The 51142-nt window shown below is 73.9% G+C and carries 54 protein-coding genes; 20 read left to right on the top strand and 34 right to left on the bottom strand.

The features are described 5' to 3' along the window. Positions 1-91 precede the first annotated feature (91 nt). The 3 genes from ACIGAN_RS08735 to ACIGAN_RS08725 are packed head-to-tail and all read right to left on the bottom strand — an operon-like array spanning position 92 to position 1223. Positions 92-502: a PRC-barrel domain-containing protein gene (locus tag ACIGAN_RS08735; protein ID WP_365094286.1), complete on the bottom strand. Its 411-nt coding sequence runs from the start codon at positions 500-502 to the stop codon at positions 92-94. A gap of 2 nt (positions 503-504) precedes the next feature. Next, on the bottom strand, positions 505-1086 hold the full coding sequence (locus ACIGAN_RS08730; RefSeq protein WP_365741812.1) for a PRC-barrel domain-containing protein: 582 nt from the start codon (positions 1084-1086) through the stop codon (positions 505-507). Next, on the bottom strand, positions 1083-1223 hold the full coding sequence (locus ACIGAN_RS08725) for a hypothetical protein (RefSeq protein WP_365094093.1): 141 nt from the start codon (positions 1221-1223) through the stop codon (positions 1083-1085). The genes ACIGAN_RS08730 and ACIGAN_RS08725 overlap by 4 nt, the downstream gene beginning before the upstream one ends. Before the next feature lie 187 nt (positions 1224-1410). On the opposite strand from ACIGAN_RS08725, the gene ACIGAN_RS08720 reads away from it, so the two are divergent. Then, positions 1411-1866, top strand: coding sequence for an ATP-binding protein (locus ACIGAN_RS08720; RefSeq protein ID WP_399856194.1), 456 nt, complete (start codon positions 1411-1413; stop codon positions 1864-1866). Positions 1867-2143: 277 nt separating this feature from the next. On the opposite strand, the gene ACIGAN_RS08715 is transcribed toward ACIGAN_RS08720, so the two are convergent. Then, a complete protein-coding gene (locus ACIGAN_RS08715; protein ID WP_311678957.1) occupies positions 2144-3031 on the bottom strand; it encodes an RNA polymerase sigma factor SigF in 888 nt (295 codons plus the stop codon). Positions 3032-3177: 146 nt separating this feature from the next. Between ACIGAN_RS08715 and ACIGAN_RS08710 the strand changes: the two genes are divergently transcribed. Continuing rightward, positions 3178-3603 carry a helix-turn-helix domain-containing protein gene (locus tag ACIGAN_RS08710; RefSeq protein WP_365094099.1) on the top strand — a complete coding sequence of 142 codons (426 nt, stop codon included), beginning with the start codon at positions 3178-3180 and terminating at the stop codon, positions 3601-3603. Between the two features lie 21 nt (positions 3604-3624). Here the strand turns inward: ACIGAN_RS08710 and ACIGAN_RS08705 are convergent, their stop codons facing one another. Continuing rightward, positions 3625-4227: a ClpP family protease gene (locus ACIGAN_RS08705; protein WP_399856191.1), complete on the bottom strand. Its 603-nt coding sequence runs from the start codon at positions 4225-4227 to the stop codon at positions 3625-3627. Then, on the bottom strand, positions 4227-4868 hold the full coding sequence (locus ACIGAN_RS08700) for an ATP-dependent Clp protease proteolytic subunit (protein ID WP_365741806.1): 642 nt from the start codon (positions 4866-4868) through the stop codon (positions 4227-4229). Before ACIGAN_RS08700 ends, ACIGAN_RS08705 begins: the two co-directional genes overlap by 1 nt. 318 nt (positions 4869-5186) lie before the next feature. Here ACIGAN_RS08700 and ACIGAN_RS08695 point away from each other — a divergent pair, with 318 nt between their 5' ends. Next, positions 5187-5669, top strand: coding sequence for a VOC family protein (locus tag ACIGAN_RS08695; protein WP_399856189.1), 483 nt, complete (start codon positions 5187-5189; stop codon positions 5667-5669). A gap of 42 nt (positions 5670-5711) precedes the next feature. Here ACIGAN_RS08695 and ACIGAN_RS08690 read toward each other — a convergent pair whose 3' ends face one another. Both ACIGAN_RS08690 and ACIGAN_RS08685 read right to left on the bottom strand, forming a co-directional pair. After that, positions 5712-6602, bottom strand: a complete 891-nt coding sequence (locus ACIGAN_RS08690; protein ID WP_399856187.1) for an aminoglycoside phosphotransferase family protein — start codon at positions 6600-6602, stop codon at positions 5712-5714. A gap of 18 nt (positions 6603-6620) precedes the next feature. Next, a complete protein-coding gene (locus ACIGAN_RS08685; protein WP_399856185.1) occupies positions 6621-7547 on the bottom strand; it encodes an SGNH/GDSL hydrolase family protein in 927 nt (308 codons plus the stop codon). A gap of 213 nt (positions 7548-7760) precedes the next feature. On the opposite strand from ACIGAN_RS08685, the gene ACIGAN_RS08680 reads away from it, so the two are divergent. Beyond that, entirely contained in the window at positions 7761-8567 is an 807-nt protein-coding gene (locus ACIGAN_RS08680; protein WP_399856182.1) for a VOC family protein, read from the top strand. A 38-nt stretch (positions 8568-8605) separates the two neighbouring features. Further along, on the top strand, positions 8606-9334 hold the full coding sequence (locus ACIGAN_RS08675) for a ribonuclease H family protein (protein WP_365094119.1): 729 nt from the start codon (positions 8606-8608) through the stop codon (positions 9332-9334). Here ACIGAN_RS08675 and ACIGAN_RS08670 read toward each other — a convergent pair whose 3' ends face one another. Both ACIGAN_RS08670 and ACIGAN_RS08665 read right to left on the bottom strand, forming a co-directional pair. Next, entirely contained in the window at positions 9335-10156 is an 822-nt protein-coding gene (locus ACIGAN_RS08670; RefSeq protein WP_399856179.1) for a tyrosinase MelC2, read from the bottom strand. Positions 10157-10188: 32 nt separating this feature from the next. Further along, positions 10189-10557 carry an apotyrosinase chaperone MelC1 gene (locus tag ACIGAN_RS08665; protein WP_399856177.1) on the bottom strand — a complete coding sequence of 123 codons (369 nt, stop codon included), beginning with the start codon at positions 10555-10557 and terminating at the stop codon, positions 10189-10191. A gap of 347 nt (positions 10558-10904) precedes the next feature. On the opposite strand from ACIGAN_RS08665, the gene ACIGAN_RS08660 reads away from it, so the two are divergent. Continuing rightward, complete coding sequence (locus ACIGAN_RS08660) at positions 10905-12110, top strand: FAD-dependent monooxygenase (RefSeq protein WP_399856175.1); 1206 nt, start codon at positions 10905-10907, stop codon at positions 12108-12110. A 155-nt stretch (positions 12111-12265) separates the two neighbouring features. After that, positions 12266-13249: an aldo/keto reductase gene (locus ACIGAN_RS08655; protein WP_365094131.1), complete on the top strand. Its 984-nt coding sequence runs from the start codon at positions 12266-12268 to the stop codon at positions 13247-13249. Positions 13250-13264: 15 nt separating this feature from the next. Here ACIGAN_RS08655 and ACIGAN_RS08650 read toward each other — a convergent pair whose 3' ends face one another. Further along, positions 13265-13615 (bottom strand): hypothetical protein, encoded by a 351-nt coding sequence (locus ACIGAN_RS08650; protein ID WP_365094133.1) that lies wholly within the window; start codon positions 13613-13615, stop codon positions 13265-13267. A gap of 145 nt (positions 13616-13760) precedes the next feature. Between ACIGAN_RS08650 and ACIGAN_RS08645 the strand changes: the two genes are divergently transcribed. Next, entirely contained in the window at positions 13761-14258 is a 498-nt protein-coding gene (locus ACIGAN_RS08645) for a DUF6328 family protein (protein ID WP_399856173.1), read from the top strand. Positions 14259-14321: 63 nt separating this feature from the next. Here ACIGAN_RS08645 and ACIGAN_RS08640 read toward each other — a convergent pair whose 3' ends face one another. Together ACIGAN_RS08640 and ACIGAN_RS08635 are read right to left on the bottom strand one after the other, a co-directional pair. Further along, a complete protein-coding gene (locus ACIGAN_RS08640) occupies positions 14322-14747 on the bottom strand; it encodes an SsgA family sporulation/cell division regulator (RefSeq protein WP_399856171.1) in 426 nt (141 codons plus the stop codon). A 62-nt stretch (positions 14748-14809) separates the two neighbouring features. After that, positions 14810-15850 carry a hypothetical protein gene (locus tag ACIGAN_RS08635; protein ID WP_399856169.1) on the bottom strand — a complete coding sequence of 347 codons (1041 nt, stop codon included), beginning with the start codon at positions 15848-15850 and terminating at the stop codon, positions 14810-14812. Between the two features lie 215 nt (positions 15851-16065). On the opposite strand from ACIGAN_RS08635, the gene ACIGAN_RS08630 reads away from it, so the two are divergent. After that, entirely contained in the window at positions 16066-16758 is a 693-nt protein-coding gene (locus tag ACIGAN_RS08630) for a hypothetical protein (RefSeq protein ID WP_399856167.1), read from the top strand. Here ACIGAN_RS08630 and ACIGAN_RS08625 read toward each other — a convergent pair. Continuing rightward, entirely contained in the window at positions 16655-17626 is a 972-nt protein-coding gene (locus ACIGAN_RS08625; protein ID WP_365094145.1) for an LLM class F420-dependent oxidoreductase, read from the bottom strand. The two genes, ACIGAN_RS08630 and ACIGAN_RS08625, sit on opposite strands and share 104 nt — an antisense overlap. A 73-nt stretch (positions 17627-17699) precedes the next feature. Here ACIGAN_RS08625 and ACIGAN_RS08620 point away from each other — a divergent pair, with 73 nt between their 5' ends. Next, the gene (locus ACIGAN_RS08620) at positions 17700-19142 is read left to right on the top strand and encodes a serine hydrolase domain-containing protein (RefSeq protein WP_399856165.1); all 1443 of its coding nucleotides are present in this window, start codon (positions 17700-17702) and stop codon (positions 19140-19142) included. Here ACIGAN_RS08620 and ACIGAN_RS08615 read toward each other — a convergent pair. From ACIGAN_RS08615 to ACIGAN_RS08570, 10 genes are all read right to left on the bottom strand, one after another. After that, the gene (locus ACIGAN_RS08615) at positions 19134-20831 is read right to left on the bottom strand and encodes a serine/threonine protein kinase (RefSeq protein ID WP_399856162.1); all 1698 of its coding nucleotides are present in this window, start codon (positions 20829-20831) and stop codon (positions 19134-19136) included. The genes ACIGAN_RS08620 and ACIGAN_RS08615 overlap by 9 nt on opposite strands. Before the next feature lie 291 nt (positions 20832-21122). Further along, positions 21123-22082 (bottom strand): threonine/serine dehydratase, encoded by a 960-nt coding sequence (locus tag ACIGAN_RS08610; protein ID WP_399856159.1) that lies wholly within the window; start codon positions 22080-22082, stop codon positions 21123-21125. A gap of 275 nt (positions 22083-22357) precedes the next feature. Further along, entirely contained in the window at positions 22358-23440 is a 1083-nt protein-coding gene (locus ACIGAN_RS08605) for a polyprenyl synthetase family protein (protein WP_399856256.1), read from the bottom strand. A 173-nt stretch (positions 23441-23613) separates the two neighbouring features. After that, positions 23614-24669, bottom strand: coding sequence for a tetratricopeptide repeat protein (locus ACIGAN_RS08600; RefSeq protein ID WP_399856156.1), 1056 nt, complete (start codon positions 24667-24669; stop codon positions 23614-23616). A gap of 176 nt (positions 24670-24845) precedes the next feature. Continuing rightward, positions 24846-25523 (bottom strand): AIM24 family protein, encoded by a 678-nt coding sequence (locus ACIGAN_RS08595; protein ID WP_365741772.1) that lies wholly within the window; start codon positions 25521-25523, stop codon positions 24846-24848. A gap of 78 nt (positions 25524-25601) precedes the next feature. Further along, positions 25602-26981: a CAP domain-containing protein gene (locus ACIGAN_RS08590; RefSeq protein WP_399856154.1), complete on the bottom strand. Its 1380-nt coding sequence runs from the start codon at positions 26979-26981 to the stop codon at positions 25602-25604. Positions 26982-27116: 135 nt separating this feature from the next. Continuing rightward, positions 27117-30050, bottom strand: a complete 2934-nt coding sequence (locus ACIGAN_RS08585) for a helix-turn-helix transcriptional regulator (RefSeq protein WP_399856151.1) — start codon at positions 30048-30050, stop codon at positions 27117-27119. A gap of 49 nt (positions 30051-30099) precedes the next feature. Next, on the bottom strand, positions 30100-30453 hold the full coding sequence (locus ACIGAN_RS08580) for a UBP-type zinc finger domain-containing protein (RefSeq protein WP_365094172.1): 354 nt from the start codon (positions 30451-30453) through the stop codon (positions 30100-30102). Further along, positions 30450-31895, bottom strand: a complete 1446-nt coding sequence (locus tag ACIGAN_RS08575; protein ID WP_365094175.1) for an ATP-binding protein — start codon at positions 31893-31895, stop codon at positions 30450-30452. The genes ACIGAN_RS08580 and ACIGAN_RS08575 overlap by 4 nt, the downstream gene beginning before the upstream one ends. After that, positions 31892-33568 (bottom strand): FAD-dependent oxidoreductase, encoded by a 1677-nt coding sequence (locus ACIGAN_RS08570; RefSeq protein ID WP_365741762.1) that lies wholly within the window; start codon positions 33566-33568, stop codon positions 31892-31894. The genes ACIGAN_RS08575 and ACIGAN_RS08570 overlap by 4 nt, the downstream gene beginning before the upstream one ends. 191 nt (positions 33569-33759) lie before the next feature. Between ACIGAN_RS08570 and ACIGAN_RS08565 the strand changes: the two genes are divergently transcribed. Next, positions 33760-34653 carry a universal stress protein gene (locus ACIGAN_RS08565; RefSeq protein ID WP_399856147.1) on the top strand — a complete coding sequence of 298 codons (894 nt, stop codon included), beginning with the start codon at positions 33760-33762 and terminating at the stop codon, positions 34651-34653. 1 nt (position 34654) lies between these two features. Here the strand turns inward: ACIGAN_RS08565 and ACIGAN_RS08560 are convergent, their stop codons facing one another. From ACIGAN_RS08560 to ACIGAN_RS08550, 3 genes are all read right to left on the bottom strand, one after another. After that, a complete protein-coding gene (locus ACIGAN_RS08560) occupies positions 34655-35887 on the bottom strand; it encodes a DUF4032 domain-containing protein (RefSeq protein WP_365741758.1) in 1233 nt (410 codons plus the stop codon). Between the two features lie 41 nt (positions 35888-35928). After that, positions 35929-36675, bottom strand: a complete 747-nt coding sequence (locus ACIGAN_RS08555; RefSeq protein ID WP_399856144.1) for an MBL fold metallo-hydrolase — start codon at positions 36673-36675, stop codon at positions 35929-35931. Positions 36676-36802: 127 nt separating this feature from the next. After that, positions 36803-37426: an alpha-ketoglutarate-dependent dioxygenase AlkB gene (locus ACIGAN_RS08550; RefSeq protein WP_365741754.1), complete on the bottom strand. Its 624-nt coding sequence runs from the start codon at positions 37424-37426 to the stop codon at positions 36803-36805. Between the two features lie 64 nt (positions 37427-37490). Between ACIGAN_RS08550 and ACIGAN_RS08545 the strand changes: the two genes are divergently transcribed. Both ACIGAN_RS08545 and ACIGAN_RS08540 read left to right on the top strand, forming a co-directional pair. Further along, positions 37491-38162, top strand: a complete 672-nt coding sequence (locus ACIGAN_RS08545; RefSeq protein WP_399856142.1) for a TetR/AcrR family transcriptional regulator — start codon at positions 37491-37493, stop codon at positions 38160-38162. Positions 38163-38178: 16 nt separating this feature from the next. Next, positions 38179-39852 (top strand): FAD-binding dehydrogenase, encoded by a 1674-nt coding sequence (locus tag ACIGAN_RS08540; protein ID WP_399856140.1) that lies wholly within the window; start codon positions 38179-38181, stop codon positions 39850-39852. A gap of 36 nt (positions 39853-39888) precedes the next feature. On the opposite strand, the gene ACIGAN_RS08535 is transcribed toward ACIGAN_RS08540, so the two are convergent. Then, positions 39889-40239, bottom strand: coding sequence for a DUF488 domain-containing protein (locus ACIGAN_RS08535; RefSeq protein WP_399856137.1), 351 nt, complete (start codon positions 40237-40239; stop codon positions 39889-39891). Positions 40240-40383: 144 nt separating this feature from the next. Between ACIGAN_RS08535 and ACIGAN_RS08530 the strand changes: the two genes are divergently transcribed. Beyond that, the gene (locus ACIGAN_RS08530) at positions 40384-40827 is read left to right on the top strand and encodes a DUF6098 family protein (RefSeq protein ID WP_399856135.1); all 444 of its coding nucleotides are present in this window, start codon (positions 40384-40386) and stop codon (positions 40825-40827) included. A 147-nt stretch (positions 40828-40974) separates the two neighbouring features. Here ACIGAN_RS08530 and ACIGAN_RS08525 read toward each other — a convergent pair whose 3' ends face one another. Together ACIGAN_RS08525 and ACIGAN_RS08520 are read right to left on the bottom strand one after the other, a co-directional pair. Further along, positions 40975-41226 carry a WhiB family transcriptional regulator gene (locus ACIGAN_RS08525; RefSeq protein WP_365094205.1) on the bottom strand — a complete coding sequence of 84 codons (252 nt, stop codon included), beginning with the start codon at positions 41224-41226 and terminating at the stop codon, positions 40975-40977. Between the two features lie 113 nt (positions 41227-41339). Next, complete coding sequence (locus ACIGAN_RS08520) at positions 41340-42557, bottom strand: saccharopine dehydrogenase family protein (RefSeq protein ID WP_399856132.1); 1218 nt, start codon at positions 42555-42557, stop codon at positions 41340-41342. 128 nt (positions 42558-42685) lie between these two features. On the opposite strand from ACIGAN_RS08520, the gene ACIGAN_RS08515 reads away from it, so the two are divergent. Further along, complete coding sequence (locus ACIGAN_RS08515; protein ID WP_365094209.1) at positions 42686-43393, top strand: TetR/AcrR family transcriptional regulator; 708 nt, start codon at positions 42686-42688, stop codon at positions 43391-43393. Positions 43394-43418: 25 nt separating this feature from the next. Here ACIGAN_RS08515 and ACIGAN_RS08510 read toward each other — a convergent pair whose 3' ends face one another. Then, positions 43419-44318 carry a LysR family transcriptional regulator ArgP gene (locus ACIGAN_RS08510; RefSeq protein WP_365741742.1) on the bottom strand — a complete coding sequence of 300 codons (900 nt, stop codon included), beginning with the start codon at positions 44316-44318 and terminating at the stop codon, positions 43419-43421. 70 nt (positions 44319-44388) lie between these two features. On the opposite strand from ACIGAN_RS08510, the gene ACIGAN_RS08505 reads away from it, so the two are divergent. Both ACIGAN_RS08505 and ACIGAN_RS08500 read left to right on the top strand, forming a co-directional pair. Beyond that, positions 44389-45006 (top strand): LysE/ArgO family amino acid transporter, encoded by a 618-nt coding sequence (locus ACIGAN_RS08505; RefSeq protein WP_365741740.1) that lies wholly within the window; start codon positions 44389-44391, stop codon positions 45004-45006. A gap of 83 nt (positions 45007-45089) precedes the next feature. Continuing rightward, positions 45090-46382: an MFS transporter gene (locus tag ACIGAN_RS08500; RefSeq protein WP_399856128.1), complete on the top strand. Its 1293-nt coding sequence runs from the start codon at positions 45090-45092 to the stop codon at positions 46380-46382. A gap of 13 nt (positions 46383-46395) precedes the next feature. Here ACIGAN_RS08500 and ACIGAN_RS08495 read toward each other — a convergent pair whose 3' ends face one another. The 3 genes from ACIGAN_RS08495 to ACIGAN_RS08485 form a co-directional block, all read right to left on the bottom strand. Further along, positions 46396-46851 (bottom strand): cyclic nucleotide-binding domain-containing protein, encoded by a 456-nt coding sequence (locus ACIGAN_RS08495; protein WP_365094220.1) that lies wholly within the window; start codon positions 46849-46851, stop codon positions 46396-46398. Between the two features lie 261 nt (positions 46852-47112). After that, complete coding sequence (locus ACIGAN_RS08490) at positions 47113-48594, bottom strand: aminotransferase class I/II-fold pyridoxal phosphate-dependent enzyme (RefSeq protein WP_399856124.1); 1482 nt, start codon at positions 48592-48594, stop codon at positions 47113-47115. 82 nt (positions 48595-48676) lie between these two features. Continuing rightward, positions 48677-48898: a hypothetical protein gene (locus ACIGAN_RS08485; RefSeq protein WP_399856121.1), complete on the bottom strand. Its 222-nt coding sequence runs from the start codon at positions 48896-48898 to the stop codon at positions 48677-48679. Positions 48899-49169: 271 nt separating this feature from the next. On the opposite strand from ACIGAN_RS08485, the gene ACIGAN_RS08480 reads away from it, so the two are divergent. The 3 genes from ACIGAN_RS08480 to ACIGAN_RS08470 all read left to right on the top strand — a co-directional run bounded on the left by ACIGAN_RS08480 (position 49170) and on the right by ACIGAN_RS08470 (position 50973). Beyond that, a complete protein-coding gene (locus ACIGAN_RS08480) occupies positions 49170-49604 on the top strand; it encodes an ATP-binding protein (protein WP_399856118.1) in 435 nt (144 codons plus the stop codon). A 210-nt stretch (positions 49605-49814) separates the two neighbouring features. After that, positions 49815-50678: an RNA polymerase sigma factor SigF gene (locus ACIGAN_RS08475; RefSeq protein WP_399856115.1), complete on the top strand. Its 864-nt coding sequence runs from the start codon at positions 49815-49817 to the stop codon at positions 50676-50678. Between the two features lie 31 nt (positions 50679-50709). Continuing rightward, on the top strand, positions 50710-50973 hold the full coding sequence (locus ACIGAN_RS08470) for a DUF5133 domain-containing protein (RefSeq protein ID WP_399856112.1): 264 nt from the start codon (positions 50710-50712) through the stop codon (positions 50971-50973). The last annotated feature ends 169 nt before the right edge of the window (positions 50974-51142 follow it).

Below are 51142 nucleotides of genomic sequence, written 5' to 3'. Positions count from 1 at the left end.
GTCAACACCCGGCAACAGCGGCGCTATCCGCTCCCACGCCGCATCCGTCAGCTCACCACGACCCACCACAAGATCAATTATCAGACACGGCCTAGCCGGCGCGGACCACCAGGGCGTGTTCGCCGAGCCCGAGCAGCCGGTCGGCCGGCAGGTCGCCGTGGGCGGTGAGGACGGCTTCGAGCCGGCCGGTGCCCGGTTCGAACGCGACGTCCTGGACCGTGCCGAGCTGGTCGCCCGTCTCGGCGAGGATCCGCAGGCCCGGCAGCTCGTGGTGGGGCGGCACCTCGGCCGGGGCCGCGGCCGAGCGCACCAGCACGGCGTCCGGGCCGAGCGCGTGCAGGGCACCCCAGGGCAGCACGGTCTCCTTGCGGTGCGGGCCCCGCACCCGGACGTGGGTGACCACTCCGGACGCGGCGTCCACCGTCAGCGCCCGCACCGCGCCGAGCTCCTCCGCGTCGTCCAGCGTCAGCACCGGCAGCCCCAGTGCCTCGGAGAACAGCATCGTCACGGCGTCCCTTCGCGTTCGTCCTGGAAGGCGCCGACCCGGGCGGTGAACTCCGCCAGGTCGTCGGCGACGTAGCGGACCGCGTCCGCGGGGATGACCAGCGCGCGGCCGGAGACGGCGAGCGTCTCGCCGCGCGGCACGTACACCCGGTGTCGGCGGCGTCTGGAGCCGCGCACCAGCGACTTGGCGGCGGCGATGCGGAAACCCACCACCCGGCCGCTGGTGCCGCCCTCGACGACCACGTCCAGCACCGTGCCGACCTCGGTGCCCTCGTCGGTCAGCACCTTGGCGTGCAGCACCCGGCCCTGCTGGGCCTCGCGGCGCGCCACCACGACGGAGGTGTCCTGCAGGGCGAGCGCGTCACGGACCATGACCGCGTCCCGGCCCAGCGCATGCACCGCCGACCACGGCAGGCTCTGCTTGAGCGGGCCGCTCAGCAGCCCGCGGCCGCTGAGCGTGAAGCCGGTGACGCGCCCGGCCGCCGCGTCGAAGACGGTGTCCTTGATCTGCGCGACGGCGTCCCCGCCCAGGGTGACCACCGGCAGGGTCGTCAGGCTCCGCGCCGCCATCAGCTCGTTCATCGCAGCCCCTTCCCGCCGGGCCTGCGCCGGACCGCGATCACCGTCCCGGAGCGCCGCCCGGCCTGCACGGCGAGCGCCCCCACCGCGACGGCGCCGAGCGCCGCGACCACTATGACCAGCCATACCCACCAGGCCACCGCGCACCTCCGGTGATCCGCCCGGCCGCCGTCGGCCGGCCCCGACGCCCTACCGGGTGCCCCGCGCGCGGGGGACAATGCTTCACCCACCGCACGGCACCGAGACTGCCAGGACTGCGCGGCCCGGCTCGGGGTACGAGCACTGGTGCAGAGCGTCCGGCCAGTCCGGCATCCCAGAGAGAAAAGTATGATCGACCACGTGGACGGGGCAGTGATACCGACTGGTTTCGACGTGCCCGTGGAACCGCTGAGGCGGGCGGCACACTACTCCGGCGAGCAGGGATGCATCGCCGAGGCGCGGGCGTTCGCCGCGCTCTTCCTCGAGCAGCTGAGGACCGAGTGGTGCGCGCGCGTCGACGAGCGGAATGACGGCGCCGTGCTGCTCGTGGTGAGCGAGCTGGTCACCAACGCCGACCGGCACAGCAACGGGCCGTACATCCTGGAGCTGACGGGCACGGACACGACGGTGACCGTGTCGGTCTACGACAGCAGCTCCGCTCTGCCCCGTATCTTCCCCCGCGACCCCGAGCGCATCGGCCGGCACGGCCTGGAGATCGTCCACGCGCTGGCGCGGCAGGTCAGCGTGGAGCGGGTGCCGGTGGGCAAGCGGGTGCGCGCCGTGCTGCCGCTGACCGCCGAATGAGCCGCCCCGAACCGCAGACCGCACGAGAGCCGGAACCCGTGGCCGCCTGGGAGCGCCCTGCCGCGGCCGGCCCGCACGATAAATGAAGCGGACGCCGTCCCTGCTGCTGCGGCGCGCTCCTGACCCGGCCCGCAGGACAGAAAAGGCGGATGCGGTCCCTGTCTCTGCGCCGCTCCCGCGGCCCGCACACCTCGCTTGCGACCCGGCCCTCACATGAAGAAGCGGGTGCCGTCCCACTCCCGCGTGTGGGACGGCACCCGCTGGTCCGTCGTCGGCGTCAGGCGCAGCCCAGCTCGCCGAGCATGCCCTGCCGCAGCCGGGTGATGATCCGCTTGATCAGACGGGAGACGTGCATCTGGGAGCAGCCGAGCCGCTCGCCGATCTCCGCCTGGGTGGCCTCCTCCACGAACCGCATGTGGATGATCTGCCGGTCCCGCTCGCTGAGCTCCGCCATCAGCGGGGCGAGCGAGTGGAAGTCCTCGACCAGCCGCAGCCCGTCCTCCTCCACACCGATGAAGTCGGCAAGGACGGCCTCGCCGCCCTCCGGCCCGTCACCCGTGAGCGCGGCGTCCAGCGACGACGAGTTGTAGCCGTTGGAGGCGATCTGGCCCTCCACGACCTCCTTCTCGGAGATGTTCATCAGCGTGGCCAGCTCCGCGACCGTGGGCTCGCGGTCCAGCCGGCTGGCGAGCTCCTCGCGCGCCTTGGCGAGCTCCACGCGCAGCTCCTGCAGCCGCCGCGGCACGTGCACCGCCCAGGTGGTGTCCCGGAAGAACCGCTTGATCTCGCCGACGATGTAGGGCAGCGCGAAGGAGGTGAACTCGACCTCGCGCGACAGCTCGAACCGGTCGATCGCCTTGATCAGGCCGATCATGCCGGTCTGGACGATGTCCTCCATGTCGTCGCCGCGGCCCCGGAAACGGCCCGCCGCGAACCGCACGAGCGACATGTTCATCTCGATCAGGGTGTTGCGCGCGTACTGGTACTCGTGGGTGCCTTCTTCGAGCTCCGTCAGGCGCTGGAAGAACTGGCGGGACAGCTCGCGGGCGTCCCGCGGAGCGACGGACCGCGGGTCCACGACACCGGGCAGCGCTCCGTCACCCGTGCTGGCCTCGGCGTTCTCTTCGACAACCTGTGCCTTCGACCGGATCACGGCGGTCTCCATTACCTCTCCCGACACTCACGGCGGACATCTGCATAGGTACTCCCGGGTTGCGGGTACCCGGGATGTCGCGCACCATGCCCACCGAATTCACCGAGGGCGAAACGCCGGGTACTTCCCCTCTCGGCGGAGGTTCCTAGGCTGGAGCGGTGACCGATCACGTGCCGAACGAAGCCCGCGTCATCCCTCTGCGCCCGCACGGCGCCCGGCCCCGGGTGACCCGGCCCCCGGCCCCGCCGCACCAGGGTCCCACGGCTCCCGCCGCGAAGGAGCCCCTCTGGCGTGACCTGGTCGGGGACGTCCTGCGCCGGGAGCGCCTCGCGCAGGAGCGCACGCTCAAGGACGTCGCCGACGCGGCGCGGATCTCCATGCCGTACCTGTCGGAGGTGGAGCGGGGCCGCAAGGAGGCCTCCTCGGAGGTCCTCGCGGCCGCCGCCCACGCCCTCGGACTGGGCCTCGGCGACCTGCTGCACCGGGCCCAGGGCGAGCTGACCCGGCTCACCTCGCATCACGCGGCCGGCGGCCGCCGGGGTACGTCCCCGTCGTCGCACGACGGGCTCTGCCTGGCCGCCTGAGCCGGGTGTCCGGCCGGCGCCTCAGACCAGGTGCGGGCGCCGGCTGAGCACCTCGTCGGCCAGGCCGTAGGCCACCGCCTCCTGGGCGGTGAAGACCTTGTCGCGGTCCATGTCGGCGCGCAGGGTCGCCACGTCGTGGTGGGTGTGGCGCGCCAGCACCTCCTCTACCTGGGAGCGGATCCGCACCATCTCCTTGGCCTGCAGGGCCAGGTCGGAGACCATGCCGCGCTGCCCACCGGTGGCCGGCTGCCCGAGCAGCACGCGCGCGTGCTCCAGGACGAAACGCCGTCCCGGGTCGCCGCCGGCGAGCAGCACGGCGGCGGTGGAGGCCGCCTGCCCGACGCAGCACGTCGAGATCGGCGCCCGCACGAACGACATGGTGTCGTAGATCGCCATGAGCGAGGTGAACGAGCCGCCGGGGGAGTTGATGTAGACGGCGATCTCGGTCTCCGGCGCCGTCGACTCCAGGTGCAGCAGCTGCGCGATGACGACGTTGGCGACGCCGTCGTCGATCTCCGTGCCGAGGAAGACGATCCGCTCGTTGAGCAGCCGGCTGAAGACGTCGAAGGACCGTTCGCCCTGCGGGGTCCGCTCGATGACGCTCGGAATCGTGTAGCTCCCCATCACCGCAGCCCCATCCTGGGCCGGGCCGCCGCCGGGACGACGTCCGCGAGGGACTCCACCACCCGGTCCACCATGCCGTACTCCCTGGCCTCCTCGGCCGTGAACCAGCGGTCCCGGTCGCCGTCGCGGGAGATGGTCTCCGGGCTCTGGCCGGTGTGCTCGGCGGTGATCCGCTCGATGGTCCGCTTGGTGAACTCCAGGTTCTGCGCCTGGATCTCGATGTCGGCGGTGGTGCCGCCGATGCCCGCGGACGGCTGGTGCATCATGATCCGCGCGTTCGGCAGGGCGTAGCGCTTGCCGGGCGCGCCGACGCTGAGTAGGAACTGGCCCATGCTGGCCGCGAAGCCCATGGCCACGGTCGACACGTCGTTGGGGACGAGCCGCATCGTGTCGTAGATGGCGAGGCCCGCGTGCACCGCTCCGCCGGGGCTGTTGATGTACAGGCTGATGTCGGTGCGCGGGTCCTCCGCCGACAGGATCAGCAACTGGGCGCAGACCCGGTTGGCGGAGACCTCGTCGACCTGGGTGCCCAGCAGCACGATGCGCTGGGCCAGCAGCTGGGCCGCCAGCTGGTCGTCGAAGCGGGTCGGAGGGGTGTCGCCCTCCTCCGCCCGCGGGGCGAGTGTCGTGAGTGGGGTCATCGGTTTCTCCTCGGGGTGGCGGACCTGACGTGCCGTCGGCTCCACTGTCGACCTCGGACGACGCCCGCGGCCGCTTTCTCTGCCGTCGGCAGATCCGCTGCCGGCAGAGCGGCGGCCGCAGCGCTTCTCGCGCACCTGCCGGAAGAACGCCCGCACACCGCCGACCGGCGGGTCGCGTTCCTCCATCGCCGCGAAGGGCCGGAGCGGGGCCGGAGCAGGGCGGGAGCAGGGCCTGAGGAATGTGCCGCGAGGCCGATGAGTTCCGGGCCGCCGGGCGGTCGAAAGGGGTGACAGCGAAACACGCTCCGGGAGGACCCCATGGCGACCGACGGCTTCACCACGTGTCTCTGGTTCGACGGCCAGGCCGAAGAGGCGGCGCACCACTACGTCTCGATCTTCAAGAACTCCAGCATCGGCAGGGTGGCCCGCTACCCCGAGGGCGCGATGCAGCCCGCCGGCAGCGTGATGACGGTCGAGTTCACGGCCAACGGCCACCGGTTCCTCGGGCTCAACGGCGGCCCCCAGTTCCGGTTCAACGAGGCGGTCTCCTTCATGATCTTCTGCGAGGACCAGGAGGAGATCGACTACTACTGGGCCAAGCTCACCGAGAACGGCGGCGAGCCGGGCCCCTGCGGCTGGCTCAAGGACAAGTACGGCGTGTCCTGGCAGGTCGTCCCGGACCGGCTCGACGAGATGGTCACCGACCCCGACCCGGAGAAGGCGGCCCGCGTCACCGCGGCGTTCATGGCCATGAGCAAGTTCGACATCGCCGCCCTGGAGAGGGCCTACGCCGGCGAGTGACGGACCCTCCGCGAGCGGGGGCGGGCCGCGCCCGCCGCGCCCCTACGCGGTCTCGGCCAGGATCTCGGCGATCACGTGCCGGGAGTTCTCCGCGACCGGCGGGTTGGTGTACCGGTAGTACGGCAGCGCGACGACCGCGATGGACAGGGCCCAGCCCCTGCCGCGCGCCCACTCGGCCTCCCCGGCGCCGACGGCCTCGCGGAAGAGCCCGCGGACCCCGGCGGGCAGCACGCACCACGCGCTGATCAGGTCGACGGCGGGGTCACCCACGCCCACCGTCCCGAAGTCGATCACCGCGCTCAGCCGCCCGCCCGTGACCAGCAGGTTCCCGGCCATCAGGTCGCCGTGCGCCCACACCGGCGGCCCGGAGTGCTCCGGCGCGCCGAGGGCCTGCTCCCACCGGCGGGCCACCGCCGCGGTGTCGACCTGCCCGGCCAGGTGCGCGAGGGCTTCCCGCACGGAGCGGTCCCGGGCCGCCAGGGGCACTCCGCGGTGGCCGGCCGGACCGTCCGACGCGTCGACCCGGCGCAGCGCCCTGACGTACGAGACCAGGTCCCGCGCGAGCGCCTCGGGAGCGTCGAGCGCCCCGGGCACCGGGTTGCGGCCGTCCAGCCAGCGGTACACCGACCAGGGCCACGGGAAGGCGGGGCCGGGCTCGCCCCGCCCCAGGGGTTCGGGCGCGGCGGCGGGCAGCGCCGGGCCGAGCCGGGGCAGCCAGCGCAGTTCGTGCTCGATGGCCCCGACGGCGCGCGGATGCCGGGGCAGCCGTACGACCTTGTCCGCGCCGAGCCGGAACATGGCGTTCTCGGTCCCGGAGGACTCCAGCCGCCGCAGGGGCAGTCCCGCCCACCGCGGGAACCGTTCGGCGACCAGCCGGCCGACGAGCCGGGCGTCGAGGTCGACCTCGTCCGCATGCATCCGTGCCGTGTTCATGGCGCCCCATTGGACCGGTCAGCGCGCCGCCTGTCGAACGGTTTCCGTGATCGCCCGGGCGATGCGCAGGATGCCGGGGGAGCGCACCGGGCAGGGCTTGGGCCGGGACGTCGTGGGCGCGAGGCAGAAGTGGAGGTAGTCGTCGTCGCGGTGCAGGGCGGTCCGGCCGCGGGACGGCTGGGTGCAGTAGCCGGGGCGGGCCCGTTCGGCGGCGGTGCACGGCAGGTACTGCGTCCAGGTCTGGCGGCCGCCGGCCGGGCTCACCGCCTTCCCCGCGTCCGCCACCAGCCCGCCGGAGGCGGCGGCCCGCTGCGCGTACAGCGCGTTGACCCGCCGGATCCGGTCCGGGGTGATCGGGTCGGGGCCCTGCGCCACCCAGACGATCTCCGGTCCCGCACCGCGTCCGGCGGCGGCGATCTGCTCGGTGAGCCGGCGCGCGTCGGCGGCGTAGCGGCTGAAGTACCGGGCGGGGGACCGGTCGTAGGTGATGCCGTCCATGCACGGCGTGTAGCCCCAGGAGTTCCCCCAGAACTGCAGCACCACCACGTCCGGGCGCAGCCGGCGCACCAGCGCGGCGGCCTTGTCGGCGGCCGGCACCAGGGACCGTTCGGCCGTGCCCTCCAGGTAGTCGCAGAGCGTGGTGCCGGAGTAGGGGGCGCTGGTGTACTCGGCCCGCAGCTCCCGGCGCAGCTCCTGTCCGAGGACCTGCTGGTTCTCCATCGCCAGCGAGTCGCCGAGGTACAGCACCCGGGGCGCCTCGCGCGGCGTCGAGGCGGGCGCGGCGGGCGAGGCCGGGGAAGCGGGTGGGGCGGGCGCGCGCTGCCGGGTGGGCGCCGACGTGTCCGGTCCGGCCGGCACGGCGGTGTCCGGTCCCGACGCCGGATCCCCGCAACCGCCGAGCAGCAGTCCGGCCAGCAGCACTCCCACGACCCACGGCTCGCGCATCAGGCAACTCCCGCCCCGGTCATCGAAACGGCACTCAGGCAAGCACAGCGGGCGGCCCCGCGGAAGACGTCCGCCGGACACTCCGCGCGCGGCGCCGCTCGTACGGGCCGCTCGCGTACGGGCCGCCCGGCCGGGCTTCGGCGCGCGGGCCCGCCCGGGGGTGACTAGCGTGAGGAAACGGGACCATTCACCCGTCCGGAGAGGGCCGCAGCCATGGCCGTGCAACCCGAAGGAAGCCCGTGCTGGGCCGATGCGATGTTCCGTGACCTCGAAGGGGCCAAGCGCTTCTACGGCGAACTCCTCGGCTGGACCTTCGCCGAGTCGTCGACGGAGTACGGCAACTACACCGAGGCCTACGCCGACGGCAAGGCGGTCGCCGCCGTCGTCCCGCCCATGCCGGGCCAGGACGGCGAGGAGACCCCGTCGCAGTGGTGCCTGTACTTCGCGGCCGAGGACGCCGCCGCCACCGCCGGCCGCATCCGCGACCACGGCGGACAGGTGCTGATGGAGCCGATGCGGGTCGGCGAATTCGGCACCATGTGCCTGGCCCGCGACCCCGGCGGCGTCGTCTTCGGCCTCTGGCAGGCCGGCACCCACGAGGGCTTCCAGGCGATGGCCGAACCGGGCGCCTACGCCTGGGCGGAGGTCTTCACCCGCGAGCCCGGCAGGTCCGACGCGTTCTTCCCCGCCGTCTTCTCCTACCGCAAGCGGGACATGGAGGACGGCCACGTGGACTTCCGCGTCTACGACCTCGGTGAACGCAGCGTGCTCGGCCGGATGCGGATGACGGAGGAGTTCCCGCCCGAGATGCCGCCCTACATCAACGTCTACTTCACCGTCGAGGACTGCGACGCGGCCGTGGCGAAGGCCGTCGAACTCGGCGCAGTCCTGCGGTTCGGCCCGATGACCACCCCGTTCGGCCGGTTCGCCGCCATCAGCGACCCGCAGGGGGCGCAGCTCTCACTGATCGACATCACCACGACCGAGGGCGAGATGCCGAAGCTGACCGACGTGGCGTAGCCCCACCCTGGCGGCTGGACGGCCCGCGTGGCCATGGCATGATCGGGCCCATGCGTGAACGTGTGGTGGCCGCGTGCGACGGGGCTTCGAAGGGCAACCCGGGACCCGCCGGCTGGGCCTGGGTCGTGGCGGACGCCTCGGAGAGCCCGGTGCGCTGGGAGGCCGGCCCGCTGGGGCGGGCCACCAACAACGTCGCCGAGCTGACGGCCCTGGAGCGGCTGCTGGCGGCGACCGACCCGGACGTGCCGCTGGAGGTCCGGATGGACTCCCAGTACGCCATGAAGGCCGTCACCACCTGGCTGCCCGGGTGGAAGCGCAACGGCTGGAAGACGGCCGCCGGCAAGCCGGTCGCCAACCAGGAGCTCGTCGTGCGCATCGACGAACTGCTCGACGGCCGCTCGGTCGAGTTCCGCTACGTGCCCGCGCACCAGGTCGACGGCGACCGGCTCAACGACTTCGCCGACCGGGCCGCCAGCCAGGCCGCCACCGTGCAGGAGCCCGCGGGCAGCGGCCTGGGCTCGCCCGAGCCGCCGCCCGCCCCGGACGTCCCGGCCAAGGCCCCGCGCGCCCGTGCGCGCGGCGGCGCCGCCCGCACGGGCAAGGCGTCCGCCGCGAAGGGTTCCGCCGCGAAGGGGTCCTCGCGCACGATCAAGGCGAAGTTCCCCGGCCGCTGCCAGTGCGGCCGCGCCTACGCGGCCGGCGAGCCCATCGCGAAGAACGACAGCGGCTGGGGCCACCCGGAGTGCCGCACGGGCGCGCCGGTCTGATCAATCGTCGAACGTGTAGTGCGGGGTGTGGTCCAGCAGGTCCGCCGGGCTGGTGTCGTGCCACGGCCGCATGGTCTCGCGCAGATCGATCACGTTCGGCGTGCCCGCGGCCGGCAGGTAGCCGGAGCCGGGGTGGCGCCGCTGCCACTGCGCCCACAGCTTGTCTATGAACGCGTGATGCAGCCAGAACACCGGGTCGTTGGGTGAGACACCGGTGGCCATCTGCCCGCCGACCCAGACGTGGACGCGGTTGTGCAGGTTGACGCCCCGCCACCCTTCGAGGTGGTTGCGGAAGCCGTCCGAGGCGCTGTTCCAGGGCGCCATGTCGTAGACCGGCATGGCCAGCACGGACTCCACCTCCGCCCGGGTCGGCAACTCGCGCACGGCGGTGCCCAGCGAGCGGCGCAGGAAGGTGCGGCCGTCGACGCGCACGGTGATCGGCCAGTTCCCGGCGGACGCGGCGAACGGCCCGTCCGCGACCCGGCCGTCGCGCTCCCGCCCGGTCCCGCCGAGGAAGTCGGGCGCCCACAGCGAGGCACGCGGCGAACGGTCGACGGTCCAGTCCCAGTACGGCAGCGTCACCGAGGCGTCCACCGACTGCAGTGCCCGCTCGAACTCCAGGAGGAATCTTCGGTGCCAGGGCAGGAAGGACGGCGAGCGGTGACCGGTGCGCTCGCCGTCGTCGGTGTCGGAGACGATGAACGCGTTGTGCGTCCTGACGAACTCGTCGTAGCGGCCGCTGCGCTTGAGCGCGAGCAGCGCGGCGACGAATCGCCGCTTCTCGTCGGCGGTCAGGGCGGACTGGTTCTTGCGGACTGCCATGTGCGGGTGCTCCAGGTGCCGTGCGGGAGAGGTCAGTTGGCCGGGAAGGGCAGCAGGGGCGCGCCCCGCAGCTCGTCCACCGCGGCGCGGGCCGCGGCGCGCGGGGTGGGCACCGGGTCGTAGTGGCTGACGACGCTGATCCAGCTGCCGTCGGCGTTGCGCATCACGTGCAGCTCCACCCCGTCGACGAACACCGCGTAGCCGGCGCCGTGATGGTGGTGACCGGACCCGGTGGCCGGTCCGCCCTGTATCCGGCGCCCCTTGTAGACCTCGTCGAAGGCCCGGAGGGCGCCGTGGTGGTCGGCGGCGGCCGCCGCCGGTGCGAGGGCGGGCAGGGCGCCGGCCGCTGAGGCGAGGACGGCCGCGGCGGTGAGCGCGCGGCGACGGCTGAGTTCCGGCATACGGATCTCCTGGGTTCGTTCGGATGAGGGCACCGCATGCCTATCGGCCCCTCGGGTTCCGGGAGAAATCCACGCGAGCCGGTTGGCTGCGATCCGGGCAATTCCCCTTATGTCGTGCAAGGTTGAACGAAGATGATCTTGTCGCCGCCGGAGTGCCGGGTGTGTGCGGACGGGGAAATTCCACCCGCGAGGGATGCCGCGGCGGATGTTTCTGCCCGGGGCTCCTGGTGCGCGTGGTGCGGATCACGCCGGGAAACTGACGCGATCTCACCCTCCGGCCGATGATGCTTTCGTACTGCTACTCTGCGTCCGCAATCAACAGCTCTCAGTAGTCCTCAGGGGTGTGCGTGAAGGTCGCCTGCGTCGGCGGCGGGCCCGCCGGTCTGTATCTCTCGATCCTGCTCAAGCGGCAGGACCCGTCCCACGACATCACCGTCTACGAACGCGACCCGGAGGGCTCGACCTACGGCTGGGGCGTGACGTACTGGCGCGAACTGCTCGACCGGCTCCATGAACAGGACCCCGAGTCGGCCCGCGTGCTCGGCGCCCACTCCGTGCGCTGGCGCGACGGCGTCGCCCACGTCGGCGACCGCACGACCCGGCACAGCGGCGACGAGGGACACGGCGTCGGCCGCCACCGCCTGCTGGAGATCCTCGCCGCCCGCGCCCGCGACCTCGGGGTGCGCCTGGAGTACGCGCACGAGATCACCGCCGCCGCGCCGCCGGCGGACGCCGACCTGGTCGTGGCGGCCGACGGCGTCGGCAGCGAGCTGCGCACCCGCCACGCCGCGCACTTCGGCACCCGGCTCACGGCCGGCCGCAACCGGTACCTGTGGCTCGGCACCACCAAGGCCTTCGACGCCTTCACCTTCGCCTTCGTGGAGACCGCCCACGGCTGGATCTGGTGCTACGGCTACGCCTACGGCCCCGATCGCGGCACCTGCGTCGTCGAGTGCGCTCCCGAGACCTGGAGCGGACTCGGCCTCGACCGTGCGGGCGAGGCCGACGGACGCGCCCTGCTGGAGCGGCTCTTCGCCGGTGTCCTGGAGGGCCACCCCCTGCTCGGACGCCCCGGCGGGACCCCCTGGCAGACCTTCCGCACGCTCACGAACCGCACCTGGCACCACGGCAATCTGGTCCTGCTCGGCGACGCCGCCCACACCACGCACTACTCGATCGGCGCCGGCACCACCCTCGCCCTGGAGGACGCCATCGCCCTGGCCACCGCGCTGCGCGAGCACGCGGCCCTCCCGCAGGCCCTCGCCCGCTACGAGCGCGAACGCACGGCGGCCCTGCTGCCCGTGCAGAGCGCGGCCCGCTACAGCGCCCAGTGGTACGAGAACCTCCCGCGCTACATCCACCTGCCCCCGGAGCGCATGTTCGCCCTGCTCGGCCAGCGCCACTCGCCCCTGCTGCCCCATGTGCCGCCCCAGCTGTACTACCGGCTGGACCGGGCCGCCGGGCAGCTGGAGCCGCTGCGCCGCCTCAAGCGCTGGCTGGGCCCGAAGGTGGCCGGGACCGTCCAGGCGCGCACCCGGCCCTCGGTGGAATGACCACCGGCGCGCGACGGCGACCGCTCGATCACCCGCGAGAACGCCTCCACGCCCGGCGTGCCCGGGACGGCCGGCAGGTCCGGCCGCACGGCCGTGTCCCGCCCGGGCCGGCGCCCCGGTCCGCGCCCTGCCCTCGCGGGTGACAGACTGACGCCATGGACGAGCGCACATTCGACAGGTCGGGTCAGCACGCTTCCGTCGTCGGTCTCGGAACGTGGCAGCTGGGTGCCGACTGGGGAGACGTCGACGACAAGGAAGCCCTCGCGGTGCTGGAAGCGGCCGCCGAGTCCGGGGTGACCTTCTTCGACACCGCCGACGTGTACGGCGACGGCCGCAGCGAGCAGACCATCGCCGCCTTCCTCAGCGGCAGGCCGGACCTGCACGTCCTGGTCGCCACCAAGATGGGGCGCCGGGTCGACCAGATCCCCGAGAACTACGTGCTCGACAACTTCCGCGCCTGGAACGACCGCTCCCGGCGCAACCTCGGCGTCGACCGGATCGACCTGGTGCAGCTGCACTGCCCCCCGACACCCGTCTACTCTACGGACGAGGTGTTCGACGCCCTCGACACCCTGGTGGCCGAGGAGCGCATCGCCGCGTACGGGGTCAGCGTCGAGACCTGCGCGGAGGCCCTGACGGCGATCGCCCGGCCGAACGTGGCCAGCGTGCAGATCATCCTGAACCCGTTCCGCATGAAGCCCCTGCGCGAGGTCCTCCCGGCCGCCCGGGAGGCCGGCGTCGGCATCATCGCCCGCGTCCCGCTCGCCTCCGGCCTGCTGTCGGGCAAGTACACGCGCGACACGGTGTTCCCGGAGAACGACCACCGCACCTACAACCGGCACGGCGAGTCCTTCGACGTGGGCGAGACCTTCTCCGGCGTCGACTACGTCACCGGGGTCGAGGCCGCCGCCGAGTTCGCGGCGCTCGCCCCCGAGGGCTGCACCCCGGCCCAGCTCGCCCTGCGCTGGATCATCGACCAGCCCGGCGTCACGACCGTGATCCCCGGCGCCCGCTCGCCCGAGCAGGCCCGGGCCAACGCGGACGCCGCCCGGCTCCCGGAGCTGCCCGCCGCCACGCTGGCCGCCATCCGCGACCTGTACGACCGGCGGATCAAGGACCAGGTGGAATCCCGCTGGTAGCGGACCGCGGCACCCTCACGGCTCCAGGAGCAGCTGCCTCTCCTGCTCCTGGTCGCCGGAGGAGGCACCGTCGTCGCGTGCCGTGAAGGCCCGGGTGAGCGTGTCGCTCGCCCGCCGCACCGCCTCCGGGGAGCCCTGCACGGTGACCGTCACCGGCGCCGACAGGCTTCCGCCGCCGTCCCCGCCGTTCTCCGTGCTGCGACCCGACGGCGCCTCGCCGTCGAAGGTCGCCGTGTGCACCGTCGCGTTCTCGTCGGCGGGAAACGCGTCCGGCGCGCCGAACGTGCCTTCCAGCGCCCGCACGACCGCTCGTGCGTCATCGGCGCCTCCGCCGCTGAGCGTCACGGTGAGCTGCGTACCGGACATGAGTCCACGACCTCCTCGCGCTGTGCGTGCCTGGAGCCGTCCGTGTAACCGTCCCCTGATCGCTCAAACCGCCCCACCCGGGAGGACGGCCGTTTCCGGGGCACCCGGGGAAGGAGAGGGCAGGCCCTCACACCGGGAGGACGTTGTGGCGGACGCGGCACAGGGCGGGGCGATGCGCCGGGGGCGCAACGAGACGGAGGAGGAGAGAGCCGACCGGATGTGGCAGGAGCTCATCCAGGAGGTCCGTGTCGCCCAGATGGGCGTGCAGATCCTCTTCGGATTCCTGCTCACCGTGGTGTTCACCGAGAAGTACGACGAGCTGACCGACACGGATCGGATGATCTACCTCGTCACGGTGGTGCTCGGCGCGTGCGCGACCGGGGCCCTCATCGGCCCGGTGTCGCTGCACCGCCTGGTCTCGGGTCGGCGCGTCAAGCCGCAGGCGGTGCGGCTGGCCTCCCGGCTGACCCTGCTCGGCCTGGTGCTGCTGCTCGCCACGACGACGGCGTCCCTGCTGCTGATCCTGCGCGTGGCGACCCACGACGGCTTCGTGCCCTACCTGGTCGCCGGAGTGGTCGGCTGGTACCTGCTGTGCTGGTTCGTCCTGCCGCTGTGGACCAGGTACAGGCACACCTCGCAGTGACCACGGCGGACCGGGCGCCGGCCGCCCTCGCGAAGTCCCGGTCCCCGCTGTCGCCCCCCGGTCTCAGCTCCCCGCGATGAGGGTCGCCAGGAAGTCGTCGACGCAGACCTCCTCGCGGCCCGGCGGGACCAGCTCGTGGGTCTCCCTGAGGAACGCCGCGAACGCCGGGGCCCAGGCGAACACCACCGCGTGGTGCCGGCCGCCGTCGGCCCGCGCGTCGCCGAAGAACTCCATGCGCAGCTCCTGCCACACCCCCCGCGACTCGGGACGCATCCGCACGTCGCCCACGCCCACCGGACGCCGCAGCGCGTCACCGAGCATCTCCCGGTCCAGCTGCCACCGGGCGAGCACGCGGCCGTCGTGGCTGAAGACGACCGTGACGGCGAAGGGGTCGGCGGCGTCGTAGCTCAGGTGGGCGAGTACGGAGAAACGGTCCGCGTCACCCGCCTGCAGCTGCACCACCAGAGTCTTGTGGACGAACGAGTTCACGAGGGGGCCTCCGGGAAGAACCGACTTGGAGACCTCTAGTACCCCCGATTTTCACGAAATGCTCAGCTGTCCGGGTGATTCCCGCGGGCACCGCGCAGGGACTCGATGCAGACCGCGACGGCCCGCTGCAGCTCCTCCAGCCGCTCGACCATGTCGTCCTCGTAGAACTCCCCGGCGTCGTCGAAGGTCAGCTCCTCGAACACCTTCGTGGCCCGCTGCAGGCTGCTGTAGAACTTCGTCCGCCGCTCCCGCACCCGCAGTCCCGGATCGGCCTCCACCGCCTCGACGACCAGCGACTTCATGGTGTCGTAGGCCTCGGTGGCCCACTCGCCGGCGTCCTCGCCCTCGTCGAGCTCGTCGAGCAGCGACAGGTGCCGCTCGGCCTCCTGGCGGAGGTCGGCGGGGGCGTCGACGGTCTGCCCCGCGGGCGTCTTGATCTGTCCCGACTCGGCGATCTGGCGGACGTACCCGATGCGGTCGGCCGCCCTGCTCTCGCCGGCGACGGCCTTCTTCAGCTCATCGGTGCGCACCACGTCGCGGGCCAGCTCGGACTGCAGCTCCGGGTCCTCGCGGACGCGGTCCAGCAGGGCCTGCCGGGCGGCGCGGGCGGTGGACGGGTCGGCGAGGATCGCGGCGCGCAGGGCGGTGGGGTTCTCCGCGACCTCCAGGGCCTTCGTGGGCCGGATGCCCTCCGCCGCGGCGGCCTCGGCGATGGCGGTGCCGCGCTCGGAACCGGCGCTGCTGCGGGAGACGTAGTAGCCGAGCCACACGTCCGCGTCCGGCAGGTCCACCTCCTGACCCGGCGTCAGGGCCTCGAAGTGGGGGACCAGCCCGTCGTCGGCCGCCCGGTCCCACGCCTTGTAGTAGCGCATGACCCGCTCCGGGGAGCACCCGGCGAGTTCGGCGAACTCCTTCGCCGAGACCTTCGGCGTCTCGTCCGCGCCCTGCCCGCCCGGCCGCACACTGCGCGCGACCTTCAGCCCGAACGCCCACCCCCCGGTCCGGGCGTACGCCCCGAACTCCCGCGCGTCCCGCGCGACCGGCTCGGACAGGGGCGCCGGGGACGCGGGGGAGGTCTCGGACGGGGTGAGGGCAACGGTCACGGAGGACGCTCCTGGGACGGGACGGGACGGGGCGGATCGGATCGGACGGGTACGGGAAACCGACGGCAGCCTACCGGCCCCCACCGGCCGCACCTTCGCCGCGACAGCGCCGCACCCTTCGCAGATGGGAGACGCTCCGGAGCGCTGTCCTGCCGCCTGCCGCCCGGTCCGAATTCCGTTTTCCCGGGCCGGCCGGCTCCGGGCACGATGGGCGCATGAGTCGTCCCGGAGTCGGTGCGGTGCTGCGGCGTTGTGCGGAGTGCGGAGTGCACGAGTACGGCGGGGCGCCCGCCTGCGGGCGGTGCCGCGGGCTGGTGGACGGCATCGTCGAGGAGCCGTGGGGCGTCCTCCTGCGGCAGTGGGACATCGCCACCGGCGACGAGGAACGGGCCCTGGCCGGGATGGTCGTGGCCGAACCCGACCGGCACGACTGGCGCGTGGTGGACGCCGCGCTCGACCGGCTGGTGTGCCCGGACTGCGGCGACCGGCTCGCCCGGGGCCCGGCGGGCTGCCCGGCCTGTGACCTCGCCCACGGGTTCCGCTACGCCGCGATCGAGACGGACCGGCCCGGTGTCCCGCCGGGCAACGAACACGCGATCCGGGTCAACGTCTCGGTGGTGCGCCGGCCGCACGTCACCTCCGACAGCGAAGTGCTCGTCAGGCGGCTGCTGCTGCCCCTCCTCCTCGTCGGGTTCCTGCCGTCCACCGAGGAGGCACAACGGCTCGGCGCACACCTGAAGAAGAGCCCTCCGCAGCGGAGGGCTCAGGTGGCGGAACGGGCCGTGCGGGCGCTGGCCGGGCAGCTCAGCCGAACGCCTCCCGCAGCGCGGGCAGCAGCGTCTTCTCCGACCAGTCGAGATACGCCGGCTGCGAGTCCCCGCCGATCTGCACGAGGGCGACCTCGGTGAACCCGGCCTCGGCGTACGGGCGGACGGCCTCGACGAACGCCTCCGGGTCGTCACCGCACGGGATGGCCTCGGCCACGTCGTCCGGCGTGACGAACTGGGTCGCCGCCTCGAAGGAATCCGGGTGCGGCAGCTCCGCGTTGACCTTCCAGCCGCTGCCGAACCAGCGGAACTGGGAGTGCGCCCGCTTGACGGCCGTCTCCCGGTCGGGGTCGTAGCAGACGGGCAGCTGGCCCACCCGGGGCTTGCCCTCGCCGCCGTGCCGGTCGAACGCCTCCAGCAGGCCCGCCTTGGGTTCCGTGGCGATCACCAGGTCGCCCAGCCGGCCCGCGAGCGCGCAGGACCGCTCCCCGGAGACCGCGATGCCGATGGGCGGCGCCTCGTCCGGCAGGTCCCACAGCCGGGCCGACTCCACGTCGAAGTGGGTGCCGCGATGGTTGACGTGGCCGCCCTCGAAGAGCGCGCGGATGATCTCCACGGCCTCCTCGAACATCTCGTGCCGCACGTCCACGGACGGCCAGCCGCCGCCCACCACGTGCTCGTTGAGGTTCTCGCCGGAGCCGAGCCCCAGCCGGAACCGCCCCTCGGACAGCAACTGCACCGTCGCCGCTTTCTGCGCCACCACCGCCGGGTGGTAGCGGAACGTCGGGCACGTCACGTACGTCATCAGCGGGATACGTGACGTGGCCTGGGCGGCCGCGCCGAGGACCGCCCACGCGTAGGGCGAGTGACCCTGGGAGCGCAACCACGGGAAGTAGTGGTCAGAGGTCACCGAGAAGTCGAAGCCCGCCTCCTCGGCCCGCACGACATGGTCGACGAGCTCACGGGGGCCGGCCTGCTCGGTCATCATCGTGTATCCGATTTGCACCATAACCGACGGGTCCCCTGACAACGGGCGCGGAAACGGGTCGATCAAGCCCCCGCGGCAGAGGCAGGATGCCCGCATGAGTGCTTCCGCCCTGCCGTCCTCCGGCCCCGCAGCCCAGGGCGTCGACGCCGCCGGCGTCCACGCCTTCCTCGACGCCCTCGAAGCCGCCCCCGAGATCGAGCCGCACAGCCTGATGATCATGCGGCACGGCCACCTCGTCGCCTCCGGCTGGTGGGCGCCGTACACGGCCGGCCGGCCCCAGCTGCTGTACTCGCTGAGCAAGAGCTTCACCGGGACCGCCGCCGCCCTGGCCGAGGCGGAGGGGCTGCTGGACTTCGACGCGCCGGTGATCTCGTACTTCCCGGAGTTCGAGGCCGACATCACCGATCCGCGCAGCCGGGCCATGCGGGTACGGCACGTGGCGTCGATGTCGAGCGGCCACGAGCGGGAGACCGTCGAGGAGGCCTTCGGACGGGATCCGGGCGAACCTGTCCGCGGGTTCCTGCTGCTGCCCCCGGACCGCGACCCGGGGACGGTCTTCGCCTACAACCAGCCCACCACCTACACCCTCGGCGCGATCGTGCAGCGCGTGACCGGGCAGTCCCTCTCCGCCTACTTGCGGCCCCGGCTGCTGGATCCGCTGGGCATCGGCGAGGTGTACTGGCGGCGCGACCGCACCGGGCGCGAGATCGGTTTCAGCGGTCTGCACGCCACCACCGACGCCGTCGCCCGGCTCGGCCAGCTGTACCTGAACGACGGCCTGTGGGAGGGCGAGCGGCTGCTGCCCGAGGGCTGGGCCGCCCGGGCCGCCCGGCCGCGCATACCGACCGCCGGCGCCATGGGCGACGCGGACCGGCAGGACTGGGACCGCGGCTACGGCTACCAGTTCTGGACGTCCCGGCACGGCTACCGGGGCGACGGCGCCTACGGCCAGTTCTGCCTGGTGCTGCCCGAGCACGACGCGGTGATCGCCACGACCGCGGCGACCGAGCGGATGCAGGACCTGCTGAACCTGGTCTGGGAGCATCTGCTGCCCGCCTTCGGGCCCGAGCCGCTGCCCGGCCGGGAGGCCGCCGACGCGAGCCTGCGGGAGCGCACGGGGCGGCTCGCGCTGCCGCCCGCCCCCGGCGCCCCGACGCCGCCGGACCGGGCGGGGGACTGGGCCGCCGCCCGGTTCACGGCCTCCGGCGACGGGCCCGTCCGGGCGGCCGGACTCGCCCGGGACGCGGACGGCTGGACCCTGACCCTCAGCGAGGACGGGGACCCGGACGGGGAGCACCTGCGGCTGCGCGTGGGGGCGGCGGGCTGGACGGTCGCCGAGGAGCCCCTGCCGACCGCGGTGAGCGGCGGCTGGACCGGCCCCGGAACGTTCGCCGTCGACGTGGTGTTCCTGGAGACCCCGCACCGCCTCGCGCTGACCTGCTCCCTCGCGGAGGGGACCGTCACCGCGCGCTGGCGCACCCAGCCGCTGGAGCGCGGCCGGCTGACCTCCCGGCGGGCGCCGCGCGGCTCAGTCTGAGCCGGGACGGAAGGTGGCCAGGACGGTGCGCAGCGCCCGCTGGTTCGCGGCGTCCGTCCAGTCGGCGTCGGGGGCCGTCCAGCGCAGCGAGAAGCCGCGGCCCCCGCCCAGCAGGACACCCCGCCCGAAGGTGTGCACCCGGATCCCCCCGCTGTCCGCCGTCCACTCCAGGTCGGCGGCCTCGCGCCCCTGGTACGTGGTGGCCCGGATCGCGCCGATGCGCTCGTAGTCGCCGGAGCGCCGCAGGTCCGGTTCGACGTCGTCGCGCCACACGGCCACCGGGTCCGGGCCCACACGGGCGCTGTAGGTGACGGCCAGGGTGCGGTCGTCGCCGTCGGCGCCGAAGACGGCCCGGTAGGCCAGATCGCCCTGGCGGTCGGTGCCCAGCCGCTCCCAGCCCTTCGGGAGGGCCAGGGAGAAGCCCTCCGGGGCCTGATGGCGCTGGAAGCCGGGCGGCAGGGCCGCCGGGTCCGACCGGGTCGGCGCCGGAGAGGGGTCTGCCGGGGTCGGGTCCCTCGTCGGGGCAGGGGAGGGGGAGCCGGTCGGGCCGGGCGGTTCGGCCGGCCGGGCGCTGTCCCGGCCGGCGCCCTCGCCCGGTGAGGCGGCGGAGGCCGGCGGGCGGACCGGCGCGTCGGCCGCGTCCTCGCCCGAGTCGCCACCGGGCAGCCCCCGGGTCGCGGCGAGCACGGCGACCGCGACGGTGACGACGGCCAGGGCGGTGCCCGCGATCACGGTCCGTCCGCTCCAGGCCGGACCCGCCGGGCGGCCGGCCCCATACCCGCCGCGCGGGCGCGGAAAGGGAACGGAGCCGTACCCGCCGCGCAGCCGCGGGAAGGGAACGGAGCCCGGTGCCACCGTGCCGGGATCTTCGCTCAGCGCCCGGGTCAGCGCCTCCCGCACCACCGGGCGGGTCAGCCGTTCCCGCGAGTCCTTGCGGAGCAGCCCCTGCACCACCTGCGCGAGCGGACCGGCGCGCATCGGCGTGCGCAGCGGCAGCCGGTCCACGCCCTTCAGGGTGTGCTCCGGACGGCCCCGGTCGCGGAAGGGCGGGCGGCCCTCGACCATCGTGTAGAGGATCGCGCCCAGCGCCCACAGGTCGGCCGCGGGCCCGATCCGCTCGTCCCGGGCCTGTTCCGGAGAGGCGTACGCGGGAGCCGTCAGACGGGGCGCCAGGGTCGCGCCGGCCAGTCCGAAGCCGGTGACGACGACCGACTGGTCCGGCCGGACGAACACCTGGCCGGGGCTGAGCTCGCCGTGGGTGATGCCCTCGGCGTGCGCCGCGTCCAGCACGTCGAGCACCTCCAGGCCGATCCGCGCGGCCCGCACGTAGTTGAACGTGCCCTGCTCCGAGAGGAGTTCGCCGAGCGGGGTGCCGTCGATCCACTCGTGGACCGTCCACAGCGCGCCCGCCTCCTCCACGGCGTCGACGACCGTGGCGAGGTTGCCGGGGCGGAGCGAAGCCATGGTCTCGGACGTGCGCAGCACGCGCGCCGCGGTGCGGCGCTCGGTCCCGGCCGGGTCCTGAGGCAGCCCGGTCCGGGTGACCAGGCAGGGCCGGGAGATCTCGCCGGTGCCGAGGTCCTCGGCATACCAGCAGATGCGGTTGGTCTCACGCTGGACGATCTCGAGCAGCCGGTACCGGCCGGCGACCAACTGGTGTGTGGAGACGTGCGCCCTGCCCATGGCCATCCCTCGCTGGAAATACGGCTCTCACCTTTTCCAGAGGTACGGGGAGCGGGGCCGCCTCCGTTCAGAAGGATCGCAACTGCGCGCTCATTCCTGTCTTTCATTCAAAAAAGGGGAGCGGGTGGGCGCGGAAAACGGTCTTCCGGTCTTTCCGTAGCGCGCTCACCTCGGCAGATCCGTATCCGCCCACCCCGGCTCGGGGTGACCGGCGGTAAATGCCGAGGTGCCCGGCCGTCGAACTCCGCGCCCCTGCGATGAATTCGAACGAGTGATTCCCCGGGAGCGCCCCGGCCCTCAGCACAGACCGAAGCGCCGGGCCCAGCCGATCATGTCGCCCGTGGTGGCGTTGCCCCCGCAGACCACCAGGCCGAGCCGGACCCCGTCCCCGACCCGCTCCCGTACCCGCCGGGCGGCGGGCAGCAGACACCCGGCGGCCGGCTCGGTCCACACCTTGGCGTGGTCGGCCAGGTCCAGCGAACCCCGCACGGCCTCCCGGTCCGGCACCACGAGCACCTCGGTGACCAGCGCCGACACATGGTCGTAGGTCAGCTGCGAGACCGACGGCGCGCTGAGCGTGGAGACGATCGACGACAGGGCGACCGGCACCGGGCCGCCCGCCGCCAGCGCCTCGGACATGGCCTGGGCGCCCTCGGTCTCCACGCCCCACACCCGCACCCCCGGCCGGAGCGAGCGCAACGCGGCGGCGACACCGGCGATCAGCCCGCCGCCCCCGACGCTGACGAGCACGTCGGTGAGGTCTCCGGCGTCGGCGGCGAACTCCAGGCCGACCGTGCCCTGCCCGGCGACGACGACCGGGTCGTCGAAGGGGTGGACCAGGGTCAGCCCTTCCTGCTGCAGCCGGGTCGTGAGCGTGAACGCGCCGTCCATGTCGTCGGTCAGTCGCACCGACGCGCCGGCGTCCCCGGCGATCTCCACGGCCCGGGCGGGCGCCGAGCGCGGCATCACCACCGTGGCCTTCACATCGAGCGCGGCGGCCATGACCGCGAGCGCGATGCCGTGGTTGCCGCCGCTGACGGCCACCACCCCGGCGGCCCGTTCGGCCTCGCTCAGCGACAGCAGCTTGGCGGTCGCCCCGCGCGCCTTGAACGAGCCGGTCCGCTGCAGCAGTTCCAGCTTGGTGGTGACCGGGACGCCGAGCAGTGCCGACAGCCCCGGGCTCGGCACGGTCGGGGTGCGCACCACGTGCCCGGCGATCCGTTCGGCCGTGGCTTCGATCTCCGAGACGCCGATCACGGCGGCCCTCCTTCCGGCGCGGGGTCGTGGAACGCGCCGACCGGCACCCTCACCCGGCGAGGGGCCCCGGGTCAACGCCGGGTCCGGACGGCGGACTCCGACCCGCACGGCACGCCGGACCGATGCGCACAGGTCCCGGCGGACCGTATGCGCACAGCTCGCGGCGGGCCGATGCGCGCGGGTCCCCGCCGGACCGTATGCACACGGGTCGCGGCGGGCCGATGCGCGCGGGTCCCGGCGGACTGTAGACGCACAGGTCGCGCCGGGCCCGGCGCTCACACCTCGCGCCGCACCAGGAAGCCGAGCAGCGAGCGCAGTTCACCCGCGGCGCCCGGCGCCAGGGGCAGGTCCGCGAGGGCCGTCTCCACGGCGGTGACCTGCCGGCGGGCCTCCGCCAGGGCCGCCGTGCGACCGCCCGCCCGCTCGATGAGGGCCGCGGCCTGCTCCGGGTCGTCGCCGGACCGGAGGAGCGCCGCCAGCCGGTCACCGCCCGGCGCGCCGAGCGCGACCAGCACCGGATACGTCTTCTTCCGTTCCCGCAGATCGCCGTGGACCGGCTTGCCGGTGACCCGTGGGTCGCCCCAGATGCCCAGGACGTCGTCGACGATCTGGAAGGCGACCCCCAGGTGGCGCCCCGCGCGGTCGAGTGCCGCGGCCGTCCCGGGCGCGGCACCGCCCAGCACGGCACCCAGCGCGGCGGCACCGCCCAGCAGCGCGCCCGTCTTGTGCTCCGCCATCGCCCGGTACTCCCGCGGCCGCACCCGCTCAGGCCCCGTCCAGGGGCGGTCGGCGAACAGCAGGTCGTCGGCCTGGCCGCGCACCAGGTCGCCCAGCGCCACGGTCAGGACGCGGACGGCTGCGGAGCCGCCCGGCCGCGTCGCCAGCGTCTGGACGGCCAGCGCGAACAGGGCGTCTCCGGCGAGGACCGCGGGGCCCGTACCGTAGGCCTGCCACACGGCCGGACGGCGGCGGCGGTGGGTGTCGCCGTCCATGATGTCGTCGTGCAGCAGGGAGAAGGTGTGCACCAGCTCCACCGCCACCGCCGCGGGCACACCGGCCCGCCCCGGCGCTCCGGCCGCCTCCGCCCCGAGCACCGCCAGCGCCTGCCGCACGCCCTTGCCGCCCGGGGCGGCGGCGGGCGCGCCACCGACCTCGCACCAGCCGAACGCGTAGCCGGCCATCTCGGCGACCCAGGGGTGCAGCCCTGCCACGGCCTCGACGAGGGCGGGCCGGACCAGGGCACGGCAGCGGTCGAGGGTCCGGGAGACGTCGCCGCCCGCCCCGGCATCCGGAGCGGTCGCGGACGCGCCGGACCGGTCGGCCGGGGCCTCGGGGCCGGTGGTCACGGCGCCCGGCAGGCCCGGCAGGCCCGGCTCGCCCGGCAGGCCCGGTTCGGCCGAGAGGCTCGGCTCGGCCGGGAGGCTCGGCTCGGCCGGGAGGCTCGGCTCGACCGGCTGCGTGGCCGTTCGTCCGTCGAGGTCCGCGGGGGCGTCGCCCTGCCGCACCGCGGCCGACGCCGTCGGCAGGGCCGTCACAGTGCCGCCTCCGTCGCCCTCGGGTCGGCCGGTATGCCCAGTTCCTCGTAGGCCCGGGCCACCATGGCGTGGGCGTGCCGCAGGCCGATCCGCTCCAGGGTGCCGGCGAGGTCGGCGAGTTCAGCCGCCGTCCGGGCGCGATCGCGGCCCAGCCGGGCCAGGGTCTTGGCCAGGCCGAGACGGGACAGCGCCTCACCGCGCGGCTCGCTCATCGCGCGGAACTCCGCGAGCGCCTGCTCGTAGAGCTCCCGTGCTTCCGCGTAACGCCCGGCCCGGTACAGGACGTGGCCCCGCATCTTGTGGTTGTAGGCCAGCGCGCTGGACAGCCGCATCGCGCGGCAGGTCTCCTCCGCCTCGGTCAGCAGGTCCAGGGCCCGCTCGGTGTCCCCGTCGCGTACCGAGACGACGTCGGCCAGTCCGCGCAGTGCCCAGGCGTGACCCCGCCGGTCGTCCGCGCCCGCGGCGATCCCGGCGGCCTCCTCGAACAGCTCGTAGGCCGTGTCGTAGTCGCCGGTGTTGCGGTGCATCTGGGCGATGCCTTCCAGCGCCCACACAGTGTGCCGCGCCTCCCCGCGCCGCCGGGCCTCGGCCAGCAGTTGCTCGTGCAGCCGTCCGACGGCCTCGTAGTCGCCCTGGATGCGGCCGGTCTCGGCGAGGCCCGCGAGCGAGTAGCCGCGCACGACGACGTCCCCGCCGCGCTCGCCCAGGTCGGCCGCGAGCCCCAGCAGGCGGCGGGCCAGCGGGAACGCGCCGCGCTGCCGGGCCAGGGTGCCGCCGCTCCACAGCGCCCAGGCCATCGCCGCCACGTCCCCGGCCTGCCGGGCGGCGCGGTAACTCGCCTTCCAGGCCCGGTCCGCCTCCTGGACCCGGCCCAGCCGGCGGTGCGCCTCGGCCACCGCCAGTCCGGAGCGCGCCGCCTCCGCGGGCTCGCCCGCGCGCTCGGCCGCTCTCAACTGCTCGGTGCCGGCGGCCAGGACGTCGGTCAGTGAGGAGTTGACGGACAGGGTGGTGAGCGCGCCCTGGTACTCGGGGGCGAATGCCTTGCCGTACATCGATGCCTTTCGTCCGTATGCACACCATGTATACGCGATGTGTATACATGGTGTGCATAGAAGGATGGAGGCCCGCCCTGACCCCCCGTCGGGGGGCAGGGCGTCACCTGTTGCCGATCAAGACGGCGACGGGACGGACGGGGTTGCCTGTGAGGCGCAGATCACCTGACGGTGGCTCAGTGCTGGCCGGGCTTCTGCGGGGTCGCCTCGCTCGGCCGGACGACGACGTACCCCTCGCCCTGGAGCAGCAGTTGCACGGCCTCCCCGGAGCCGCCGCGCAGCATGGAGCCGATGGACTGGGAGCGGTGCAGCGAGGTCTGCAGGCCCGCGGTCCAGCCCACGATCGCGTCGGTGTCCACGTACACCGGGTACTGCTGCGAGACCGGGATGACGAGGGGGTTGCCCTCGCAGATCAGGCCCAGTTTGCCGTGGCCGGTGAAGACGCTGTTGAACAGGCCGCCGCCGGTGATGCCGGCGCCCTTCACCGTGGCGATGCGGTAGGACAGCGTGGCGTCGAAACACAGGACGTTGCGGCCGTTGACCGTGAACTCGTCGCCGGGTTCGACGTCGACGATGAAACAGTTCTGCGCCTCGTGCGCGAACCAGGCCTCGCCCTGTCCGCGCACCGCCATCAACGGCAGTCCCTCACCGGTGACCGCGCGCTTGAGCATGCCGCCCACGCCCTGGCCCTTGCGTTCGAACTGGAGGTTGCCGCGGTAGGCGATCATCGCGCCCTGCCGGGCGAGCATCTCGCCGTTCACCGTGTACCGGACGCACTTGGTGTTCTCGATGGTCATGCCCGCCGCGACGGGCGGCTGCGCCATGTGTTCGCTGGAAAAGAGGTCACCCTTCATGCGGGCATCCTCGCCCGGAGCGCTTCCCTCCGCCAAGATCGCGCGGGCGGGCCGGGTGAGGAGCGCGATGCTGCTTGCTCAGCCGCCGAACATCTGCGTCCAGTACGTGCCCGCCCGGCCGCCGCCGGCGAAACCGATCCCGATGTGCGTGAAGTCCGGGCGCAGGATGTTGGCCCGGTGGCCGGGGCTGTTCAGCCAGCCCTCCACGACGTCGGCGGGGGAGCGCTGGCCGCAGGCGATGTTCTCGCCGATCGAGCGCCGGGTGGAGCCCGCCGCGGCGGCGCGGTCCCAGGGGCGGCTCCCGTCGGGCGCGGTGTGCGCGTAGAAGGCGCGGGCCACCATGTCCGCGCTGTGCGCCTGCGCGGCGGCGGTCAGCCGCGGGTCGACGGCCAGCGGCGGCAGCCCGGCCCGGGCGCGGGCGTCGTTGGTGAGGCCGATGACGGTCGCCGCGGCGTGCTCCAGTCCGGCCGGGGTGAGGGGTGCCGCCCACAAGGCGGTCCAGTAGGTGTCGCCGGAGCCGCTGTCGTGCACCCGGGCCACCCCGGCGTGACGGAAGGCGGGCTCCCGCACACCGCGACGGGACGCGTCCGCGCGCAGGCAGTACCCGACGAACTCGGCGGCCGTGCGCGGGCCGGACACCAGGTGCTCGCCGATCGTGAGATACGCGTACCCGGCGCCGGTCACGCGCTGGTAGACGGAGACGCCGTCCCGGGTCTCGACCCCGAGACGCCCGGCCGCGGCCATGGCGGCGGCGTGGTCCCGGGCCGCCGAGACCAGACGGGCGTCGAGGGAGACGGGCGGCGCACCGGCCTCGGCACGGGCGGAGTTGACCAGGGGGAGGAGGCCGTCGGGATCGGACGCGGCGGGGGAGGGGGCGGACGGGGAGCGGGCGGCCGGAGGCGCGCCGGACGCGGGCCCGGGGCGTGCCGAAGGGGCCGGCGTGCCGTCCGGGGGCGGTGGGCCGTCCGGGGCCGGTGCCTCGTCCACCACCTCCACCCCGAAGTCGCGGGCCAGTCCCGCCAGTCCGTCGGCATAGCCCTGCCCCAGGGCGCGCAGCTTCCAGCGGTCGGCGCGCCGGTAGAGCTCGGCGAGCAGCAGGACCGTCTCCTGTCCCGGGCGCGGCGGGGTGAAGCGGGCGAGCGTGCGGCCGCGCGCGTCGGTGACGTGGAGGGTGGGGGAGGGCAGGGCACCGAGGGCGGTCCCGGGCTCGGCGGGGCTGACGGCGACCGTGACGCGGGTGGCGCCCGGCCGCAGCCGCGCGGGGTCCACGACGAGCGTGTCGTCCCGCAGCCGGGCCCCGGGGGCCGCGGGCTGGTTGTAGAAGACGAAGTCGCCGTCGTCCCGGACCTTTCCGCCGTCGTCCGTGACCAGCGCGGACACGTCGAACGGGCCGGGCACCCGGACGGTGACCGCGCCGTCCGGCAACGCCAGGTTCCCCCCGGGGACCAATTCGCTCATCACGCCGCCCCTGCCCTCGTCCCACCGCCCCTTGCGGAAACGCCCGCGCCCGCACCCGAGTTCCCGAACGGCCCGGCCCGCGCACGGGCCGGCAGGCGGTGACCGGTGAACCCGGGCGGGCGGGGCAGGCGGTTCTCAGGACGCCGACGGCTCCGGGGTGATCAGACCCTCGCGGTAGGCGATCGCCACCGCCTCGCCGCGGCTGGAGGCGCCCAGCTTGGCGAGGATGTTGGAGACGTGGACGCTCGCCGTCTTGCCGCTGATGAACAGCTCCTCGCCGATCTGCCGGTTGCTGCGGCCCAGCGCGAGCAGTCGCAGCACGTCCTGCTCGCGCGCGGTGAGCACGCCGGCCCGGTCCCCGGCGGGCCGGGCGTCCGTCAGCCGGGCGCGGCGGACCAGGGCGTCCACCCGCTCGCGCAGCGGCACCGCCCCGAGCCGGTCGGCGGTCTCCCGCACCAGCCGCGCCTCGTCCGCCGCCTCCTCGCGCCGCCCGGCCGCCACCAGGGCCTCGGCGTACCGCAGCCGGCACCGCGTCCGCTCGTAGACGTCGCCGTAGCCGAACGCCGCCACCGCCCGGGCCCAGGCCGCGGCGTCCGGACCCGAAGCGGCCCGGACCCCCTCGGCCTCGGCACGGGCCAGCCAGGCCGTGCCCTCCGGGCCCTGGGGCTGGCCGTCCTCGCCGTGACCGGCGACCTCCCGGGCCAGCTCCACCAGTTCGGCCGCCGTGTCCGCCCAGCGGCGGGCCCCGGACGCGTCACCGCCCAGCCGCAGCTCGACGGCCGCGTCGGCGACGGCCGACAGCGCCAGGGCGGCGAGCCGGACCGTCACGTCCGGGCGGGTGCCCGCCTCGTCGGTGAGGGCGGCGACCGTGGAGCGCATCCAGCGCACCGCCTCCTGCGGATCGCGGCGCAGCGCCGCCTCGTCGGTGAGGACGATGCCCGCGACCAGCGTGGCCATCCAGTCGAAGGGCCCCTCCAGCAGGGCGCGCGCCCGCTCCGCGGCCGTCCGGTCGCCCCGCGCCAGCGCCACGTACAGCGCGGGACCGACGGTGTACCCGCCGGCCGTCGGCAGCACCTCCGCGTCCGCCTCCGCCGCCGCCACGCACTCGTCCCAGCGGCCCAGCACCTGCAGCACCAGAAGCCGCAGGTACCGCATCTCCAGCGGGTACGGCGACGACAGCAGCCCGGCCCGCCGGGCCCGGTCCAGACCCTCCGTCAGCCAGGGCACGCACTCCGCCAGCGCGCCCGACTCGTAGCAGCCCATCGCGAGGTTGAACAGCGCCCGCAGCTCCACGGCCGCGTTGCCGGAACCACGGGCCAGCTCCCGGGCCCGCAGCAGCCGCTCACGCCCCTCGGGGCCGCGCCGCCCGCCCGTGTCGAAGACGGCCAGAGAGATCAGCAGATCCGCCTGGGCGTCGGTCACCCCCAGCTGTTCCGCCACGCGCAGCGCCCGCCGGGCCACCCGCAGCGCCGTCTCGTTCTCCCCGACCTGGCGCGCGGTCATCGCGTGCGTCGCCGCCGCCCACACCCAGGTGCGCGACGGGGGCTCCTCGGGGATCATCGCCAGCGCCTCGCTGCTGTAGGCGAACGCGGCGGTCAGCCGGTCCACGCTCAGCAGGTTACCGGCGAGGGTGTAGCGGACCCGGGCGGCGAGTTCGGAGTCGGCGTCCTGGCCCAGCCGGGTCAGCGCCGACCGCGTCAGGGAGACCGCGCGGTGCACTTCCCCGGCGTGCGCGGCCGCCGCCGAGGCACGCAGGGTCAGCGTCACCCGGTCGGTGCCCGCCCCGGAGGGCCGCTCCTCGGCAGGCACCGCCGGCCACAGGTCGAGGGCCGCTTCGAGATGCCGGTGCTCCTCGGCCGGCGCGCCGACCCGCTGGGCGTGGTCGGCCGCCTCCAGGGAGGCGGCCAGCGCCTCGGCCAGGTCGTGGCTCTCCCGGTAGTGGTGGGCCCGCTCGGCGGCAGTCTCGGCCCGGTGCCCCCGCCCGGCGAGCAGCCGCGCGAACGCGCCGTGCAGCCGGGCCCGTTCCCCGGGCAGCAGATCCGCGTAGACGGCCTCGCGGGCCAGCGCGTGCCGGAAGGAGTACGTGTCGTCGTCGGCCGCGACGAGCAACTGCCGCCCCACCGCCTCGCGCAGCGCCGACTCCAGCGCGTCCTCCGGCAGCCCGGCCGCCTCGCGCAGCAGGTCGTGCTCGACCCGGCGCCCGGCGACGGCCGCGGTGCGCAGCACCTGCTGGGCGGTGTCGGAGAGCTGCTCGAAACGGATCAGCAGCACATCGGCGAGCCCGCTCGGGACCCCGCCGGACCCGGTGTCCGTCGCCGCGAGCAGTTCCTCCGCGTAGAAGGCGTTGCCCTCGGCCCGTTCCACGATCCGCCGTACGGTGGCCTCCGGCAGCGGCCGGCGCTCCAGGGCCCGCACGAGCCGGGTCACGTCGGGGTCGGCGAGCGGCCGCAGCTCCAGCCGCTCGACGGCGGGCAGCCGGATCAGCTCCGCCAGCAGCGGCCGCAGGGGATGCCGGCGGTGCAGGTCGTCCGCCCGGTACGAGGCGAACACCGCCAGGCGCCGCCGCAGCACGCCCCGGCCGAGCAGGAACCGCAGCAGGTCCCGCGAGGACTGGTCGGCCCAGTGCAGGTCCTCCAGCACGAGCAGCAACGGCGCCACGTCCGCCACCTCGGCCAGCAGCCCGGCGATCCCCTCGAACAGCCGCAGCCGCCCGTCCACGTCCCGCACCGCGTCGGTCCCCGACCCCAGCAGCCGCTCGGCGACCGGATGGCCGGCCACGGCGGCCGAGAACCGCTCGTCGGCGGCGAGCACCCCCAGGATCTCCGTGAACGGCAGATAGGGCAGGCCGACGTCGCCGAGGTCGACGCAGTGCCCGACGACCACGGTCATACCGGCCGCGGCGGCCCGCTGCCCGGCCTCGTCGAGCAGCCGCGTCTTGCCGACGCCGGCGTCCCCGGCGAGCAGCACGGCACGCGCCTCACCGGCACGGGCACGCTCCAGCACACCGGAGAGCCGGGCCAGCTCCGCGTCCCTGCCGACGACGGGCGTGGCCGATGGAGCCTGGGGCACGGAACCAACCTCTCTGGGGTCTGTCGTCACATCACGCCGCAGCCGGGCTCTAGCCGTGCAGGGCCTTGGTCCAGTCCGCCGGCACCCGGCCGGCGGGCCCCGGCGCGGGCTGCTCCTGCGGATGGCTCACCGGCGCGGCCAGCTCCGGCCCGTCCTCGTACAGCTCGTTCGTCTCGAAGTTCCAGAACCAGCTCTCGCCCGGCTCGTAGCTCTGCACGAACGGGTGCCCGGTCGCGCGGAAGTGCGCCGTGGCGTGCTGGGCCGGCGAGCTGTCGCAGCACCCCACGTGCCCGCACTGCGCGCACCGGCGCAGGTGGAACCACCAGCCGCCGTCCGCGTCGCACTCCGCGCACCCGCTGCCGCTCGGCGGCACGCTCGGGTCGATTCCGTCCACGCCACTCATGCCGTCTCCTCCTCGGCCGCCGTCAGCGGCAGCAGCACCTGGAACCGGGTGTCTCCCGGCTCCGACTCCACCTGGATGTTCCCGTGGTGCTTGTTCACCACGATCCGCCAGGAGATGTCGAGCCCGAGCCCGGTCCCCTCGCCCACCGGCTTCGTCGTGAAGAAGGGGTCGAAGATCCGCCCCCGGTCCTGCGCCGGGATACCGACCCCGGTGTCCCGGAACTCCACCAGCAGCCGGTCGTGCTCCCGGGCCGTGCGCACGGTCAGCGTCCCTTCGCCGCCCGCGCTGCGCATCGCCGAGACCGCGTTGTCGATCAGGTTCGTCCACACCTGGTTGAGCTCCGCCGGGTACGCCGGGATCCTCGGCAGCGTACGGTCGTAGTCCTTGACGACCTTGATCTGCGGGCCGATCTTGCCCGACAGCATCAGCAGCGTGGAGTCGAGCAGTTCGTGCACGTCGGCGTTCTGGAACGGGGCCCGGTCGAGCTGGGAGTACTGCTTCGCCGCGTCGACCAGGTGCGAGATGCGCGTGGTGGAGTCGCTGATCTCGTCCATCAGCAGCTCGGTCTCGACGGTGTAGCTGAGCCAGCCGATCGCGCTCGGCAGCATCTCCTCGTCGACGGCGGCCGCGACCTGGTCCAGCCAGTCCACGTCCAGACCGGCCTGGACGAACGTGGGCGCGATCCGCCAGCCGTCCTGGATGCCGTGGTCGTCGAGCCAGTCGGCGAGCGCGTCCTCCCGGTCGGAGGCCTCCAGGGGGCTGAGCACGGGTGCCTTGGCGACGCGCTCGGCGGTGCGCTCCTGGATGTCGATGAGGTTCGCCATCACCTCCGGCGTGTACGCGCCCTGCGCGATGACCGCCAGCTTGTGGCGCATCTTGCCGACCCGCTCGCGCAGGGTCGCGGTCGCCCGCACGGCCGCCGCGGCCGGGTTGTTCAGCTCGTGCGTGAGCCCCGCCGACAGCGAGCCGAGCGCCAGCAGCCGCTCGCGCTGCCCGACGGCCCGCTGCATGTTCTTCGAACCGAAGAACAGCCCCTCCAGCAGATGCACCGCCATCGGGAACCACTCCTGCATGATCTGCGCGAACGTGTCCGCCGGCAGCACGAAGAAGCGCGTCGGCTCGGTCACGCGCATGGAGTTGTTGTAGACCTGCCGCACCCGGTCGCCCAGGTACGCCTGCATGGACCCCGCGTACACCCCGCGCTGGGAGGTGCGGCTCACCTCCACGTCGTCCGCGCCGACCCGGCGGTAGAGCACCACCGTGCCCTCCAGCATCACGTAGAAGCAGGTGGCGGGATCGCCCTCGGTGTAGACGGGCCCGGGCTCGAACCGCTCCACGCGCCCCTCCGCGCACAGCCGCCCCAGCTGTTCGGGCGTGAGCTTCTCGAACAGGAACAGCGACCCGATCTCCGCGGGGTTGCACGGCAGGCACTGCCCGCTCACGACTGCTCCAGGTAACGGTGGACGAGCATGACGGCCATGGCTCCCTCTCCGACGGCGGACGCGACCCGCTTGGCGGACTCCGAGCGGGCGTCGCCCGCCACGAACACGCCGGGCACGTTGGTCTCCAGGTGGTACGGCGGCCGGTCCAGCTCCCACCCCTCGGGGGGACGGCCGTCGGCGGTCAGATCGGGCCCGGCGAGGATGAACCCCCGCTCGTCGCGCAGCACCGTGCCGTCCAGCCAGTCGGTCAGCGGGGCCGCGCCGATGAACACGAACACCCACTGGGCGTCGACCAGTTCGGTCTCACCGGTGTCCACGTCCCGCAGGGTCAGCCGCTCCAGGTGGCCGTCGCCGTGCGCCTCCTCGACGACCGTGCGGGTGCGCACCCGGATGTTGGGGGACTCCTCGATCTGCTGGATCAGGTAGTGCGACATCGACGCCGTCAGCGACTCGCCGCGCACCAGCAGCGTCACCGACTTGGCGCCCCGGGCCAGGTACATCGCCGCCTGCCCGGCGGAGTTGGCGCCGCCGACGATGTACACGTCCTGCCCCTGGCAGGCGGGCGCCTCCGTCAGGGCGGACCCGTAGTAGACCCCGCACCCGGTCAGGTCCTCGCAGCCCGGCGCCCGGAGCTGCCGGTAGCTCACCCCGGTCGCCAGGATCACGCTGTGCGCGGCGACCGCCGAGCCGTCCGAGAACCGCACGACGCGGGCGGCGCCGTTGACCTCCAGGGCCGTCACCTCGCGCGCGGTGAGGATCTCCGCGCCGAACTTGGCGGCTTGCCGCCGGGCGCGGTCGGTGAGCTGCGCCCCGGACACGCCGTCGGGGAAGCCCAGGTAGTTCTCGATGCGGGAGCTCTGCCCGGCCTGCCCGCCGGTCGCCGACCGCTCCACCAGCACGGTCCGCAACCCCTCGGAGGCACCGTAGACGGCCGCGCCGAGCCCGGCCGGGCCGCCGCCGATCACGACCAGGTCGTAGAACTCCGCGGTGGGGGTGGTGGCCAGGCCCACCCGGGCGGCGAGGTCGACGGCCTCCGGTTCGACCAGCGGCGTGCCGTCCGGCGTGATCACGACCGGCAGCCGCAGCCCGTCCGCGCCGGCCGCGGCCAGCAGCCGCCGCCCCTCCGGCTCGTCGGAGGAGTACCAGCGGTAGGGCACCTGGTTGCGGGCCAGGAACTCGCGCACGTCCGAGGAGCGCGCCGACCAGCGGTGCCCCACCACCTTCGTGGCCGGCACGGGCCGGAAGTCGCTGGACCGCCACGCCTGCAGCAGGTCGTCCAGGACCGGGTAGAGCTTCTCCTCCGGCGGGTCCCACGGCTTGAGCAGGTAGTGGTCGAGGTCGACGACGTTGATCGCGTCGATCGCCGCGTTCGTGTCCGCGTACGCCGTCAGCAGCACGCGCCGGGCGCCCGGGTAGACGTCCAGGGCCTGTTCGAGGAACTCGATGCCGTTCATCTGCGGCATCCGGTAGTCCGCGAGGATCACCGCCACGAGATCGCCGCGCAGCTTCAGCTCCCGCAGCGCCTCCAGCGCCGACGCGCCGGACTCGGCCCGCACGATCCGGTAGGACGCGCCGTACCGCCGCCTCAGGTCCCGGGCCACGGCCCGGGACACCCCCGGATCGTCGTCCACGGTCATGATGACGGTCCGCGCCGTATCGGCGGCCTGTGCCATACGTCCCCCACACCGGGCGGTCGAATTCACGGCACGGCGTCCCGGGGCGCCGCGCCGACCTCCGCCCATCGTATGTTCGATCGCGGCGGAACGCCCGGACACGGAGATCATCACCACACGGCGGCCGCCTCGCGCGCAGGGTGGGGAAGACTGATCACCATCGCCAGTGATCTGCACAAGGAGGCAGCCGGATGACACGCCCGATCACCGCAGGGGTCGACGGAACGCAGGAGAGCCTCGCGGCCCTCGGCTGGGCGGCCCGTGAGGCGGTGCGGCGCGACCGTCCGCTGCACGTGGTGCACGCCTGGCGGTTCGAACCGCAGGAGGCGCTCGAAGCCGGGATCGAAGGGGGCGCGGACAGCCAGGCCGAGTGGGTGCGCAGCGCCGTGGCCGAGGCCGTCGCGACCGTCACCGAACGCCATCCCGGCCTGGAGGTGACCACCGACGTGGTGCGGGCCCCGGCCGTGGACACCCTGATCGACGCCGCGGCCGACGCCGAGCTGCTCGTGCTGGGCTCGCGCGGGCACGGGCCGATCGTCGGCTTCCTGCTCGGCTCGGTCGGCCAGCAGGTCATCGCGGAGGCCACCCGGCCCGTGGTGCTCGTCCGGGCCGGCGACCAGCCCTCCGGCGAGGCCGCGGGGCGGGAGGTCGTGGTGGGCCAGCAGGGCGATCCGGAGGACAGCGCCGACGCGCTCCGCTTCGCGTTCGAGACGGCGGCCGCGCGCGGCGCGACCGTGCGGGTCGTCCGGGCCTGGACCCTGCCGCCCGTGTTCGCCTACAGCCCCGGCTCACTGAAGCTGCTCGACGAGGCCGGGGGCCTGGAGCCGTACGAGAAGAAGGCCCTGGCCGCCGCGGTGCGGCCCTGGCGGGAACGGTTCCCCGGGGTGCCGGTGAAGGAGCACGTGGAGATGGGCAGCGCCGGCCAGGTGCTGCTGTCGGTGGCCGGGACGGCCCAGCTGATGGTCGTCGGCCGGCGCGTCCACCGTACGGCCGTGGGCGCCCGGATCGGCTCGGTGGCCCACGGGATGCTGCACCACGCGGACTGCCCGGTGGCCGTGGTGCCGCACGCCTCGGCGGCGCGGTAGCTCACTCCGCCGTCGGCTGCAGCGTCTTGCGGGCCTTCGGCAGGATGTTCTTGATGTAGTCCTCGACCGCCGTGTCGAGGCCGATGTCGTGCTGGGCCCGCTCGGACAGGTACCAGCGGTGTTCCAGGAGCTGGTGGTAGATCTCCGCCGGGTCCATGGAGCCGCGCAGTTCGGGCGGGACGGCCCGCACGGTCGGCCGGAAGACCTCCCGCACCCAGCGGTGGGCGAGGACCTCGGGGCGGGCACCGAGGGGGTCGCCGGGGGCGTAGTCGTCCTGGGTGGCCATCCAGCTCTCCAGGTCGTTCAGCAGCCGCCGGGCCTGGTTCTCCTCGGTGTCGAGTCCGGTGAGCCGCAGCAGCTGGCGCTGGTGGTGGCCCGCGTCGACGACCTTGGGCACGAAGGTGACCGTGTCCCCGTTGGACGCGTGCTCGATCTGCATCTCGGCGACGTCGAAGCCGAGTTCGTTCAGGCGGCGGATGCGGCGTTCGATGTAGTGGTGCTTGCCCGCCGGGTAGACCGAGGTGCGGGTCAGCTCGTCCCACAGGCCGCGGTAGCGGGCGCAGATCTCCATGCCGAACTCGATCGGGTCCACGGACGGGTGCAGCGCCCCGGAGGCCTCCAGGTCCAGCAGCTCCCCGCTGATGTTCACCCGGGCGAGGTCCAGGTCGTACTCGCGCTGCCCCTGGCTGAGCTGCGGGTGCAGGTCACCGGTCTCGGCGTCCACCAGGTAGGCCGCGTAGGCGCCCGCGTCGCGCCGGAAGAGGGTGTTGGACAGCGAGCAGTCGCCCCAGGCGAACCCGGCCAGGTGCAGCCGCACCAGGAGCACGGCGAGCGCGTCCATCAGCCGGTGCATGGTGGCCGGGCGCATGGTCGTCTCGAACATGGAGCGGTACGGCATCGAGCCGCCCAGGTGCCGGGTGACCAGCACGCTCTCCAGCGGGGCGCCGTCGGCGTCGGTGCGGCCGGTGACCACCGCCAGCGGGTCCACCGCGGGGATCCCGAGCCGGTCCAGGTCGCGCAGCAGCTCGTACTCGCGCAGCGCGGGCCGCTCGGCCAGCTCCTTGACGGCGATCACCTCGTCCCCGGCGCGCGAGTAGCGCACCACGTGGCGGGAGATGCCGCGCGGCAGCGGGATCAGGTACTCCTCCGGCCAGTCCTCCAGGGGCACGTCCCAGGGCAGCTCCAGCAGGAGCGCGGGGTGCTCCGGGTTCGTCGCGCTGATCTGCAGTGCCATACGCCGGGTGTCCTTGTCTAGCCGCCGATCGTTGCCTCACTCTAAAGGGCGCGTTCCCGGGCCCGGAGCGCGGCGTCGCGCACCGGACCGCGGTGCACCGGCCCGTGCCCGGGCAGCAGCAACTCGCCCTCCAGCGCGGCGAGGACGTCCAGGGAGGCCACCGCGCGCGGCCGCTCGTGGTGGAACATGTCCGGCAGCAGCTGCGGCCCCTCGATGCGCGAGGTGGTGTGCCCGCTGACCAGGGCGTCGCCCGAGATCAGCGCGCCGATGCCCGGCAGGTGGTAGGCGCAGTGGCCGTCCGTGTGGCCCGGGGTGTGCACCGGCACGGGACGCCCGGGCAGGTCCAGGGCGCCCGCTCGCGGGAACGGCTCGGGGGTGGTGACGGGGTGCTGCTGCGTGCCGCCGGACCGCAGGACGTGCGCCGTCCAGGACAGCACCCCGGGGCGCCAGGCGTTGCGCAGCACCGTCCCGACGGTCACCTGCTGCAGGAAGTCCCGCCGCGCGTGCGGCACTTCGGCCTCGTGCAGGTACACGGGCGTGCCGTGGGCGGCCCGCAGGTACTCGGCGGATCCGAGGTGGTCGTTGTGCGCGTGCGTGATCAGCACGGCCGCCACCGCCTCCGGGGCGGCGCCCACCTCCGCGAGCGAGGCCAGGAGCTGCTCCCGGTCGCCGGGGTAGCCGGTGTCGACCAGCGTGACGGCGTCCCCTTCGGTGAGGATCACCCAGTTGGTGTTCGAGCCGTGCACCAGGTAGGTGCCGTCCGCGACGTGCTGTACGCCTGCCCGCATGTCCGCCCCGCGTCGTGTGGTCCCGGTTCCGCTCCCGACGGGAGAAGGAAAGCAGACCCGGCGGCGGACGGAACCGCCGGGTCCGCCCGGCGGGGGCCGCCGCGGCGAGGAGTCCGGGGGCGGCGCGTCAGTGCACGCCGTGCGGGCGGAACTGGATGCTGATGCGCGGGCCGGCCGCCCGGGTGCTCTTCGGGATCGCGTGCTCCCAGGTGCGCTGGCAGGAGCCGCCCATGACGACGAGGTCGCCGTGGCCCAGCGGGCGGCGCACGGTGTCCCGGCCGCCGCGCAGGGGCCGCAGCAGCAGGTCCCGGGGTGCTCCGACGGACAGGATGGCGACCATCGTGTCCTCACGGGCGCCGCGCCCGATCCGGTCGCCGTGCCAGGCGACGCTGTCCCGGCCGTCGCGGTAGTAGCACAGACCGGCCGTGGTGAACGGCTCGCCCAGCTCCTCGCCGTAGTGGGCGCTCAGCGCGTCCCGCGCCTCGGCCAGCACCGGGTGCGGCAGCGCCTCGCCGGCGCCGTAGTACGCCAGCAGCCGGGGCACGGCGACGACGTGGTCGTACATCTGGCGCCGCTCCGCGCGCCAGGGCACCTCGGCGGCGAGCTGTTCGAACAGCGCGTCGGAGCCGGAGAGCCACCCGGGCAGCACGTCGAGCCAGGCGCCGAAGCCCAGCTCGGTGCGGTGGATTCCGTCGAGCGGACCGAGGCGCAGCTCGTCGGTCTGGTCGAAGAGGGAGCCCTGGAGGTGCATGACTGCAGCGTACCTCCGAATCGAAAGTATGTTCCATGTCGGGACCGGCTCTTTCGATACAGCGATGCATGGAATACATTCCCGTATCGAAAGGAGGCCGACCGTGCGGGCAACGACCGGCCGCGTGACCCGGCGCCGGGTACGCACCCGCGCCAACCTGCTGGACGCCGCGTTCGCCGTCTTCGCGGCCAAGGGCTTCGGGCACGTCTCCATCGAGGAGATCTGCGAGGCCGCCGGCTACAGCAGGGGTGCCTTCTACTCCAACTTCTCCAGCCTCGACGAGCTGTTCTTCGCCCTCTACCGGGAGCGGGCCGAGCTGATCGCCGAGCAGGTGTCCGGGGCCCTCGCCCTCGACGGACCCGGCCTCGACGTCCCGGCCGCCGTGGACCGCGTCACCGACGCGCTGCTCCTCGACCGGGACTGGCTGCTGGTCAAGACGGACTTCCTGGTGCACGCGGCCCGCGACCCGGAGGTGGCCCGCACCCTGCTGGAACACCGGGCGCGGCTGCGGGAGGCGATCGCCGACCGCCTCGCCCGCGCCCGCGGGCACACCGCGCTGCCCGCCGTCCTCGGCGACACCGACGGCGCCGCCCACGCCGTGGTCGCGGCGTACGACGGCGTCACCACGCAACTGCTGCTGGACCGGGACGTCGAACACGCCCGGGCCTGGCTGAAGCAACTGCTCACGGCCCTGCTGACCGACGGCAGCGGCACCCCCGATCACGCGAAGCACTGAGGAAGGGAACGTCGCCATGGACGCCGACGTCATCGTCGTCGGAGCGGGCCTCGCCGGCCTGGTCGCGGCACACGAACTGACCAGCAGGGGCCGCAGGGTCGCCCTCGTCGACCAGGAGAACGCCGCCAACCTCGGCGGCCAGGCCTTCTGGTCCTTCGGCGGACTGTTCCTCGTCGACTCGCCGGAACAGCGCCGCCTCGGCATCAAGGACTCCTTCGACCTCGCCTGGAGCGACTGGCGGGGCAGCGCCCGCTTCGACCGCCTGGACGACGAGGACTCCTGGGCCGTGCGCTGGGCCCGGGCCTACGTCGAGTGGGCCGCGGGGGAGAAGCGGTCCTGGCTCGACGGCCACGGCATCACCTTCCTGCCCACCGTCGGCTGGGCCGAGCGCGGCGATCTCACCGCGCACGGACACGGCAACACCGTGCCCCGCTTCCACATCGCCTGGGGCACCGGCACCGGCGTCGTCGAGCCCTTCGTCCGCTCCGCGAAGCAGGCCGCGCGCGACGGCCTGCTCACCTTCCACCACCGCCACCGCGTCGACGCCCTGCTCGTCGAGGGCGGCACCGCGAAGGGCGTGCGCGGCACGGTCCTGGCCGAGGACACCGCACCCCGCGGCGTGGCCTCCAACCGGGACGCGACCGGCGCGTTCGAGCTCACCGCCCAGGCCGTGATCGTCACCAGCGGCGGCATCGGCGCCGACCACGACATCGTCCGCCGCCACTGGCCCGAGCGCCTCGGCACCCCGCCGAAGGAGATGGTGACGGGCGTGCCGGCCTACGTCGACGGGCGGATGCTCGACATCAGCGCCGAGGCCGGCGTGCGCCTGGTCAACCGCGACCGCATGTGGCACTACACCGAGGGCCTGCGCAACTGGGACCCGATCTGGCCCGGGCACGGCATCCGCATCCTGCCCGGCCCGTCCTCGATGTGGTTCGACGCCCTCGGCCGCCGCCTGCCCGGCCCGTACCTGCCGGGCTACGACACCCTCGGCACCCTCAGGCACCTGCGCACCACCGAGGACATCGCCGGGTACGACCACTCCTGGTTCATCCTCACCCGGAAGATCATCGAGAAGGAGTTCGCCCTGTCGGGCTCCGAGCAGAACCCGGACATCACGGCCAAGGACCGCGCCGGGTTCCTCAAGGAGCGCATCCTCGGCAAGGGCGCCCCCGGGCCGGTCGACGCGTTCCTGCGCAAGGGCGCCGACTTCGTGACCGCGCCCCGCCTCGAACAGCTCGTGGAGAAGATGAACCAGCTCACCGACGAGCCCCTGCTCGACGCCGCGGAGATCAGGCGCCAGATCGAGGCCCGCGACCTGCAGATCGCCAACCCCTACGCCAAGGACGCGCAGATCCAGGGCATCCGCAACGCCCGCCGCTACATCGGCGACCGGCTCGGCCGGGTCGCCGCTCCGCACCGCATCCTGGACCCGGCCGCGGGGCCCCTCGTCGGCGTCAAGCTGCACATCCTCACCCGCAAGACCCTGGGCGGCATCCAGACCGACCTCGACTCCCGCGCCCTCGGCATCGACGGCACGCCGGTCGAGGGGCTGTACGCGGCCGGGGAGGTCGCCGGCTTCGGCGGCGGCGGGGTGCACGGCTACAACGCCCTGGAGGGCACCTTCCTCGGCGGCTGCCTGTTCTCCGGGCGCGCCGCGGGCCGGGCGGCGGCCCGGCAGACCGCCTGACCCGGGCCCGCGACGGCCCCCACGCTCCGCGCGTGGCTACGCCCGCAGGAGGCGGGCCAGCACCGAGGCATGGCTCTCCGCCGGGGTCTTCGACGCGGTCAGCAGCGTCAGCGCGCCCTCGCGGGCCAGCCGCCGCAGCCCGTCCAGGGCCTCGGCCGCCTCCCCGGCGGCGAGCTCCGCCTCGTACCGCTCGGCGAACTCCTCGTACGTGCCCTCGCCGGCGTGGTACCAGCGCCGCAGCTCCGTCGACGGGGTGAGGGCCTTCGGCCACTCGTCCACCCGCGCCGCGTCCTTCGCCAGACCGCGCGGCCACAGCCGGTCGACCAGGACCCGTACGCCGTCCCGCGGTTCGGGCGGATCGTAGACGCGGCGGACGCGCACGCTCATGGTCGGGCCCCTTCGGCGGCGGACGGACGTGCCGCGAGCGTAACGCCGCCGGGCGGCCCCGGCGCGTCGTGCCGAACGCCCGGTTCCGCTCGCGCCGGGCGGGTACTCCGTCGGCCTGACCACGTCGAGGAAGGAGGTCACGACATGAGTGCACCGGACGGCCTGCGGGTCGTGCGCACACTCGACGAACTCGCCGAACTGGTCGACGGGGACCAGGACCTGTACGTGCGCTGGTCCCGCGGCCCCGGGACCGATCTCCGCGACGGGTCCAGCACGGACGAACTGACGGGCGTGCCCATGCCGGGCCTGTCCGCCAACCCGCTCGACGTCGAGGAGTGGTGGGAGGACCGGCCGGTCCGCCTGTGGGTGGCCAGGCGGCTGTACGACTACGCCCACCTGCCCCACGAGAAGGGGCCCGGGGTCCGTCCCTGGGTGCTCACGGGCAAGGAGATCGCGCGCGGGCCGGACAACGAGCCCCTGGTCATCGACGTCCGGCCGCTGGGCTGGGTCGACCTGCAGGTGATCGACGAGGCGAAGGCGGAGGTGGCCCGCCAGGAGAAGCCGTGGGGGACGCTGCGACGCGGCTGAACCGCGGACGACCGCGCGGTGCCCCGGGCCGGGAACGGCCGGGGCACCGCGCGGTCGTGTCGGTGCAGTGCGGTGAGCCGCGTCCGCCACGGGTGGCCGGCGGTCACGAGCGGAAGGCGGGACCGCCCGCGGGCGGCCCCGCACCGCTCAGCCCGAGCGCCGCCGCGCCGCGGCACGCCGCTTCAGCGCACGCCGTTCGTCCTCACTCGTCCCGCCCCACACGCCGATGGACTGTCCCGTGTCCAGCGCCCACTCCAGGCACTGCTCCTGCACCGGGCAGCGCCTGCACACCGCCTTGGCCTGCTGGGTCTGCATCAGGGCCGGGCCGGAGGTGCCGATCGGGAAGAAGAGTTCGGGGTCCTCGTTCCGGCAGGCAGAGTGGTTGCGCCAGTTGTCCATCGAAGTCACCTGCATCGCAGTAGAAACGTGCTCTTTCGGATGCTTACTCCTTTTCGGGTCACCTGTCGATGCCCGGTGAAACAGGAGCTTCGTGGAGAACCGTTCACACGCGTTCACTGCTCCCGCATGCCCCAGGGGGAGCCGTAGGCCGTCAGCAGGTCGAGGAACGGCCGGGCCGGGAACGCCTCGGGGCCGAGCACGCCGGTCCCGGACCAGGCGCCCGTGGCGAGCAGTTCGAGCGCCACGACGGGGTTGACCGCGGTCTGCCACACCACGGCCTGCGAGCCGTACTCGGCCATCGACCACTGGTTGTCGACCACGTGGTACAGGTACACCTCGCGCGGCCTGCCGTCCTTCACACCCCGCACCCAGGTGCCCGCGCACGTCTTGCCGTGCATCCGCTCGCCCAGCGTCGCCGGGTCGGGCAGGCACGCGGCGACCACGTCCCGGGGCGAGACCGCCACCGGGCCCCGGGGCCCCGGCACCGTCACCGGGTCGGTGCGGTCCAGGCCCAGCAGGTGCAGCGTCCGCAGCGTCTCGACGAACTCCCGGCCCAGGCCGTACTTGAAGGTGACCCGGCGCGCGTCGACCCAGCGGGGGACCAGCAGCACCTCCTCGTGCTCCACGTTCACGCACTCGACCTCCCCGATGCCCTCGGGGAAGTCGAACACCTCGGGCTCGCTGAAGGGCTCGGTGGTGTACCAGCCCCGGTCCGCCTCGTAGACGACCGGCGGGTTGAGGCACTCCTCGATGGTCGTCCAGATGCTGAACGAGGGCGCGAAGTCGTAGCCGTCGACGGTGAGGTTCGCGCCGTCCCGGATGCCGATCTCCTCGATCTCGTCGAAGAGTTCGTCGGCGGCGTGGCGGGCGAACACGTCCGACAGGCCCGGCTCGACCCCCATCCCGACCAGGGCCAGCAGCCCTTCCTCCGCCCACTGCCCGGCCTCGGCGAACTGTTCGTCGCCGAGCTTGACCCCGCACTCCTCGTACGGCCGCCGAGGGTGCGGCCGCGACAGCGACATCGCCATGTCGACATAGGTGGCGCCCGCCGCGCCGGCCGCGCGGAACAGCGGCATCACGAAGCGGGGGTCGGTGGCGTTGAGCAGGACGTCGCAGCGGTGCGAGGCCAGCAGGGCGGCCACGGCCGCCTCGTCGCCCGCGTCGACCCGTTCGGCGGTGAACCGCGGATCGCCACCGACCGCCGCGACCGCCGCCCTCGCCCGGTCCGGGTCGTAGTCGGCCACCACCATCGCCTCGAAGAACGGCCGCCGGGCGGCGATCCGGGTGATCGCGCCGCCCACACCGCCGGCACCCACGAGCAGTACACGCATGACAGGAACTCCCTCTGTGCGAAGAACGTGGCGCGCCCTCGGGGGAGATACAACGCCGCCCGGCGACATAAGGTCAATGGCGTTGGCATAAGGCCGGTGGCCCGGCCCGGAGCGAGGAGGAGACCGACGTGCCCAAGCCCGTGGTGCCCGAGGACAAGCGCCGCCGCCGCAGGCCCACCAAGCGCGGCACGGTGCTGTCCGAGGAGCTGATCGTCCGCACGGCGCTGCGGCTGCTGCGCGAGCACGGCAGCGCGGGCCTGACCGCCCGCCGCCTCGGCCTGGCCCTGGACGCCGATCCGAGCACGCTCTACCGCTACTTCCGGGGCATGGACGACCTGACGCTCGCCATCGGCGACGCCCTCGTCGGCCGGGCGCTGGACGGCTGGCGGCGCACGGGGGAGTGGCGGGCGGACCTGCGGGCGTTCGGGCTGGCCGTGCACGCCGCCTACGTCGAGCATCCGCAGGCGGCGGTGCTCACCGCGAGCCGGGTCTCGGGCCGCGCCCACGAGCTCGCGGCCGACGAGGCGGTCCTGGACGTCCTGCGCACGGCGGGCTTCCCGCTGCCGGAGGCGGTGCGGGTGTACCACGCCTTCATCGACACCACCCTGGGCTTCGCCGCCCTGGACGCCGCCGCGCTGGCCCTGCCCGACGCGTCGCTCCGCGCCGACGAGGACATGTGGCGCTCGACGTACGCCCGGCTGCCCGCCGCCACCCACCCCCGCATCGCCGAGGCGGCTCCGCTGCTCGCCACGCGCATGGTCACCAGCGCCTACCCGACGGCCCTGGACATGATCCTGGACAGCGCGGCCGCCCGGCTGGAGGCCATCGGCGGATAGGGCGTGGCGGGCCCGCGCGTGGGCGTCAGGTGCGCAGGGCCCGCGCGGCGGTCGCGGTGACCGTCTGCGCCACCTGGGCCAGGGCCGGCGAGTCGAGTCTCCACTGCTGCCAGTACAGCGGCACGTCCACGGTCAGCTCCGGGGCGATGCCCACGAGACGGCCGGCGCGCAGCAAGGGCTCCGCCTGGGCCTCCGGCACCAGGCCCCAGCCCAGCCCGGCGGCGACCGCCTCGACGAACCCCTCCGACGTCGGCACGTAGTGGCGCAGCGCGCTCGCGCCGCTCCGCCCGCGGGTGAGCCGGCGCACGAAGCCGTCCTGGAAGTCGTCCCGCCGGTCGAAGACCACCACGGGCGCCTCCAGCAGCACCTCCGCCAGTGGCCCGGCCGGCCGGCGCGCGGCGAAGTCCGGCGCGGCGACGGGCAGATACCGCATCCGCCCGAGCGCGCGCACGGAGCAGCCCGGCACCGGGTCCGGCGACGACGTCACCGCGGCCATCACGGCGCCCTCCCGCAGCAGCGCCGCCGTGTGGTCCTCGTCCTCGCGGCGCAGCTCGAAGTACAGCCGCAGCTCAGGTGGCACCCGGGAGAGCACGGGCAGGAACCAGGTGGCCAGCGAGTCGGCGTTCACCGCCACGGACACCCGGACCGGCTCCCCGGTGCCGCTCAGCCCGAGTTCGGCGTACGCGTCCCGCTCCAGCCGCGCCACCTGGCGGGCCAGCCGTACCAGCACCGCCCCGGACTCGGTCGGCCGCACGGGCTTGGTCCGCAGCAGCACGACCCGGCCCGTGCGCTGCTCCAGCGCCTTCACGCGCTGGCTGATCGCGGACGGCGTCACATGCAGCCGGGCGGCCGCCGCGTCGAACGTTCCCTCGTCCACGACCGCCAGCAGCGTCCGCAGCTGATCCAGTGGGAGATCGGGCATCATCACATCCGCTAACGATACGTAAGAATCTTCAGCTGGACCGGCCTCGGGCACCGTCCGTAGCGTCGACGCCATGACCAGCACCCTCACCGCCGGCGCCGCCGGTTTCGGCACCGGACTGTCCCTCATCGTCGCCATCGGCGCCCAGAACGCCTTCGTCCTGCGCCAGGGGGTACGCCGGCAGGCGGTCCTCGCCGTCGTCGCCATCTGCGCGCTGTCGGACGCGCTGCTCATCGCGCTCGGTGTCGGCGGGGTCGGGGCGGTCGTGGTGGCGTGGCCGGGCGCGCTGACGGCGGTCGGCTGGATCGGCGGCGCCTTCCTGCTCTGCTACGGGGCACTGGCGGCCCGGCGGGTGTTCCGGCCGGACGGGGGCGCGCTGCGCGCGGAGGGCGAGGCGGCCGGTTCGGTGCGCCGGGCCGTGCTCACCTGCCTGGCGATGACCTGGCTCAACCCGCACGTGTACCTCGACACCGTGTTCCTGCTCGGTTCCGTCGCCGCCGACCACGGCCCGCTGCGCTGGACGTTCGGTACGGGCGCCGTGCTGGCCAGCCTGTGCTGGTTCACCGCTCTGGGGTTCGGCGCCCGGCTGCTCGGCCGGTTCCTCGCCAAGCCCGCCGCCTGGCGCGTCCTGGACGGCCTGGTCGCCGTCACCATGATCGTGCTCGGTGCCCTGCTCATCGCCGGAAGCTGACATCGGCCGCCGGGCGGCCGGCGGCGGGTGCGATAGTGATCCCGCCCGGAAAGATGTAGTGAGCATCGAGAAAGCGACGGCGCGTGGACGCGAGCGAGAACACGACCGAACGGCGGGACCCCGAGCCGCAAGCGCCCCGGCGGCGCGGCTGGCGCCGCTGGGCCATGGACACCCGCCCGCTGCGCCGCCCCGCCTACCGGCGCCTGTGGGCCTCCACCATCGTCACGGCCGTCGGCAGCCAGCTCACGGCCGTGGCCGTGCCCAAGCAGATCTACGACATCACGGGCTCCTCGGCGTGGGTGGGCGCGGCGAGCCTGGCGGGGCTGGTGCCGCTGATCGTGTTCGCGCTGTGGGGCGGGGCGATCGCCGACACCATGGACCGGCGCAAGCTGCTGCTGATCACCAACGCCGGCATCGCCGTCACCTCACTGCTGTTCTGGCTCCAGGCCTTCGCCGGCCTGGAGTCGGTGGCCGCGCTGATGCTCCTGCTCGCGCTGCAGCAGGCCTTCTGGGGCCTGAACGCACCGGCCCGCAGCGCCTCCATCGCCCGTCTGGTCCCGGCGGACGAGCTGCCCGCCGCCAACGCCCTCGGCTCCACGGTGATGCAGACCGGGCAGGTGGCCGGGCCGCTGCTCGCCGGTGCCCTCATCCCCGTCGTCGGCCTGCCCGAGCTGTATCTCATCGACGCCCTGGCGCTGTGCGTCACGGTGTGGGCCGTGTACCGGCTGCCGGCGCTGCCGCCCCTGGCCGGCCCGGCGGTGCGGCGCGCGGGCGTGAAGGAGATCGCCGCCGGCTTCCGCTACATGTGGGGGCACACGGTGCTGCTGCTGTCCTTCCTCGCCGACATCGTCGCCATGGTCCTCGGCATGCCCCGGGCGCTGTTCCCGCAGCTCGCCGCCGAGACCTACGCGTCCTACGGCGAAGGGCTCGCGCTCGGTCTGCTGTTCGCGGCGATCCCGATCGGCGCGGTGCTCGGCGGACTGTTCTCCGGGACCTTCTCCCGAGCCCGCCGGCACGGCTGGATGGTGATCGGGGCGGTCGTCGTCTGGGGCGCGGCCATCACGGGCTTCGGGCTGAGCACCGACCTGTGGGTCGCGGTGGCGTTCCTCGCCGTCGCGGGGGTCGCCGACATGGTCTCCATGGTCTTCCGCGGCGCGATCCTGCTGTCCGCCGCCACCGACGAGATGCGCGGGCGCATGCAGGGCGTCTTCACCGTGGTCGTGGCGGGCGGCCCGCGCCTGGCCGACGTGCTGCACGGCACCGCGGGGTCCGCCTTCGGGCCCCGCACCGCTGTCGCGGGAGGCGGGCTGCTGGTCGTCGCCGTGATGCTGCTCCTGGCCGGCGCCGTACCGGCGCTGCGCCGCTACCGGGTCTGAGGGGAGCGGGGCCTCACAGCGCCCCGCGCCGGTGCAGCGTGTACTGCTCCATGAGCTTGCCCCGGGTCATCTCCAGCCGGTGCGCCAGTACCTCGGCGACGTTGCGCACCAGCGTCAGCCCGAGCTCCGGGTCCTCCTCGCACAGGTCCAGCACGGCCCTCGCGTCGAACTCGTAGGCCCGTACCGGGCTGAAGGCCACCGCTCCGAAGTCCCAGGTGTACGGCGGGAACAGCCAGGACCAGCCCAGCAGGTCGCCCGCGCCGAGGCTGGCCACGGTCACCCGCTGCAGGGAGTTGACCTGCTGGTCCAGGGAGACGGCACCGGAGCGGATGACCCAGAAGCGGTCGGCCGTGCCGTCCGCCTCGAAGATGCGGGCGTCCTCGGGGAAGGACACCTCCCGGGCGAGCGCCATCAGGCGCTGCCGCTGGGGCGGAGGCAGGGCGGTCAGGAGTTTGATCGCTTTGGTCATGCGGAGCTCCTCGCCGGGCGTCGACTGCGGTGCTGTCCCTACGCCCATTTCAGCCGCTGGCGGGGCCTTGGGCACCTCGGCGTACGGGACTTCCCGGCCGGGACTGTCCGGGCAGGAAAAAGCCCTGGCTGGACGGGGGAAACCAGCCAGGGCGGATGCGGTGGCACGGAGGACGGGGGTCGACTCCGCCACCACGTATGAGTGAACGGTAAACCATTCCGGGCGGGTTCGTGTAGCCGAGAGCGGGTCGCGTGACCCGTTTCACTTCGCGGCACCCTCCACGACGACCCGGACCGTCTCCAGCTCGGGGTCCGTCGGGTCGGGAAGGTGCATGCCCGCCTCCAGCCCGGTGCGCAGGTACGCCAGCACCGGCTCCGTGAGCAGCTCACCCGGCAGGACCGCCGGGATGCCCGGGGGATACGGGGTGATCATCTCCGCCGCGACCCGCCCGGCCGCCTCGGCCACCGGCACCTCCTCGGCCGGGCCGAAGAACGCGTCCCGCGGCAGCACGGCCTGTTCCATGCGCAGCTCGGCGGGCGAGGGCACCGCCACACGCGGCGCCCGGGGCAGGTCCCGCGCCACCCGGGCCAGGTCGCGCAGCGCCGAGAGCAGCTCGCCGGTCGTCTCCCGGTCGTCGCCGTGGGTGATCTGGGTGCCGATACGGCGGTGGTCCACCAGATGCGCCTCGATCTGCCGGTGCTCGCGCAGCCAGTCCGCCGCCTGGAAGCCGGAGATGCCGAGCCCGGTGAGGTCGATGACGCCCGGCAGCGGGTCGAAGTCGTCGGCCAGTCCGGGGCCGCAGAAGTCGTCGCGGCCGTTGACGTGCATCCCGTCGATCTCCTCGACGGCGGCGCGCACCTCGGCCGCCAGGCTCAGCGCACCGCCCATCAGCTCCTCGCCGTGCAGCGCCATCTGCCGGCGCCAGCCGTCCAGGCCCGCGAAGATCAGCGACGAAGGGCTGGTGGTGCCGAGCAGGTCCGCGCGCATCCCGAGCAGGGCCGGCGGGACGAGGTCGCCCTGCAGGTGGAAGACGGAGCCCTGCTCCAGGCCGCTGCCCATCTTGTGGATGCTGGTCACGCAGATGTCCGCGCCCGCGTCCATCGCCCAGGACGGCAGATCCGGGTGGAACGGCAGATGCGCGCCCCACGCCTCGTCGACGATCAGCGGCCGCGCGCGCCGGTGGCAGACCTCGGCGATCGTCCGCAGGTCCGCGCAGGCGCCGTAGGGGGTGGGGCTCGTGACCAGCGCGCCGCGGGCGTCCGGGTGGGCCTCGAAGGCCCGGTTGAACTCCTCGGCGGACGGCGGATGCGCCAGGTGCCGCTCGGCGTCCCAGCGGGGCTCGACCCACACCGGCTCGATGCCGGAGATGATCAGGCCGGACACCACCGACTTGTGGGCGTCCCGCCCGACCAGCAGCTTCTCGTGCGGACCCGCGACCGACAGCATGGCGGCCTTCACCGACAGGGAACTGCCGCACGTGCTGAAGAACGTGTGGTCGGCATGGACCGCGTCGGCCATGAGTTCCTGCGCACGCTGCAGCACCCGGCCCCGGGTGAGCCGGTCGTCCAGACCGCCCGTGGCCAGCACGTCCCCGAGGTACACGGCGTCCCCGAGGATCTCCCGGGCCTCCGGATCGGCACCGCGGGCCTGCTTGTGGCCCGGCGGCGTGAACGACAGATGCCCCTTGCGGCGGTAGGCGTCCAGGGCTTCCAGGACCGGTGCACGGGTGTGGTCGGCTGTCATGTGCATCGGGTGCCCGAAGCGGACGCCCGCAATCCGCGCGCGGCGGCGGGAGCGCCGTGCACGCCCTCGCCTCACCCCCGGGTCAGCCCTCCGGCGCGTGCCGGCCCGGGTTCAGGATCTCGTCCAGCACCGTGCGGACCGCCTCGTAGGACATGCGCCGTACGGTCGCGTCCCGGGCGCCCTGGGGGTCCGTCGCGCCCAACTGCTCGCTCCTGGTCTGCCACGCCTGCTCCTCCCGCTGCGCGCAGGCCCTCGCTCGCTGGATGCGTCGCAGCAGTTCGTCGGAGTCCACCACATCGGTCATGACCATCGCGTACCCCGCCGGCGCCCGGAGATGGCAGCGGGTTCGCGGCCGGCCGAGGGCTTTTCGAGCCGTGGAGGTGGCCCGGAGGTTTGCAGGTGCGGGGAAAGGTGAGCCGAAGAGGAGAGCCGCGGCGCTCGCGAGATGCGCGTGGGGAACGCCGCGGCAGTCGAAGGAGGCAACGGGTCCGTGAGCCCGAGGGCCGCCCGTGCGAGCGGCCGTGGACGTGAGCCGGATCCATCCCTTCCGTCCTGACCGACCAGGGAGCAGAAGGATGTGCGAGGAGCACATGATCGAATCCGTTTTCGAGCCGCCCGGCGCGAACCGGGCCCGGCCGTGCGAACCGGCCGACGCGCGCCGGGCCGTGGAGCAGGCGGTGGCCGAACGCTGCCGCGCCACCCGCACACCGTGCGACGCGAACGCCCTGTCCGACGCGCTGCTCGTCGCCTCGGAGCTGACGACCAACGCGATCCTGCACGGCGGCGGGGTCACCGACTTCCACGTCGACATCGACGGACCCGGCGTCCGGGTCTCGGTGAGCGACCGCAGCGACCGGCTTCCGGTGACCGTCCCGCGCACCGATGCGCACGGCCGCACCCGGCACGGCGGCCACGGCTGGCCCATCGTCTGCCGGCTCTCCCGCGACATCCGGGTGTCCGACCTGCCCACCGGGGGCAAGTGCATCACCGCTGTGGTCCCCCTGTCCTGAGCTGCCGGGAGGCGGCGCCGAGACGGCTCCGGAAGATTGCTCGGCAAAGCGGAGTTTGTTCCACCGGGGTCAGGGCAGACGCAGTTTCGTGCTTCGGACCGGAGGCGCGCCAGCGGGAGCGGTATGGCTGCCCCGGAGGCCGTCCGGGTCGATCCGGGCAGCAACCTTCCCGCGGTCATCCCTGAAACCACCGTTCAGGAGCGAATCCGCATGCTCATCGAAACGCCCACCCACCGTCCCGGCACGCCCGAAACGACGACCACCGCCGGCAAGCGGCGTCACGACGACGCTCCCGACACCGCCGCCCTCTTCGCCCGACTGGCGGAACTCGACGAGGGGCCCGAGAGGGAAGCCGTCCGCGACGAACTGGTCACGCTCTGGCTGCCCATGGCCCACCGCATCGCCGGACGCTTCCGCGACCGCGGAGAGTCCCTCGAGGACCTCCGGCAGGTCGCCGCCCTGGGGCTCGTCAAGGCCATCGACCGGTTCGACCCGAGCCGGGGAGCCTTCGAGAGCTACGCCGTCCCCACCATCACCGGCGAGGTCAAGCGCCACTTCCGGGACCGCATGTGGGCCCTGAGGGTTCCGCGCCGCGTACAGGAACTGCGCAACAAGGTGCGTGTCGCCCGGCGCGAACTCACCCAGAACCCGGGCAGCCCCGAGCCCTCCGTGGCGGACATCGCCACCCACACCGGCCTGACCGAGGACGAGGTCAACGCCGGACTGGAGGCCCTCGACAGCTTCAGCACCCTGTCGCTGGACGCCGAGCTGTCCGCCGACGACGACGGCTACAGCCTCGCCGACACCCTCGGCGCGGCCGACTCGTCCTACGACACCGTGGTCGACCGCGAGTCGGCCAAGGAAGGCCTGCGCCGGCTGCCGGAGCGCGAGCGGGCCATCCTCTACATGCGCTTCTTCGAGGACATGACCCAGAGCCGCATCGCGGACCGGCTGGGCATCTCCCAGATGCACGTCTCCCGCCTCATCAGCCGCAGCTGCGCCCGTGTGCGCGACGAGGTGCTGGGGCAGCGGACGGGGAACCGGGGCACCGGCGGCCCCTCCGCCACGGCCTGACCCACCTGACCCGTACAAGGAGCGAAACGACATGCTGAGGCCCCATCCCGCCGTGCTGCGCCGCCTCGTGGACGAGTACGAGGCACTCTCGGCCGCCGAGGCCGGCCGCGCGACGGAAGAGGTGAGCACACGGGCGCGCGACCTGGCGTACACGCTGTGCGTGTCCACCGGCACCAGGGACGTCCGGCACGCCCTGGAAGCCGCTCACCAGTGGCTCGCGGCCGCACCCGCACCGGCCCGCGAGACCGTCTCCCTGGGCACCCGGCAGCGGATGGCGGCTCCCCAACCCTCCTGACCCGCGTGCACCCGGCGCGACGGGGAAGGCGAGCAGCACCGAGGGTCCGGCCGGCGGCGGCCGCCGCCCGCCGGGCCCCCCCGGCCCCCCCCCCCCCCGGGGGGCCCCCCGGGGCCCCCAGTCCACCGGGGGGCGGCCGGCGGCCGCCGGCGCCGACGTTGACGACGAA

It is taken from the genome of Streptomyces sp. NPDC085931 (assembly GCF_044540565.1).
GTDB lineage: Bacteria > Actinomycetota > Actinomycetes > Streptomycetales > Streptomycetaceae > Streptomyces.
The sequence above is the reverse complement of the archived record's forward strand: the minus strand, read 5'-3'. Positions and strand labels throughout refer to the sequence as shown.

Excerpts from the sequence above, each read along its gene's own strand:
- ACIGAN_RS08535 (WP_399856137.1), bottom strand. The coding sequence starts at position 40,239 with ATGAGCGTGCGCGTCCGCCGCGTCTACGATCCGCCCGAACCGCGGGAC.
- ACIGAN_RS08650 (WP_365094133.1), bottom strand. The coding sequence starts at position 13,615 with ATGTCCGGTACGCAGCTCACCGTGACGCTCAGCGGCGGAGGCGCCGAT.
- ACIGAN_RS08480 (WP_399856118.1), top strand. The coding sequence starts at position 49,170 with ATGTGCGAGGAGCACATGATCGAATCCGTTTTCGAGCCGCCCGGCGCG.
- ACIGAN_RS08615 (WP_399856162.1), bottom strand. The coding sequence starts at position 20,831 with ATGGCCATGGGCAGGGCGCACGTCTCCACACACCAGTTGGTCGCCGGC.
- ACIGAN_RS08735 (WP_365094286.1), bottom strand. The coding sequence starts at position 502 with ATGCTGTTCTCCGAGGCACTGGGGCTGCCGGTGCTGACGCTGGACGAC.
- ACIGAN_RS08720 (WP_399856194.1), top strand. The coding sequence starts at position 1,411 with ATGATCGACCACGTGGACGGGGCAGTGATACCGACTGGTTTCGACGTG.
- ACIGAN_RS08545 (WP_399856142.1), top strand. The coding sequence starts at position 37,491 with ATGCATGGAATACATTCCCGTATCGAAAGGAGGCCGACCGTGCGGGCA.
- ACIGAN_RS08685 (WP_399856185.1), bottom strand. The coding sequence starts at position 7,547 with ATGCGCGAGCCGTGGGTCGTGGGAGTGCTGCTGGCCGGACTGCTGCTC.
- ACIGAN_RS08630 (WP_399856167.1), top strand. The coding sequence starts at position 16,066 with ATGAGTCGTCCCGGAGTCGGTGCGGTGCTGCGGCGTTGTGCGGAGTGC.
- ACIGAN_RS08550 (WP_365741754.1), bottom strand. The coding sequence starts at position 37,426 with ATGCACCTCCAGGGCTCCCTCTTCGACCAGACCGACGAGCTGCGCCTC.
- ACIGAN_RS08590 (WP_399856154.1), bottom strand. The coding sequence starts at position 26,981 with ATGAGCGAATTGGTCCCCGGGGGGAACCTGGCGTTGCCGGACGGCGCG.
- ACIGAN_RS08565 (WP_399856147.1), top strand. The coding sequence starts at position 33,760 with ATGACACGCCCGATCACCGCAGGGGTCGACGGAACGCAGGAGAGCCTC.
- ACIGAN_RS08690 (WP_399856187.1), bottom strand. The coding sequence starts at position 6,602 with ATGAACACGGCACGGATGCATGCGGACGAGGTCGACCTCGACGCCCGG.
- ACIGAN_RS08555 (WP_399856144.1), bottom strand. The coding sequence starts at position 36,675 with ATGCGGGCAGGCGTACAGCACGTCGCGGACGGCACCTACCTGGTGCAC.
- ACIGAN_RS08595 (WP_365741772.1), bottom strand. The coding sequence starts at position 25,523 with ATGAAGGGTGACCTCTTTTCCAGCGAACACATGGCGCAGCCGCCCGTC.
- ACIGAN_RS08540 (WP_399856140.1), top strand. The coding sequence starts at position 38,179 with ATGGACGCCGACGTCATCGTCGTCGGAGCGGGCCTCGCCGGCCTGGTC.
- ACIGAN_RS08495 (WP_365094220.1), bottom strand. The coding sequence starts at position 46,851 with ATGACCAAAGCGATCAAACTCCTGACCGCCCTGCCTCCGCCCCAGCGG.
- ACIGAN_RS08470 (WP_399856112.1), top strand. The coding sequence starts at position 50,710 with ATGCTGAGGCCCCATCCCGCCGTGCTGCGCCGCCTCGTGGACGAGTAC.
- ACIGAN_RS08680 (WP_399856182.1), top strand. The coding sequence starts at position 7,761 with ATGGCCGTGCAACCCGAAGGAAGCCCGTGCTGGGCCGATGCGATGTTC.
- ACIGAN_RS08510 (WP_365741742.1), bottom strand. The coding sequence starts at position 44,318 with ATGATGCCCGATCTCCCACTGGATCAGCTGCGGACGCTGCTGGCGGTC.
- ACIGAN_RS08700 (WP_365741806.1), bottom strand. The coding sequence starts at position 4,868 with ATGACCCCACTCACGACACTCGCCCCGCGGGCGGAGGAGGGCGACACC.
- ACIGAN_RS08675 (WP_365094119.1), top strand. The coding sequence starts at position 8,606 with ATGATCGGGCCCATGCGTGAACGTGTGGTGGCCGCGTGCGACGGGGCT.
- ACIGAN_RS08600 (WP_399856156.1), bottom strand. The coding sequence starts at position 24,669 with ATGTACGGCAAGGCATTCGCCCCCGAGTACCAGGGCGCGCTCACCACC.
- ACIGAN_RS08490 (WP_399856124.1), bottom strand. The coding sequence starts at position 48,594 with ATGACAGCCGACCACACCCGTGCACCGGTCCTGGAAGCCCTGGACGCC.
- ACIGAN_RS08655 (WP_365094131.1), top strand. The coding sequence starts at position 12,266 with ATGGACGAGCGCACATTCGACAGGTCGGGTCAGCACGCTTCCGTCGTC.
- ACIGAN_RS08530 (WP_399856135.1), top strand. The coding sequence starts at position 40,384 with ATGAGTGCACCGGACGGCCTGCGGGTCGTGCGCACACTCGACGAACTC.
- ACIGAN_RS08665 (WP_399856177.1), bottom strand. The coding sequence starts at position 10,557 with ATGCCGGAACTCAGCCGTCGCCGCGCGCTCACCGCCGCGGCCGTCCTC.
- ACIGAN_RS08715 (WP_311678957.1), bottom strand. The coding sequence starts at position 3,031 with ATGGAGACCGCCGTGATCCGGTCGAAGGCACAGGTTGTCGAAGAGAAC.
- ACIGAN_RS08620 (WP_399856165.1), top strand. The coding sequence starts at position 17,700 with ATGAGTGCTTCCGCCCTGCCGTCCTCCGGCCCCGCAGCCCAGGGCGTC.
- ACIGAN_RS08695 (WP_399856189.1), top strand. The coding sequence starts at position 5,187 with ATGGCGACCGACGGCTTCACCACGTGTCTCTGGTTCGACGGCCAGGCC.
- ACIGAN_RS08485 (WP_399856121.1), bottom strand. The coding sequence starts at position 48,898 with ATGACCGATGTGGTGGACTCCGACGAACTGCTGCGACGCATCCAGCGA.
- ACIGAN_RS08525 (WP_365094205.1), bottom strand. The coding sequence starts at position 41,226 with ATGGACAACTGGCGCAACCACTCTGCCTGCCGGAACGAGGACCCCGAA.
- ACIGAN_RS08475 (WP_399856115.1), top strand. The coding sequence starts at position 49,815 with ATGCTCATCGAAACGCCCACCCACCGTCCCGGCACGCCCGAAACGACG.
- ACIGAN_RS08670 (WP_399856179.1), bottom strand. The coding sequence starts at position 10,156 with ATGGCAGTCCGCAAGAACCAGTCCGCCCTGACCGCCGACGAGAAGCGG.
- ACIGAN_RS08580 (WP_365094172.1), bottom strand. The coding sequence starts at position 30,453 with ATGAGTGGCGTGGACGGAATCGACCCGAGCGTGCCGCCGAGCGGCAGC.
- ACIGAN_RS08505 (WP_365741740.1), top strand. The coding sequence starts at position 44,389 with ATGACCAGCACCCTCACCGCCGGCGCCGCCGGTTTCGGCACCGGACTG.
- ACIGAN_RS08560 (WP_365741758.1), bottom strand. The coding sequence starts at position 35,887 with ATGGCACTGCAGATCAGCGCGACGAACCCGGAGCACCCCGCGCTCCTG.
- ACIGAN_RS08520 (WP_399856132.1), bottom strand. The coding sequence starts at position 42,557 with ATGCGTGTACTGCTCGTGGGTGCCGGCGGTGTGGGCGGCGCGATCACC.
- ACIGAN_RS08625 (WP_365094145.1), bottom strand. The coding sequence starts at position 17,626 with ATGGTGCAAATCGGATACACGATGATGACCGAGCAGGCCGGCCCCCGT.
- ACIGAN_RS08570 (WP_365741762.1), bottom strand. The coding sequence starts at position 33,568 with ATGGCACAGGCCGCCGATACGGCGCGGACCGTCATCATGACCGTGGAC.
- ACIGAN_RS08705 (WP_399856191.1), bottom strand. The coding sequence starts at position 4,227 with ATGGGGAGCTACACGATTCCGAGCGTCATCGAGCGGACCCCGCAGGGC.
- ACIGAN_RS08730 (WP_365741812.1), bottom strand. The coding sequence starts at position 1,086 with ATGAACGAGCTGATGGCGGCGCGGAGCCTGACGACCCTGCCGGTGGTC.